The organism is Isoptericola sp. b408 (assembly GCF_030588085.1).
Taxonomy (GTDB): Bacteria; Actinomycetota; Actinomycetes; order Actinomycetales; family Cellulomonadaceae; genus Isoptericola; species Isoptericola sediminis.
In genome coordinates, this window is the sequence record NZ_JAUQYQ010000004.1 from 1 (window position 1) to 57284 (window position 57284).

Annotated in this window: 50 protein-coding genes, 1 pseudogene and 1 riboswitch (1 of these 52 running past the window's edge); of the genes and pseudogenes, 32 read left to right on the plus strand and 19 right to left on the minus strand. The window is 73.1% G+C overall.

What is annotated here, in order from left to right:
- The first annotated feature begins 275 nt into the window (after positions 1–275).
- From Q6347_RS11545 to Q6347_RS11555, 3 genes are all read left to right on the plus strand, one after another.
- Complete coding sequence (locus Q6347_RS11545; RefSeq protein WP_171248401.1) at positions 276–734, plus strand: Rrf2 family transcriptional regulator; 459 nt, start codon at positions 276–278, stop codon at positions 732–734.
- 130 nt (positions 735–864) lie between these two features.
- Positions 865–1776 (plus strand): sulfite exporter TauE/SafE family protein, encoded by a 912-nt coding sequence (locus Q6347_RS11550; protein WP_304607620.1) that lies wholly within the window; start codon positions 865–867, stop codon positions 1774–1776.
- A gap of 106 nt (positions 1777–1882) precedes the next feature.
- Positions 1883–2611, plus strand: coding sequence for a PAS domain-containing protein (locus Q6347_RS11555; protein WP_304604619.1), 729 nt, complete (start codon positions 1883–1885; stop codon positions 2609–2611).
- A gap of 89 nt (positions 2612–2700) precedes the next feature.
- On the opposite strand, the gene Q6347_RS11560 is transcribed toward Q6347_RS11555, so the two are convergent.
- Entirely contained in the window at positions 2701–2985 is a 285-nt protein-coding gene (locus Q6347_RS11560) for a DUF4235 domain-containing protein (RefSeq protein ID WP_304604618.1), read from the minus strand.
- A gap of 106 nt (positions 2986–3091) precedes the next feature.
- Positions 3092–3195: riboswitch (TPP riboswitch) on the plus strand.
- 57 nt (positions 3196–3252) lie between these two features.
- Between Q6347_RS11560 and Q6347_RS11565 the strand changes: the two genes are divergently transcribed.
- The 3 genes from Q6347_RS11565 to Q6347_RS11575 are packed head-to-tail and all read left to right on the plus strand — an operon-like array spanning position 3253 to position 6835.
- Entirely contained in the window at positions 3253–4356 is a 1104-nt protein-coding gene (locus tag Q6347_RS11565) for a thiamine ABC transporter substrate binding subunit (RefSeq protein ID WP_304607423.1), read from the plus strand.
- Positions 4353–6089, plus strand: coding sequence for an ABC transporter permease (locus tag Q6347_RS11570; protein WP_369810847.1), 1737 nt, complete (start codon positions 4353–4355; stop codon positions 6087–6089). Before Q6347_RS11565 ends, Q6347_RS11570 begins: the two co-directional genes overlap by 4 nt.
- On the plus strand, positions 6089–6835 hold the full coding sequence (locus Q6347_RS11575; RefSeq protein ID WP_369810848.1) for an ABC transporter ATP-binding protein: 747 nt from the start codon (positions 6089–6091) through the stop codon (positions 6833–6835). The genes Q6347_RS11570 and Q6347_RS11575 overlap by 1 nt, the downstream gene beginning before the upstream one ends.
- Before the next feature lie 46 nt (positions 6836–6881).
- Here the strand turns inward: Q6347_RS11575 and Q6347_RS11580 are convergent, their stop codons facing one another.
- The 8 genes from Q6347_RS11580 to pgi form a co-directional block, all read right to left on the minus strand.
- The gene (locus Q6347_RS11580) at positions 6882–7994 is read right to left on the minus strand and encodes a PrsW family intramembrane metalloprotease (protein WP_304607424.1); all 1113 of its coding nucleotides are present in this window, start codon (positions 7992–7994) and stop codon (positions 6882–6884) included.
- Between the two features lie 9 nt (positions 7995–8003).
- Entirely contained in the window at positions 8004–9608 is a 1605-nt protein-coding gene (locus Q6347_RS11585; protein ID WP_304607425.1) for a SpoIIE family protein phosphatase, read from the minus strand.
- On the minus strand, positions 9605–10852 hold the full coding sequence (locus Q6347_RS11590; RefSeq protein ID WP_304607426.1) for a HAMP domain-containing sensor histidine kinase: 1248 nt from the start codon (positions 10850–10852) through the stop codon (positions 9605–9607). Before Q6347_RS11590 ends, Q6347_RS11585 begins: the two co-directional genes overlap by 4 nt.
- Positions 10849–11871: a SpoIIE family protein phosphatase gene (locus tag Q6347_RS11595; RefSeq protein WP_304604613.1), complete on the minus strand. Its 1023-nt coding sequence runs from the start codon at positions 11869–11871 to the stop codon at positions 10849–10851. Before Q6347_RS11595 ends, Q6347_RS11590 begins: the two co-directional genes overlap by 4 nt.
- Before the next feature lie 32 nt (positions 11872–11903).
- Entirely contained in the window at positions 11904–12320 is a 417-nt protein-coding gene (locus Q6347_RS11600; RefSeq protein WP_304604612.1) for an ATP-binding protein, read from the minus strand.
- On the minus strand, positions 12317–12718 hold the full coding sequence (locus Q6347_RS11605; RefSeq protein WP_304604611.1) for an STAS domain-containing protein: 402 nt from the start codon (positions 12716–12718) through the stop codon (positions 12317–12319). The genes Q6347_RS11600 and Q6347_RS11605 overlap by 4 nt, the downstream gene beginning before the upstream one ends.
- On the minus strand, positions 12715–13545 hold the full coding sequence (locus Q6347_RS11610) for an STAS domain-containing protein (RefSeq protein ID WP_171248391.1): 831 nt from the start codon (positions 13543–13545) through the stop codon (positions 12715–12717). The genes Q6347_RS11605 and Q6347_RS11610 overlap by 4 nt, the downstream gene beginning before the upstream one ends.
- A gap of 91 nt (positions 13546–13636) precedes the next feature.
- Positions 13637–15346 carry a glucose-6-phosphate isomerase gene (gene pgi, locus Q6347_RS11615; RefSeq protein ID WP_304607427.1) on the minus strand — a complete coding sequence of 570 codons (1710 nt, stop codon included), beginning with the start codon at positions 15344–15346 and terminating at the stop codon, positions 13637–13639.
- Between the two features lie 213 nt (positions 15347–15559).
- Here pgi and Q6347_RS11620 point away from each other — a divergent pair, with 213 nt between their 5' ends.
- The 4 genes from Q6347_RS11620 (at position 15560) to Q6347_RS11635 (ending at position 19360) form a co-directional block, all read left to right on the plus strand.
- Positions 15560–15934, plus strand: a complete 375-nt coding sequence (locus Q6347_RS11620; RefSeq protein WP_304607428.1) for a hypothetical protein — start codon at positions 15560–15562, stop codon at positions 15932–15934.
- 80 nt (positions 15935–16014) lie between these two features.
- A complete protein-coding gene (locus Q6347_RS11625; RefSeq protein ID WP_304607429.1) occupies positions 16015–17226 on the plus strand; it encodes a phosphotransferase in 1212 nt (403 codons plus the stop codon).
- Entirely contained in the window at positions 17202–18707 is a 1506-nt protein-coding gene (locus Q6347_RS11630; RefSeq protein ID WP_304607430.1) for a cell wall metabolism sensor histidine kinase WalK, read from the plus strand. Before Q6347_RS11625 ends, Q6347_RS11630 begins: the two co-directional genes overlap by 25 nt.
- Entirely contained in the window at positions 18704–19360 is a 657-nt protein-coding gene (locus tag Q6347_RS11635) for a response regulator transcription factor (RefSeq protein WP_304604608.1), read from the plus strand. The genes Q6347_RS11630 and Q6347_RS11635 overlap by 4 nt, the downstream gene beginning before the upstream one ends.
- Positions 19361–19386: 26 nt before the next feature.
- On the opposite strand, the gene Q6347_RS11640 is transcribed toward Q6347_RS11635, so the two are convergent.
- Positions 19387–20454 (minus strand): LacI family DNA-binding transcriptional regulator, encoded by a 1068-nt coding sequence (locus Q6347_RS11640; protein WP_304607431.1) that lies wholly within the window; start codon positions 20452–20454, stop codon positions 19387–19389.
- A gap of 200 nt (positions 20455–20654) precedes the next feature.
- Between Q6347_RS11640 and Q6347_RS11645 the strand changes: the two genes are divergently transcribed.
- The 6 genes from Q6347_RS11645 to Q6347_RS11670 all read left to right on the plus strand — a co-directional run bounded on the left by Q6347_RS11645 (position 20655) and on the right by Q6347_RS11670 (position 28586).
- Positions 20655–21947, plus strand: a complete 1293-nt coding sequence (locus Q6347_RS11645) for an ABC transporter substrate-binding protein (protein ID WP_304604630.1) — start codon at positions 20655–20657, stop codon at positions 21945–21947.
- Positions 21948–21955: 8 nt separating this feature from the next.
- Complete coding sequence (locus Q6347_RS11650; protein ID WP_304604606.1) at positions 21956–22981, plus strand: carbohydrate ABC transporter permease; 1026 nt, start codon at positions 21956–21958, stop codon at positions 22979–22981.
- The gene (locus tag Q6347_RS11655) at positions 22978–23862 is read left to right on the plus strand and encodes a carbohydrate ABC transporter permease (RefSeq protein WP_369810849.1); all 885 of its coding nucleotides are present in this window, start codon (positions 22978–22980) and stop codon (positions 23860–23862) included. The genes Q6347_RS11650 and Q6347_RS11655 overlap by 4 nt, the downstream gene beginning before the upstream one ends.
- Positions 23863–23938: 76 nt before the next feature.
- Positions 23939–25672, plus strand: a complete 1734-nt coding sequence (locus Q6347_RS11660; RefSeq protein WP_304607432.1) for a glycoside hydrolase family 43 protein — start codon at positions 23939–23941, stop codon at positions 25670–25672.
- 116 nt (positions 25673–25788) lie between these two features.
- Complete coding sequence (locus Q6347_RS11665) at positions 25789–28155, plus strand: glycoside hydrolase family 3 N-terminal domain-containing protein (protein WP_304607622.1); 2367 nt, start codon at positions 25789–25791, stop codon at positions 28153–28155.
- Between the two features lie 71 nt (positions 28156–28226).
- Positions 28227–28586: an RNA-binding S4 domain-containing protein gene (locus Q6347_RS11670; protein ID WP_171248383.1), complete on the plus strand. Its 360-nt coding sequence runs from the start codon at positions 28227–28229 to the stop codon at positions 28584–28586.
- An 84-nt stretch (positions 28587–28670) separates the two neighbouring features.
- Here the strand turns inward: Q6347_RS11670 and Q6347_RS11675 are convergent, their stop codons facing one another.
- Complete coding sequence (locus Q6347_RS11675) at positions 28671–29039, minus strand: MerR family transcriptional regulator (protein WP_171248382.1); 369 nt, start codon at positions 29037–29039, stop codon at positions 28671–28673.
- A gap of 222 nt (positions 29040–29261) precedes the next feature.
- On the opposite strand from Q6347_RS11675, the gene Q6347_RS11680 reads away from it, so the two are divergent.
- Both Q6347_RS11680 and Q6347_RS11685 read left to right on the plus strand, forming a co-directional pair.
- Complete coding sequence (locus tag Q6347_RS11680; protein WP_369810850.1) at positions 29262–30833, plus strand: SulP family inorganic anion transporter; 1572 nt, start codon at positions 29262–29264, stop codon at positions 30831–30833.
- A gap of 45 nt (positions 30834–30878) precedes the next feature.
- Positions 30879–31997 carry a dipeptidase gene (locus tag Q6347_RS11685; RefSeq protein WP_304607433.1) on the plus strand — a complete coding sequence of 373 codons (1119 nt, stop codon included), beginning with the start codon at positions 30879–30881 and terminating at the stop codon, positions 31995–31997.
- Between the two features lie 39 nt (positions 31998–32036).
- Here Q6347_RS11685 and Q6347_RS11690 read toward each other — a convergent pair whose 3' ends face one another.
- Complete coding sequence (locus Q6347_RS11690; RefSeq protein WP_246246830.1) at positions 32037–32276, minus strand: hypothetical protein; 240 nt, start codon at positions 32274–32276, stop codon at positions 32037–32039.
- Between the two features lie 265 nt (positions 32277–32541).
- On the opposite strand from Q6347_RS11690, the gene Q6347_RS11695 reads away from it, so the two are divergent.
- The 3 genes from Q6347_RS11695 to Q6347_RS11705 all read left to right on the plus strand — a co-directional run bounded on the left by Q6347_RS11695 (position 32542) and on the right by Q6347_RS11705 (position 35942).
- Complete coding sequence (locus Q6347_RS11695) at positions 32542–34578, plus strand: hypothetical protein (protein WP_304607434.1); 2037 nt, start codon at positions 32542–32544, stop codon at positions 34576–34578.
- A 153-nt stretch (positions 34579–34731) separates the two neighbouring features.
- Complete coding sequence (locus Q6347_RS11700) at positions 34732–35271, plus strand: hypothetical protein (RefSeq protein ID WP_304604601.1); 540 nt, start codon at positions 34732–34734, stop codon at positions 35269–35271.
- A gap of 23 nt (positions 35272–35294) precedes the next feature.
- The gene (locus Q6347_RS11705) at positions 35295–35942 is read left to right on the plus strand and encodes a response regulator transcription factor (protein ID WP_304604600.1); all 648 of its coding nucleotides are present in this window, start codon (positions 35295–35297) and stop codon (positions 35940–35942) included.
- On the opposite strand, the gene Q6347_RS11710 is transcribed toward Q6347_RS11705, so the two are convergent.
- Positions 35943–37565, minus strand: a complete 1623-nt coding sequence (locus Q6347_RS11710; RefSeq protein ID WP_304607435.1) for a GAF domain-containing sensor histidine kinase — start codon at positions 37563–37565, stop codon at positions 35943–35945.
- A gap of 125 nt (positions 37566–37690) precedes the next feature.
- Between Q6347_RS11710 and Q6347_RS11715 the strand changes: the two genes are divergently transcribed.
- Positions 37691–38608 carry a universal stress protein gene (locus Q6347_RS11715; protein ID WP_304604598.1) on the plus strand — a complete coding sequence of 306 codons (918 nt, stop codon included), beginning with the start codon at positions 37691–37693 and terminating at the stop codon, positions 38606–38608.
- 91 nt (positions 38609–38699) lie between these two features.
- Here the strand turns inward: Q6347_RS11715 and Q6347_RS11720 are convergent.
- Together Q6347_RS11720 and Q6347_RS11725 are read right to left on the minus strand one after the other, a co-directional pair.
- A pseudogene (locus Q6347_RS11720) lies at positions 38700–39095 on the minus strand (GNAT family N-acetyltransferase); the annotation flags it as partial.
- Positions 39096–39132: 37 nt separating this feature from the next.
- Positions 39133–39708 carry a 1-acyl-sn-glycerol-3-phosphate acyltransferase gene (locus tag Q6347_RS11725; protein WP_304607436.1) on the minus strand — a complete coding sequence of 192 codons (576 nt, stop codon included), beginning with the start codon at positions 39706–39708 and terminating at the stop codon, positions 39133–39135.
- A 63-nt stretch (positions 39709–39771) separates the two neighbouring features.
- Between Q6347_RS11725 and Q6347_RS11730 the strand changes: the two genes are divergently transcribed.
- Together Q6347_RS11730 and Q6347_RS11735 are read left to right on the plus strand one after the other, a co-directional pair.
- Complete coding sequence (locus tag Q6347_RS11730; RefSeq protein WP_304607437.1) at positions 39772–40443, plus strand: O-methyltransferase; 672 nt, start codon at positions 39772–39774, stop codon at positions 40441–40443.
- Between the two features lie 82 nt (positions 40444–40525).
- A complete protein-coding gene (locus Q6347_RS11735) occupies positions 40526–41494 on the plus strand; it encodes a cold-shock protein (RefSeq protein ID WP_369810851.1) in 969 nt (322 codons plus the stop codon).
- Positions 41495–41540: 46 nt separating this feature from the next.
- On the opposite strand, the gene Q6347_RS11740 is transcribed toward Q6347_RS11735, so the two are convergent.
- The gene (locus Q6347_RS11740; protein ID WP_304607438.1) at positions 41541–42611 is read right to left on the minus strand and encodes an acyl-CoA desaturase; all 1071 of its coding nucleotides are present in this window, start codon (positions 42609–42611) and stop codon (positions 41541–41543) included.
- A 176-nt stretch (positions 42612–42787) separates the two neighbouring features.
- Here Q6347_RS11740 and Q6347_RS11745 point away from each other — a divergent pair, with 176 nt between their 5' ends.
- The 7 genes from Q6347_RS11745 to Q6347_RS11775 all read left to right on the plus strand — a co-directional run bounded on the left by Q6347_RS11745 (position 42788) and on the right by Q6347_RS11775 (position 50156).
- Positions 42788–44077: a septum formation family protein gene (locus tag Q6347_RS11745; RefSeq protein ID WP_304607439.1), complete on the plus strand. Its 1290-nt coding sequence runs from the start codon at positions 42788–42790 to the stop codon at positions 44075–44077.
- A 101-nt stretch (positions 44078–44178) separates the two neighbouring features.
- The gene (locus tag Q6347_RS11750) at positions 44179–45339 is read left to right on the plus strand and encodes an MFS transporter (protein WP_304604594.1); all 1161 of its coding nucleotides are present in this window, start codon (positions 44179–44181) and stop codon (positions 45337–45339) included.
- Positions 45340–45508: 169 nt separating this feature from the next.
- Positions 45509–47398, plus strand: a complete 1890-nt coding sequence (gene dnaK, locus Q6347_RS11755) for a molecular chaperone DnaK (RefSeq protein ID WP_304604593.1) — start codon at positions 45509–45511, stop codon at positions 47396–47398.
- Positions 47395–48051 (plus strand): nucleotide exchange factor GrpE, encoded by a 657-nt coding sequence (gene grpE / locus Q6347_RS11760; protein WP_304604592.1) that lies wholly within the window; start codon positions 47395–47397, stop codon positions 48049–48051. Before dnaK ends, grpE begins: the two co-directional genes overlap by 4 nt.
- 120 nt (positions 48052–48171) lie before the next feature.
- A complete protein-coding gene (locus Q6347_RS11765; RefSeq protein ID WP_304607440.1) occupies positions 48172–49179 on the plus strand; it encodes a DnaJ C-terminal domain-containing protein in 1008 nt (335 codons plus the stop codon).
- A 38-nt stretch (positions 49180–49217) separates the two neighbouring features.
- Positions 49218–49676 carry a heat shock protein transcriptional repressor HspR gene (locus Q6347_RS11770; RefSeq protein WP_171248365.1) on the plus strand — a complete coding sequence of 153 codons (459 nt, stop codon included), beginning with the start codon at positions 49218–49220 and terminating at the stop codon, positions 49674–49676.
- 171 nt (positions 49677–49847) lie between these two features.
- Entirely contained in the window at positions 49848–50156 is a 309-nt protein-coding gene (locus Q6347_RS11775) for a DUF1540 domain-containing protein (protein WP_304604590.1), read from the plus strand.
- Between the two features lie 72 nt (positions 50157–50228).
- Here the strand turns inward: Q6347_RS11775 and Q6347_RS11780 are convergent, their stop codons facing one another.
- On the minus strand, positions 50229–50990 hold the full coding sequence (locus Q6347_RS11780; protein ID WP_304607441.1) for a hypothetical protein: 762 nt from the start codon (positions 50988–50990) through the stop codon (positions 50229–50231).
- Between the two features lie 179 nt (positions 50991–51169).
- On the opposite strand from Q6347_RS11780, the gene Q6347_RS11785 reads away from it, so the two are divergent.
- On the plus strand, positions 51170–55177 hold the full coding sequence (locus Q6347_RS11785; protein WP_304607442.1) for a sigma-70 family RNA polymerase sigma factor: 4008 nt from the start codon (positions 51170–51172) through the stop codon (positions 55175–55177).
- A gap of 33 nt (positions 55178–55210) precedes the next feature.
- Here Q6347_RS11785 and upp read toward each other — a convergent pair whose 3' ends face one another.
- Both upp and Q6347_RS11795 read right to left on the minus strand, forming a co-directional pair.
- Positions 55211–55846 carry a uracil phosphoribosyltransferase gene (gene upp / locus Q6347_RS11790; protein ID WP_171245974.1) on the minus strand — a complete coding sequence of 212 codons (636 nt, stop codon included), beginning with the start codon at positions 55844–55846 and terminating at the stop codon, positions 55211–55213.
- Positions 55847–55944: 98 nt separating this feature from the next.
- Positions 55945–57284 carry the 3' portion of an LPXTG cell wall anchor domain-containing protein gene (locus Q6347_RS11795; RefSeq protein ID WP_304607443.1) on the minus strand. The gene runs 241 nt beyond the window's last position, so the window shows 1340 of its 1581 coding nt (coding positions 242–1581); its start codon lies off the right edge, out of view; its stop codon occupies positions 55945–55947.

Genomic DNA, 57284 nt, shown 5'->3' on the forward strand with positions numbered 1-57284 from the left:
GCGCCGATGGTACTGCCCTGGAGACGGGGTGGGAGAGTAGGACGCCGCCGGACACCCTTCACAGCAGGCCCCCCACCCCACAGGTGGGGGGCCTGCTGCCTTTCCCCCGAACCCCCGAGACCGCAGCGGACCGCGCGGACGGCGACCACCCCGCCCGCGGCGGCGTGCCGGCATCGCGGACGGGTCCGTGGCGGACGGCCCGCTCTCCACCTCTACGATGAGCGCAGGGTGCGCGGTGAGCGTGCGGGGCGGACTGCTGAACGGGAGGAACCAGGGTGAGGGTCTCGGCGAAGGCCGACTACGCGGTGCGAGCGACGGCCGAGCTCGCCGCGGGCGACGACGGTGCACCCGTGCCCGCCGAGTCGCTGGCCGAGGCGCAGCACATCCCGCACCGCTTCCTCGAGTCGATCCTGCGTGACCTGCGCCGCGAGGGCATCGTGGCCAGCCGCCGGGGCGCGCGGGGCGGCTACGTCCTGGCACGACCCGCCGACCAGGTGACGGTGGCGGACGTCGTGCGGGCCGTCGACGGCCCGCTGGTGTTCGTCCGCGACGAGCGTCCCGCCGACCTGGACTACGAGGGGGCCGCCGCCGACCTCCTGCACGTCTGGGTGGCCCTGCGGGCCAGCGTGCGGCGTGTCCTGGAGGAGGTCACCGTGTCCGACCTGGCGGCGGGATCCCTCCCGGACGAGATCCGGTCGTTGACGTCCAGCGACTCCGCCTGGCAGAACCCCTGATCGCGGCCCCTCTCCGGGTCCGTCGACGCAGATCCGACCAGGATGCTGCGTATCGTTAAACCCGACTAGCCCGATCGGATATAGTCGATTCAGCGGGGTCACCGACCACGCACGGACGGAGGGACTCGTGATGCAGACACTGGTGCTGCTCGCTCTCGTGGGCCTGGGGGCTCAGCTCGTCGACGGCAGCCTGGGCATGGCCTACGGCGTCACGTCGACGACGCTGCTCCTGGCGATCGGGACCAACCCTGCCGCAGCGTCGGCCACGGTGCACCTCGCGGAGATCGGGACCACGCTCGCGTCGGGGGCGTCGCACTGGCGGTTCGGCAACGTGGACTGGCGCGTCGTCGCGCGCATCGGCGTGCCGGGGGCGATCGGCGCGTTCGCCGGGGCGACGTTCCTGTCGTGGCTGTCGACCGATCTCGCCAAGCCGGTCATGTCGGTGCTGCTGCTCGCGCTCGGCGTGTACGTGCTGTCCCGGTTCACGTTCCGCGGTCTGCGCACCGACAAGATCGGCCAGCCGCTGCGTCGCCGCTTCCTCGCGCCCCTCGGCCTGGTCGGCGGCTTCCTCGACGCCACCGGTGGTGGCGGCTGGGGGCCGGTCGGGACGCCGGCGATCCTCGCCAGCGGACGCCTGGAGCCCCGCAAGGTCATTGGTTCGATCGACACCAGCGAGTTCTTCGTCGCCGTGGCGGCCAGCCTGGGCTTCCTCGTGGGCCTCGGGACGGCGGGCATCGACCCGATGTGGGCCACCGCCCTGCTGCTGGGCGGCCTCGTCGCCGCGCCGGTCGCGGCCTGGTTGGTCCGGCTCGTGCCGCCCCGGGTGCTCGGATCGGCGGTCGGTGGCGTCATCGTGCTCACCAACAGCCGGACCCTGCTCGCCACGGTCGACCTCGCGCCGGCCTGGACGACGGTGGTCCTCGCCGCCGTCGTCGTGCTCTGGGCCGCGGCGGTCGCGTGGTCCGTGCGGGCGCACCGCCGCGAGCAGTCGGTGACCATGGCCCGGACGACGACCCAGGACGCGCACAGCGTCGGCGGGTGAAACCCGCGGGTGAAGACGTCCGCCCAGGTGGCGCTCGTGACTCCGCGGAGTACGGTGGGCCACACCGGCCCGGCCCGGCCCGGTGAGATCGTCGGGAGGAGAACACATGAGTTCGCTGTCGTCGTCGCGGATCATGAAGAGTTCCGCGCTCTCATCGGTGACCGACGCACTCTCCACCGGGACCCAGCTCGTCGTGGGTCAGTACCGGATCGACGCGCCCTCCGGTGCCGTGTGGTGGTCCGACGAGGTCTACCGGATGTACGGGTCGGAGCCCGGCGATCTCACACCCACCGTGGACATCATCCGGGCGCGGACCCACCCGGACGACCGGGCGCGCGTGTCGCGGACGGCGATCGTGTCCCTGCGGGCCGGGCGGCCGTTCAGCAGCGCCCACCGCATCATCGACCCGCACGGCAAGGCACGTACGGTCGTCGTCACGGGTCGGGGGCAGCTGGACGAGGACGGGGCCATCGCCCGGGTGGGCGGGTATGTGCTGGACGTCAGCCCGGTCGCGCGCGAGGTGCTGGACCGCGAGTCCCACCGTGCCGTCGGGCGGGCGATGGTCTCCGCCGCCGCCGTCGAACAGGTCAAGGGTGCCCTCATGATCGTGCGGGGCCTGGACGAGGCCGACGCCACGGACCTGCTCGGCGAGGTCGCCGCACGAGCCGGGATCCCGATGCAGTCAGCGGCGTCACAGGTCGTCAGCGAGCTCCGCACGTCCCGTGGAGAGCCTGACGACCGGCTGCAGGCCGCGCTCGACGCGGTCCACAGCGTGGACCGCCCGCACGGGCACGAGGCCCAGCTGGCCCGTCGACGTCAGAGCACCCGGCGCTGAGCACCGGTACCGGTCCGACCTCTCGCGAGGCGCGCCGGTCACCGTCCGACCGCTCGCGGGGCGAACGAGCCGCCCCGCGAGTCCGGGACTCAGACCGTCGAGATCTTCTTGGCGCGGCGGTCGACCGCCTTGACGACCCCCTGCTTCGCGAGCCGGCGGGCCATCACCGCGGCGCCACCCGTGACGGCGGCGAACGTGATCGCCTGGACGATCGGGATGTCGTCCGCGTCCAGGTCGATCGGGGCCTCCTTGCCCGTGGCCTTCTCCCAGATCGTCTTGATGATCTTCTGGGCCACCCAGCCGGCGGCGAGGGTCGCCGCGATCGTCCCGACCTTCACGGCCAGCGTCGGCTCGGTGCTCTTGGACAGCTCCACGGGTCCTCCAGTCGTTCGGTGCGCCGGGCGGTCACGGACGGACTCCGTCGGGAGGTCCGCGCCACGGACGCCACCACCGTAGCGTGCTCGAGGTGTGTAGGCTCGGGGGGAACGACAGGGGAGCGCCATCGGCGCTGAGAGTGCGGACCACCGCAGACCCTCGAACCTGATCCGGTTAGCACCGGTGGAGGAAGTCGGGCTTCTCGATCCCGTCGCCTCGGACCCTCCGAGCGGCGGACCCCCTTCTCGAACGTCTGAGGAGGACACATGAGTCATCGTCTCCGTCGCACCGTCGCGACCACCGCCGTCGTCGCGCTGCTGCCCGCGCTGGCCGCCTGCGGCGGCGAGGAGTCCCCCGGAGCAGCGCCCAGCAGCTCCGCGGGCTCCGCCGACGCGAGCGCCACGCCGGAGCTGTCCGGTACCGTCACGCTCGTCACGCACGACTCCTTCGCCCTGAGCGAGGGGGTCCTGGAGTCGTTCGAGGAGGAGACCGGGCTCACCGTCGAGCAGGTCGCCGCCGGCGACGCCGGCACCTTGGTCAACCAGCTCGTGCTCACGGCCGACAGCCCGCTCGGCGACGTCGTCTACGGCGTGGACAACACCTTCGCCTCGCGTGCCGTCGAGGCCGACGTCTTCGAGCCGTACACGCCGGCCGACCTCGACCAGTCCGCGACCGGGCTCGTCGACCCGGCGCTCGAGGGGCTCACCCCGATCGACAAGGGCGACGTCTGCCTCAACGTCGACACCACCTGGTTCGAGGCCGAGGGCGTCGAGCCGCCGAGCACCCTCGAGGACCTGACCGACCCCGCGTACGAGGACCTGACGGTCGTGACCAACCCGGCGACCTCGTCGCCCGGCTTCGCGTTCCTGCTCGCCACCGTCGACGCCTTCGGGGAGGACGGCTGGCAGCAGTACTGGGCCGACCTCTCGGACAACGGTCTCAAGGTCACCGACGGCTGGTCGGACGCCTACTACGTCGACTTCTCCGGGGCCGGCGAGGGCGGTGAGCGGCCGATCGTGCTCTCCTACGCCACCTCTCCGGCCTTCACCGTGACCGAGGACGGCAGCGAGAGCACCACCGAGGCGCTGCTGGACACCTGCTTCCGCCAGGTCGAGTACGCCGGCGTCCTCGCCGGCACCGACAACCCCGACGGCGCCCGGGCCCTGGTGGACTTCCTCGCCTCCGCCGAGGTGCAGGCCGACATCCCCGCGAACATGTACATGTACCCGGCCGACGACACCGTCGAGCTGCCGGCCGAGTGGGAGGAGTTCGCCCCCCTCGCCGAGGAACCGTTCGACGTCGCGCCGGACGAGATCGCCGCGCACCGTGACGAGTGGATCGAGCAGTGGACGGCCACGGTCATCGGGTGACGCCCTCCACCAGCGGCGGGGCGTCCCTGCGGCCGCCCCGCCGTCGGCCCGCCCCGGGGACCTGGCTGTGGTGGGTCCTCGCCGCGGGCCTGCCCCTGCTGTTCCTCGGGGTGTTCTTCGCGTGGCCCGTGGCGGCGCTCGTCGTCCAGGGGTTCTTCACCGACGACGGCGGCACTCGCGCGCTCGACCTGTCCGGGTTCGCGGAGGTCCTGTCCCAGCCCCGCACGTGGCGCGTCGTCGGGCAGACCCTCGCCCAGGCGTCCGTCGGCACGGTCCTGGCCGTCCTGCTCGGGCTGCCCGGCGCCTACGTGCTCTACCGGTGCCGGTTCCCGGGCCGGGCGCTGGCACGCGGCCTGGTGACCGTGCCGTTCGTGCTGCCGACCGTCGTGGTCGGCGTGGCCTTCCGGGCGCTGTTCGCCCCGGGCGGCACCTTCGGGTGGCTCGGCATCGAGGAGTCCTTCGCCGGGGTCGTCGTGGCCCTGGTGTTCTTCAACTACGCCGTCGTCGTGCGCACCGTCGGCGGGCTGTGGGAGCGGCTCGACCCGCGGGCCGAGCAGGCGGCCCGCTCCCTCGGCGCGAGCCCGTGGCGGGCCTTCCGCACGGTCACCCTGCCGGCGCTGGGGCCCGCGATCGCGTCCGCGGCCGCCGTGGTCTTCCTGTTCTGCTCGACGGCGTTCGGCGTCGTCCTGGTGCTCGGGGGCATGCGGTACGGCACGATCGAGACCGAGATCTGGATCCGCACCACCCAGTTCCTCGACCTGCGCGCCGCCGCCGTGCTCAGCATCCTGCAGCTCGTGGTCGTCACCGGAGCACTGCTCGTCAGCGCCCGGCTGCGTGCCCGCCGCGAGCGCGCGCTGCACCTGACCAGCGACCGGTCCGCGGCGCACCGCTTCTCCTGGCGACGGGCCAGCGACGCCGTCCCGGCGGCCGCGACCGTCGCCGTCGTCGGCCTGCTGGTCGTCGTGCCGCTCGCGGGTCTGGTCGCCCGCTCGCTGCGGACGCCCGACGGCACCTGGGGGTTCGACAACTACGTCGCCCTCGGCACGACCGGGGGCCGCAACGCGCTGTCCGTCACCGTGTGGGAGGCGACGGTGAACTCGCTGCGCACAGCCGTGCTGGCCGCCCTCATCGCCGTCGTCGTCGGCGGGCTCGTGGCCCTGGTCGTCTCGCGCCGTCCCCGGTCGGCCGGGCTGCGTCGGGCCGTCGGGGCGCTGGACGCCGCGTTCATGCTGCCCCTCGGGGTCTCCGCGGTGACCGTCGGGTTCGGGTTCCTCATCACCCTGGACCGGCCGCTCGGGCTCGACGTCGACCTGCGGACCTCGGGCCTGCTCGTGCCGATCGCGCAGGCGGTCGTCGCGATCCCGCTCGTGGTCCGCACCGTGCTGCCCGTGGTGCGGGCGATCGACCCGCGGCTGCGCGAGGTCGCCGCCACCCTGGGTGCCGCCCCGGGCCGGGTGCTGCGGACCGTCGACGGCCCCCTGACCGCCCGGTCCCTCGGGCTGGCCGTCGGGTTCGCGTTCGCGGTGTCGCTCGGCGAGTTCGGCGCGACGTCGTTCCTCGCCCGCCCCGACGCGGCGACGCTGCCGGTCGTCATCTTCCGGCTCATCGGCCGGCCCGGGGCGGAGAACTACGGGATGGCGCTCGCGGCGTCCGTGGTGCTGGCCGTGCTCACCGCGACGGTCATGATGGTGGCGGAACGCCTGCGCGGTGACGCGGGCGGAGGGGAGTTCTGATGTCCGGGGCCGAGGGCCTGAGCGTCCGTGACGTCGTCGTGCGCTACGAGGGCACGCGGCACGAGGCGGGCACGACGGCGGTCGACCACGTGTCGCTCGACGTCGCGACGGGCGAGGTCCTGGCGCTGCTCGGGCCGAGCGGCTGCGGCAAGTCGTCGCTGCTGCGCGCGGTCGCGGGGCTGGAGCCGCTGGTGGCGGGGTCGGTGTCGTTCGCGGGGCAGGACCTGGCCCGCGTGCCGGTGCATCGGCGCGGGTTCGGCCTGCTGTTCCAGGACGGTCAGCTGTTCCCGCACCGGGACGTGGGCCGGAACGTCGCCTACGGGCTGGAGATGCAGGGGATCCCCGCGGCGCAGCGGCGCGACCGGGTGGCCGAGCTGCTCGCGGACGTCGGGCTGGCCGGGTACGCGCGGCGGGCCGTGTCGACGCTGTCCGGCGGGGAGAAGCAGCGGGTCGCGCTGGCCCGGGCCCTGGCCCCGCGGCCGCGGCTGCTGCTGCTCGACGAGCCGCTGTCCGCCCTGGACCGGCAGCTGCGCGAGAAGCTCGCGATCGACGTGCGCGACACGCTGCGGGCGACCCGCACGACGGCGGTGTTCGTCACCCACGACCACGCCGAGGCCTTCACGGTGGCCGACCGGGTCGCCGTGATGGACGCAGGGCGGCTGCTGCAGGCCGACACCCCGGAGCGGCTCCGCGCCGCACCCGCCTCGGCGCGGGTCGCGGAGTTCCTCGGGCTCGAGCTCCCCTGACCGTCGCCGGTGGGCCCTGCCGTAGACCGTGGGCCGCAGCCCTCCGTCAGCGCGCGAAGACGACCCGTGCGTGCCCCATGAGCAGCAGCAGCGGGTCGCGGCGGGCCACGAACGCGTCGTCGTCCACCAGGCCCAGGTCGTACCGGCGGTGCAGCATCGCCAGCTCGGTGGCGGCCTGCTGGTAGTCCGCCAGGGCCCGCGCCGCGCCCCGGCCGAGGGCACCGCGGACCTGCTCGCGGGCCCGCTGCCGTGCCCGCAGCGACGACAGCATCCGCAGGTCGCCCGTGCCGATCACGCCGAGCTCCTGGTAGCGGGGCAGGTGCCGGCGCACCAGGCCGACGATCCGACGGCGGTCGCGGTGCAGCACGACGCCGAGCGCCACCAGCACGCCGGCGCCCAGCAGGTACGCGACCCCGAGACCGAGAGCACCCGCCGCCGTCGAGGCGTTCCACAGGGCGTGCAGCGCGGTCGCCCCGGCCACGCCGGCCACGACGGGCAGCGCACGCCGTCCGGGCCGGCGCAGGGCCGCCGCGGCCACGCCCACGCCGATCAGGGACGTGCACAGGGGGTGCAGCAGCGGGGAGACGATCCCCCGCACGACGAAGGTCCCCGCCAGCGTCCCGGCCGGAGCGGTGGCGTAGTAGCTGATGTTCTCCACGGTGGCGAAGCCCAGGGCCACCGTGGAGCCGTAGATGATGCCGTCAGTGGGACCGTTGAGCTCGTGGCGCCTGAACCAGAGCAGCCCCACGAGCACCGCGCCCTTCGCCAGCTCCTCGACGACCGGGGCGGTGAGGGACGCCGTGGCGTACCGGCCGAGCTCGGCGCCGAGCATCGGCCGCCACACGAGGTCCAGCCCGGCGGTGTTGAGGAGCGTGGCGAGCAGGACGGCGACGCCCGCACCCCAGCCGAACGCGGCGACGAGGACGTCGGGGGGTTCGGGCTCGAGGCGGTCGAGCGCGAGGACCCCGGCGAGCAGCAGCGGCAGGGGGACGAGCGCCAGGACGACCGCCGTGACCACGCCGTCCGCACCGTCCCGCAGCAGCAGGGCGAGAGCCACCGCCAGGCACAGGGAGGACGTGGCCACCGTGACGACGACCCCCACCGACGGCCGGGCGGTGGGCCTGCCGGCCAGGATCGCCCGTGGCTCCAGGGGTGGCATGCCCTGACCCTACTGAGCGGCCCCGCTCGTGCGGCGCACGATCACCACGGCCACGTCGTCCTCGCGCGCGCCGTCGTCGAAGGCGTCGAGCAGGTGCTGGCACGCGTCGTCGGGGCAGGTCCCGGGGATCTGCGCGGCGGCGGTCCGGAGCCGGGCCAGGCCGTCGCGCAGCGAGCCGTCCCGGCGCTCGACCAGTCCGTCCGTGGCCAGGACCAGCAGGTCACCGACCGCCAGCGTGGTGCGGTACGGCGGGCGGCTCTCCGGGCTCGGCAGCCCCAGCAGCCGGGAGGTGGACTTCACCGGCCGTGCCGTGCCGTCGGAGCGGACGAGCATCGCCGGCAGGTGCCCGGCGTCGGTCAGCTCGACCTCGCCGGTGACCGGGTCCGCGAGGCAGACGCACACCGTCGCGGTCTCGGTGTGGTCGGTGCGCAGCACCTCGTTGAGCAGCTCCAGCGCGCGTTCCGCCCCGTGCCCCTCGCGCAGGTAGGCGCGCAGCGTCAGACGGAGCTCGCCCATGACGGTGGCGGCGTGCAGGGAGTGGCCCTGGACGTCGCCGATCACCACCGCGACCCGGCCGTCGGGGAGGTCGAAGGCGTCGTAGAAGTCGCCCCCGACGTCCAGCAGGTCGTCCGAGGCCTCGTAGCACGCGGAGACGTCGAACCCGGGGCGCACCGTGAGGTCGGACGGGAGCAGCGCGTCCTGCAGGGCGCGGGTGATCCGGTGCTCCTCGGCGAGCAGGCGCAGGTTGGCCAGCGCCACCGCGGTCGCCTGCGTGAACCGTCGCACGGTCTCCCGGTCGTCGTCCGTCGGGCCGGTCTCGGAGTCGGCCAGCTGGACGCCGAGGCCGCCGACGAGCCGCCCGCGGGCGTCGCGCATCCACGTGGTCCACCACGAGGAGGGCCCCACCCCGGCCTGCGTGAGCAGCTCCCGCCACGGCGCGGGGACGCGTTCCCTCGGCAGCAGCGCCGAGCTGACCCCTCCCGGCGGCGGGACGGGCGTCTCGCCGGCACCGCGGACCAGCGGGGCGCCCGGCGCCGGGCACACGGTGCGCAGGACGTGGTCGGCATCGACGACCACCATGGCGATCGCGGCACGTCCGAGGACGCTCGACGCGCCCCGGGCCGCGAGGTCCACCGCCTCCTCGGCGGAGCGCGCCGAGTGCAGGGGGACCAGCGCCGTGCCGAGGTCGTCGAGCCGCTGCGCGGTCCGGTGCGCCCCTCGCTTCTCGTCGTAGCTGCGGCACAGCGCGCCCACGGTGGCGAGGAACTCGTCACGGTCGAGGGGTTCGGGCAGGTAGGCGTCGGCGCCGTGCTGCAACCCGGCCGTGCGGGCCGCCGCGTCGATCGACGTGGCCGACACGTGCAGGACGGGCACGGGGGACGTCTCCGGCCTGTTCTTCAGCTCCCGGCACACCTCCGCCCCCGAGACGTCCGGCAGGTTGACGTCGAGGACCACGGTGTCGAACTCGGCCGAGGCGCGCTGCAGCGCCTCGCTCCCGGTGGCGGCCTCCGCCACCGCGTAGCCGGCGGCGCGCAGCCAGGTGGCCATGAGGTAGCGGTGGGCGTGGGTGTCGTCGACGACGAGCACCCGTCGCCGTCCGTTCTCCTCGATCACGGTCCTGCTGTCCCTTCGGTGTCGAGTGCCGCGACGAGTGCGGCACGGTCGATCCGGTCCTTCGGCAGGAACCGCGCCGTGCGCGTCCACGGGCCGGGGGCGGGGCTCGGTCCGCTCGACATCAGGACGGCTGCCAGGCCCGGCCGTTCGTCCAGCATCCGAGCCAGCAGCGCCGTGCCGGTCGTGTCCGGCATGCGCACGTCCAGGACGACGGCGTCGACGTCGTCCTGCAGCATCGCCAGGGCCGTGCCGGCGTCGTGGGCGACGCTGACCCGGGTCGCCTCGTCGCGGAGCAGACCGGCGACCGAGGAGCCGAAGGCGTGGTCGTCGTCCACGACGAGGACGTGGCCGACGCGACCGCTCCGGGCACCGGCGGGGGCGTCCGCCCTGGCGGCGTCCTCCAGCGAGGGCAGGGTGAGCGTGAAGACGCTCCCCTCGCCGAGCGTCGAGGTCGCGGTGAGGCTGCCGCCGAGCGCCTCGGCGGTGCGCCGCGCGTACGGCAGCCCCAGACCCGTCCCCCGCGCGCCCGGCTGCAGGTGGTGGGGCACCTGGACGAACTCCTCGAAGATCGCGTCGATCTGGTCCGCGGGCACGCCCAGCCCCGTGTCCCGGACCTCGCACCGCGCGCCGTCGGCCGTGGGCGTGACGACCAGGTGCACCGACCCGCGCTCGGTGAACTTCACCGCGTTGGTCAGCAGGTTGCGGAGCATGCGCGCCACGAGGCGCCGGTCGCTGCACAGCACGGGCACGCCCGGCCGGTCGACGACGAGCTCGACGCCGTCCCGGACCAGCGGGCGCGTGGTGCCCTCCAGCTCGGCGAGGAGCTCGGCCATGTCGAACGGGGCGGGGTGGACGTCCTGGTGCCCGGCCTCGGCGCGCGCCAGCTCCAGGAGCTCGTCCACGAGGGTCAGCAGCGTGTCGGCGCTGTCGCGCACGAACCGGACCTGCTGGGCCTGGTCGTCGTCCAGCGACGACTCGGCGAGCAGTCCCGCCAGGCCGATGATCGAGTTGACCGGGCTCCTCAGCTCGTGGCTCACGTTGCGCAGGAACCGCGACTTGGCCTCGTTCGCCGCGGCGAGCTGGCGGCCGCGCTCGTCCAGCTCGGCGTAGAGCGCGACCACGCCGGAGTTCGTCTCCTCCAGCTCGGCCGAGAGCTGTTCGTACTGGGCCGTCAGTGCCTCGTGCGCCTGCTCGAGCCGGGCCAGCCGACGCTGCAGAGCTGCGGCCTCCACCGCCCCGCTCATGGCCGTGTGGCCCCTCGGACGGGCAGGACCACCACGCAGGCGTCGTCGCGCCGGACGGCGAAGTCGCGCATGATCACGCCGGCGACGACGGTCGCGGAGCGCAGCAGCAGACCGGGGTAGTCCACGAGGTTGACCCGGTCGGTCAGTCCGTCGGAGTACAGGGTGACGACGTCGCCCTCGCTGACGGCGTGCGTCGTCTCCGAGATCGCGGGGGAGCGCGACCCGCCGATGCCCGGGGGGCTCAGCAGGCTGCGGGTGCGGGTGCCGTGGATCGCCCCGGCGATGTTGCCGATGCCGGCGTGGCGCAGGGTGGAGCCGATCTGCTGCACCACCGCCACGGCGGCGCCGCGCGTGCCCGCCAGGGCACGGTGCACCCGCTCGAGGAGGATCGCGGGGCCGGCCGCGGGAGCCGCGCGGAAGGCCCGGACGGCGGCCTGCGAGGCCGCCGCCGCGAGCGGGCCGTGACCCAGCCCGTCGGCGACCAGCACGCTCGACGCGCCGTCGTCCACGCGGACCGCGAACGCGTCACCGCAGACCTGCTGACCCGTCATGGCGCGGGTGATGCCGCTCGGGGCGCCGGCGGTGGACGCCGGACGCTCGTCGCCGGCGACGGGACGGCGCGCGTCGAACGCGGCGGACACGACGGTCCCGGCGCCGGGGGCCGACCACGCGTCCCACGAGCCCGCCAGCCGGGGCAGCGTGCCCAGACCGATGCCGAGGGTGCCCCGCGAGGAGACACCGTCCCGCATCGCCGCCGCGACGTCGCGCATGCCCGGCCCCGAGTCGACGGCGAGCACCGTCAGGCGGGCGCACCCGTCCGTCCGGTCGACCGCGAGCAGCATGCGGCCGGAGCCCGCGTGGCGGGTCTGGTTCGTGGCCAGCTCGGACACGACGAGCCCGACCTCGGCGGCACGGCTCTCGTCGTGCCCGAGCCGGATCGCGGTCGTCACCGCCGCGCGGCGCACCCGGCCGACGGCCGACGGGTGGTCGACCGTGTACCAGGCGCCACTCTCGAGCACACTGCGTGGCTCGTCCGGATCGACGACGCCGGTCATCGCGCCCAGGCCGCGATCTCGACGCGGGTCCCGACCCCGGGCGTCGTGTCGATCGCGAAGTGCTCGACCAGACGACGCGACCCCGACAGCCCCAGCCCGAGCCCGCCGCCGCTGGTCCAGCCGTCGGTGAGCGCGAGGTCGAGGTCGGCGATGCCGGGGCCCTGGTCCGAGAAGACGGCACGGACACCGGTGCGCCGCCCGCTCGTGACCAGCTCGACCTCGGCCTCGCCGCCGCCGCCGTGCACCAGGGTGTTGCGCGCGAGCTCGCTCGCCGCGGTGACGAGCTTCGTCTGGTCGACCAGGGACAGCCGCGCCTGCTGGGCGAGCCGTCGCACGGCCTGGCGGACCCGGACCACGTCCGAGTCGTCGCGAACCGGTTGTCGGGTGCCGGTGGTGGGAGAGGTCGTGGTCATCCGGCGTCGCGTTCGACGGCCGCGAGGAGGACGTCTTCGGCCGCCACGCTGTCGGGACTGAGCAGGGCCAGACCGCGGTCGACGTCGAGCGCCGTCTGCACCCCGTGCAGCCCCAGCCCGAGCTCGACCATGGTGATCGCGACGGCGGGACGCATCCCGACGACGACGGTGCGGGCGTCCAGCACCCGCGAGACGGCGGCGACGGAGGCCAGCATGCGGCCGATGAAGCTGTCGACGATCTCCAGGCCGGAGATGTCGATGATGACGCCCCGCGCACCGGTCCGGGTGATCCGGGCGGCGAGGTCCTCCTGGAGCTGGAGCACGGTGTCGTCCTGCAGCTCGACCTGGATCGACACCAGCAGCGTCGACCCGATCTTGAGGATCGGGACCTCGTTCACCCGCGCACCTCGCTGGTCGGTCGCTTCTTCTCGCGCAGCGCGTCGACCAGGGCGTCGGCCAGGGACGCGCGGGTGCGGATGTCGCCGAACTCGATACCGAGGGCCACGATCGTCTGGGCGATCTGCGGCCGGATGCCGCTGATCGTGCACTGGGCGCCCATGAGGCGCGCCGCCACGACCGTCTTGAGCAGGTGCTGGGCGACCTGGGTGTCGACCGCCGGCACACCCGTGATGTCGATGATCGCGTGCTCGCTGCCCGTCTCGACGAGGGTGTTGAGGAGCTTCTCCATGACGACCTGCGTGCGGGCCGAGTCGAGGGTGCCCACCAGCGGCACCGCGACGATGCCCTCCCACAGCTTCACCACCGGGGTGGACAGCTCCATGAGCTGCTCCGCCTGCTCGGTGATGATCGCCTCGCGGGCGTCCGCGTAGTTCTCGAACGTGTACAGGCCGAGGTCGTCCACCAGCCGCATCAGCGGCGTCAGGTGCGCGCGGACGTCGTCGTCGACCAGGCTGTACAGGCCCTCCTTGAGCGCGAACACCGCCATCGCCGTCTCCCGGGGGGTGAACCCCAGGCGGGCGCGGGCACCGGAGACGTCGGCCAGGATGCCCCGCAGCTGGTCGAACGCCGCGTCGCCCAGCTCGGAGCCGCCGTCGCGCAGCCCCTCCACGAGCGCGTCGTAGATGTCCGACTGCTCGCGCTCGAGCTCGCCGCGGGTGCTGCGGCCCCGCAGCTCGACGCTCGACGCGTCGAGCCACGCGGCGCGGACGGCCTCGGCGTGGTCCGTGAGGATCGTGGAGAGCTGGGCACTCCGGGCAGTCGGCACGTGGGCTCCTTTCGGGCGGCGCGAGGGTGGATCGCGGAGACAGTGTAGGAGCAGAACGCCCCCGCGACCCACCGGTTCGCGTCGCCGCAGGTCAGGCCCGGTGTGTCCGGTAGAACTCCACCAGCCGGCGGGTCGAGGAGTCCTGTTCCGCCAGGGCGGCGTCGTCCCCGGACACGGCCGGGGCGACCTCCAGGGCCAGCTTCTTGCCGAGCTCGACGCCCCACTGGTCGAAGGAGTCGATGCCCCACACGACGCCCTGGACGAAGGTGATGTGCTCGTACAGCGCGACGAGCTGACCCAGGACGGACGGCGTGAGCGCCGGCGCCATGATCGAGGTCGTCGGACGGTTGCCGGAGAAGGTCCGGGCGCTGACCAGCTCCTCGGCGGTGCCCTCGGCCCGCACCTCGTCGGCCGTCTTGCCGAACGCGAGGGCCTTGGTCTGGGCGAAGAAGTTCGCCAGGAACAGCTCGTGCACGTCCGCGCCCGGCGCCACCGCCTTGCCGTCACCGACCGCGTCGACCAGCGGGTAGGCGGGGGTCGCGAACGCGACGAAGTCGGCCGGCACGGTCCGGGTGCCCTGGTGGATGAGCTGGTAGAAGGCGTGCTGGCCGTTCGTCCCCGGCTCGCCCCAGAAGACCTCGCCGGTCTGCGTCGTGACCGGCGACCCGTCCCAGCGCACCGACTTGCCGTTGGACTCCATCGTGAGCTGCTGCAGGTAGGCGGGGAAGCGGTGGAGCTGCTGGGCGTAGGGGAGCACCGCGTGGGTGTGGGCGCCGAGGAAGTTCGTGTACCAGACGTTGAGCAACCCCATCAGGGCGGGCACGTTCCGCTCGAGCGGCGTCGTGCGGAAGTGCTCGTCGACGGTGTGGAAGCCGGCGAGCAGCTCCCGGAAGACCTCCGGGCCGAAGGCGACGGCGAGCGAGGTGCCGATGGCGGAGTCGACCGAGTACCGACCGCCGACCCAGTCCCAGAAGCCGAACGCGTTGGCGGGGTCGATGCCGAACGCCTCGACCTTGTCCAGCGCGGTGGAGACGGCGACGAAGTGGGCGCGGACCGCGGCCTGCTTCGCGTCGTGGTCGTCCTCGATGGCGCCGACCGCGTGCAGACGCTCCCACAGCCAGGCCCGGGCCAGGCGGGCGTTGGTGAGGGTCTCCAGGGTGCCGAACGTCTTGGACGCCACGATGAACAGCGTCGTCTCGGGGTCCAGGTCGGCGGTCTTCTGCGCCAGGTCGGTGGGGTCGATGTTCGAGACGAACCGGACCTCGAGGTCCTCGCGCCCGTAGGGCTTGAGCGCCTCGTAGACCATGACCGGGCCGAGGTCGGAGCCGCCGATGCCGATGTTGACGACCGTCCGGACCGGCTTGCCGGTGACGCCGCTCCACTCCCCGGAGCGCACCTGCTCCGCGAACGCCCCCACCTTGTCGAGCTCACGGGCGACGTCGGCGTCCACGTCCTGGCCGTCGACGACGAGCGACGGCTGCGTCCCGGGGGCCCGGCGCAGCGCGGTGTGCAGCACGGCACGGTCCTCAGTCACGTTGATGTGCTCGCCGGTGAACATGGCCTCGATGCGTTCGGGCAGGTTCACCTCGTGCGCGAGACGGACGAGGAGGTCGAACGTCTCGTCGGTCGCCAGGTTCTTCGACAGGTCGACCAGCAGGTCCCCGGTGGTGTGGCTGAACCGCTCGGCGCGGCCGGGATCGGCGGCGAACCAGCCGCGCAGGTCCCCGCGGAACTCCTGGTGGTGGCGGAGCAGCTCGCCCCAGGCGGGCGTGGTGGTGGCGTCGACAGGAGAGGTCGTCATGAGGCCTACCGTAATGACCGCGACGAGCGTCTGCGCGCCCGGTCCGCGGTCCGGGAGGCCCGTGCCCACGGCGACGGCCCGTCCGGCCCTCGGTGGGTCGCGCCCGGAGGATGAGAGGACTCTCATGCTCGTCTCCGCGAGGTCTCATGCCGGCGCCGAAGGATGGTGCACGTCCGCAGGCAGCGGATGCCGGCACCGTTCGAGGGAGCAGCCATGAGACCGTCCGTGAAGAAGCGCTGGATCGTCGTCGGCACCGCCGCGGCCCTGGGCATGGGCGTCGCGGGCGCCGCCGCCGTCGGGACGAGCGACCAGGACGACCCGTCCGGGGGCGTCGACGCCGTCACGCTGGACGGCCCGGAGGAGGGCGCGACCGACGACTCGTCCGTCGACGAGTCGTCGGGCTCGACCGGTCCCGCGTCGACCGACGTCAGCGACCCGTCCCCGGAGTCCTCCGACTCTCCGCCCACCGCCGTCGACACCTCCGACTCGCCCGACGACCCCTCGACGCAGAGCGCCCGCAGCGCGGAGACCGCCTCGCCCTCCCCGCAGCACGTGCAGAGCGCGGACTCGGCCGATTCCGACGACTGAGCACCGTGCCGGTCCTGGTGGGGATCGCCGACCGGAGCGGTGAGCGCGCGCTCCGCGCCGGTTCTGGCGAGGATGGACCGATGGCACAGAGCGACCTGGACCTGTTGACGGGCGAGGAGGCGACCGAGCTCCTCGCGACCGCGGTCTCGACGGCGGGCGGCGAGCTCGTCGACTGGTCGGTCCGGCAGGTGGACCACCGCCCCGGACGGTCGACGACCGTCGCCTACCGGGCGCGCGTGCGGTGGGGCGAGGGCGTCGAGGCGGGGCGGGTGCGTACCGAGACGCTCGGGGCGTCGCTCGGCCGCCCGGGCGACCAGCAGGTCCCCGGTGTCCTGACCCTCGACGACGGCGAGCACGCCGTGGCCGTGTGGCGGTTCCCGGGCGATCCGGCGCTGCCGGCGCTGGCCACGGCCTACGACGCGGAGGCGGTCGCCACCCTGCTGGGCGACCTGGGCGTGCCCGAGGTCGCGCGGGGCCCCGTCACGCTGAGGGTCCGTGCCTACCGTCCCACGCGCCGCGCGGTCATCGAGGCGAGCACCCCCGGGGCCGGGGTCTTCCTCAAGGTCGTGCGCCCCGAGAAGGTGGACGACCTGCACGCCCGCCACGCGCTGCTCGCCGGCGCCGGGCTGCCGGTGCCGAAGCCGCTCGGACGCAGCGCCGACGGTCTGCTCGTCATCGCGCCCCTGTCCGGGGAGTCGATGCGGCACGCGGTCCGCGACGGGGGAGCGGTCCCGAGCGCCGCCGAGGTCGTCACCATGCTCGACCGGCTGCCGGACAGCGTCGCCGAGCTGCCGCTGCGCACCTCGTGGAGCGAGAACGCGGGCCACTACGCGTCGGTGATCGGCGCGGCGATGCCCGCGGAGGCCGACCGGGCACGGCACCTCGCCGAGACGATCGCGACCCGGATCGCCGGGCAGCGCCCGGACGAGCCGACGCACGGGGACCTGTACGAGGCCCAGGTCATGCTCGCCGACGGGCGCATCACGGGTCTCCTGGACGTCGACTCGGCCGGTCCGGGCCGGCGCGCCGACGACCTGGCGTGCCTGGTGGCGCACATCGAGACGCTGTCGTTGCTGCGCGGGTGGGACAACGAACGTCTGCACGCCCTGGCGCTCGAGTACGCGGCGGGTTTCGCCGGGCAGGTCGAGCCGGTGGAGCTGTCGGCGCGGATCGGCGGGGTGCTGCTGTCGCTGGCGACGGGGCCGCACCGGGTCCAGGAGGCGGACTGGCCGCTGCAGACCTCCCGGCGGCTGGACGCCGTCGAGCGATGGCTGGGCGGCGTGCCGGGGTGACCGGGCGCGGCCGGCGGCTCCGTCCGTCGGCGCTGCCGGTCCGCACCAAGGCGGTGCTCTCGGTGCTGCTGCTGTCCGCCCTCGGGCTGGCGGTGGCATGGGCGGTGACCGACACGATCCACGCCCGGGCGGTCCTCGAACGGATCGACGGCGAGCTCGACCAGGAGGTCGAGGAGTTCCGGGTCCTGGCCGAGCGGGGCGTGGACCCGGACACCGGGGAGGCCTTCAGCAGCGTGGAGCAGCTGCTGCGGGTGGCGATCGAGCGCAACGTGCCGGGCGCCGACGAGATGCTGGTGACCTTCGTCGGCGGCGACGCCGACCTGTACTCGCCGTCGTGGGCCTCCGCGGTGGTCGACGACCCGGACCTGGTGGGGCTGGTGGGCGACCTCGGACCGCAGGCCCGGAGCGCGGTCGAGGAACGGATCCCGACTGCCGTGGGTGAGATGCACGTGATCGCCGTCCCGGTGCAGGTCGCCGACGGCTCGGAGCACGGCACCTACGTCGTCGGCGTGGGGACGGATCTCGCGCTGGCCTCGCAGCAGGAGCTCCGCCGGACCTTCGCCCTGGTCTCGCTCGGCACGCTCGTCCTGGTCGGGGCGGTGGCGTGGTGGGTCGTGGGGCGGCTGCTGCGGCCGCTCGAGCTCCTCGCGGCGACGGCGCAGCGGGTCGGCGGCGACGACCTGACGCTGCGGGCCCCGGTGCACGGCGAGGACGACGTCGCCACGCTCGGCCGGGCCTTCAACACGATGCTGGACCGGGTGGCGGCGGCCTTCGACGCCCAACGGCAGTTCCTGGACGACGCCGGTCACGAGCTGCGCACCCCGTTGACGGTGCTGCGGGGACACCTGGAGCTGCTCGAGCCCGACGACCCGCACGACGTCGCCGAGACGCGAGCCCTGCTGCTGGACGAGACCGCGCGGATGAGCCGCATCGTCGAGGACCTCGTGCTGCTGGCGAAGTCCGAGCGCCCCGACTTCGTGCGGCTCGGCGAGGTCGACCTCGGGCCGCTGACCGACGACCTGCTGGACAAGGCGCGCGCCCTGGGGGACCGCGCCTGGCGGGTGGACGCCCGTGCCGAGGGGGTCGTGCCCGGCGACGAGCAGCGGCTCACCGAGGCGGTGCTGCAGCTTGCCGACAACGCGGTGAGGTTCTCCCGTCCCGGGACGCGGATCGCGGTCGGCAGTGCCGTCACCGGCTCGACCGCCCGCCTCTGGGTGCGGGACGAGGGGCCCGGTGTGGCACCGCAGGACCGCGAGCGCATCTTCGAGCGCTTCGTCCGGGTGGGCGACGCGGACGTCCCCGGGTCGGGGCTGGGCCTGGCGATCGTCGCCGCCGTCGCGCACGGGCACGGCGGGACCGTCACGGCGGAGGCCGGGTCCCCGGCGTCCGACGGCGTGGGGGAGCACGGGCTGCGTGTCACCGTGTCGTGGCCCGTCGCCGGCGGCCCGGTCGGCGGGGTCCAGGAGGGGACGGTCCGATGAGCAGGATCCTGGTGGCGGAGGACGAGGACCGCATCGCGCAGTTCGTCCGCAAGGGGCTGCGGGCCCACGGGTTCGTCCCGACCGTGGTCTCCGACGGCGCGTCGGCCGTCGAGCACGCGCTCAGCGGCGAGTACGACCTCATGGTGCTGGACATCGGGCTGCCGGAGGTCGACGGGTTCGAGGTGCTGTCCCGGCTGCGCGGCTCCGGGTCCACGATGCCCGTGGTCATCCTCACCGCCCGGGACTCCATCACCGACCGGGTCACCGGGCTCGAGGGCGGTGCGGACGACTACATGGCCAAGCCGTTCGGGTTCGAGGAGCTGCTGGCCCGCATCCGGCTGCGGCTGCGGGAGCCGGGACGCGCCGAGCGGGAGGTGCTGGAGCACGGCGGCCTCGGCCTCGACCTGGGGTCCCGCCGTGTGACGGTGGAGGGCCGGTCCGTCGACCTGTCGGCCCGGGAGTTCGCGCTGGCGGAGGTGTTCCTGCGCAACCCGGGACGGGTGCTCTCGCGCGAGCAGCTGCTGTCGCGGGTGTGGGGCTACGACTTCGACCCGGGGTCGAACGTGGTCGACGTGTACGTGCGCTACCTGCGCCGGAAGATCGGCACGGAGCGGATCGAGACGGTGCGGGGGATGGGCTACCGGCTCGTCTGACCCGTCGGGCGGGGGACCTCCGCCGCCTACCTCGCGGGCGGAGGGGGAGGGGCCGTGCTGCCGCGCACCACGAGCGAGGTCGGCAGGCGCAGGTGCTGGTCGCGGGGGGTGCCGTGGAGCAGGTCGAGCACCATGCGTAGCGCCTCGGCCCCCATCTGGTGCAGCGGCTGGGCGACGGTGGTGAGCGCCGGGGTGGTGGTCATCGACTCGGGGACGTTGTCGAAGCCGACGACGGACAGGTCCTCCGGCACGCGGATGCCGAGCTCGGCGGCGACCTCCATGAGGTGGATCGCGGAGAGGTCGTTGGCGGCGAAGACGGCGGTGGGCCGGGCGTCGCCGGTCGCGGTGAGCAGCTCGCGCGCGGGGGTGTCGGCGGTGTCGGGACGGTAGCCGCCCACCCGCACCAGGTCCGGGTCGACGTCGATGCCGGCGGCCTCGAGCGCCTGGCGGTAGCCGAGCTCGCGCAGCCGCGCGGACTGCAGGTCCGTGCGTCCGCCCAGGTGCGCGATGCGCCGGTGCCCGAGTCCCAGCAGGTGCTCGACGGCCTCGCGCGCACCGGTGACGTTGTCGGAGTCCACGGTGTGGGTGCCCTCGGGGCCGGTGTGCGGGTCGATGGCCACGACGGGGACCCCGTAGGCGCCCGACATCACCATGGTCGGGGTGACGACGATCGCGGCGTCGATGAGGGTGCCGGCGAGCCGGGACAGCGATCGGCGCTCCCACCCGCCGGGCACTCCGCCGTCGGACCCGCCGCTGTAGGCGAGCAGCTCGTAGCCGGTGCCGCCGACGGCTGACGAGATCCCCTTGAGCAGCTCGGTCGAGTAGGGCTCGAACTCGGCCACCAGCACGCCGACCACGTTGGTGGACTGGCGCCGCAGGCTGCGGGCGACGAGGGAGGACTCGTAGCCCAGCTCGGCCACGACGGCGAGGACGCGCTCCGCCGTCGACGAGGCGACCCCGTACCGGTTGTTGACGACCTTCGAGACGGTCGCGACCGACACGCCGGCGACGCGCGCGACGTCGGAGATCGTCACCCGTCCGGCGGGCGGGCTGGTCCTGGGACCCGCGGCGGACGGGTCGGCGGCGGTGCTCACAGGAAGACGGTATCCCGCGCAGCCCGGGGTGACGAGCCACGGAAGGCAGTGATGAAATCGTTATCGAAAACGTTTGACGAAAGCTGCGTCCGTCGGAAACGCTAGGGGCTGGCCACACCCGTGCAGGTGCGGGTTCAGGTGCCGTCGTGGGGAACACCCCCAGCGGTAGGCATTCTCGACGAGGAGGATCAGTCATGAAGATGCGTTCGCGAAGGTCGCTCGCGGTCACGGCCGCCCTGGTCATGGGCCTGGGCACGCTGACGGCCTGCGGAAGCGGTGACGAAGGCGGCTCCGCCGAGGAGGGCGGCCCGGTGACGCTCACCGTCTGGCACAACTCGACCACGGGCCCGGGCAAGCAGTACTGGGAGGACGCGACCGCGGCCTACACCGAGGAGCACCCGGACGTGGACTTCGAGATCCAGTCGATCCAGAACGAGGACATGGACGGCAAGCTCCAGACGGCCGTCAACTCCGGCGACATGCCCGACGTCTTCATGGCCCGCGGCGGGCAGAAGCTGGCGGACATCGTCGCCAGCGGCAACGTGAAGGACCTGACCGGCACGCTCAGCGACGAGGCCAAGGACACGATGGGCGCGGCGCTGTCCGCCTTCACCGTGGACGGGAAGAACTACGCGATGCCGCTCGCCGTCCTGCCCGGCGGCATGTTCTACTCCCAGGACCTCTACGACGAGGCCGGCGTCTCGGGCACCCCGACGACGATCGACGAGCTCGAGCAGGTCGACGCGCAGCTCAAGGACGCCGGCATCGAGCCGATCGCGCTCGGCGCGAAGGCCGCGTGGCCGGCCGCGCACTGGTTCTACTTCTTCGCCCTGCGCGAGTGCTCGCAGGAGACGATCGAGAGCCTGTCCACGTCCGCGGACTTCTCGGACGAGTGCTGGCTCCGGGCCGGCCAGGACCTCGAGGACTTCGCGGCCACCGAGCCGTTCCACGAGGGCTTCCTGACCACCGATCCGCAGGAGGGCGCGGGGTCGTCGGCCGGGCTGGTCGCGAACCACGAGGCCGCCATGGAGCTCATGGGTGGCTGGAACGTCGGTGTGATCGCCTCCCTCACCCCGGACCAGCAGCCGCTGGACGACCTCGGGTGGTTCCCGTTCCCCGAGGTCGAGGGTGGCGAGGGTGACCCGACGGCGATGATGGGCGGCGTCGACGGCTTCAGCTGCTCGCAGGACTCCCCGTCCGCGTGCGAGGACTTCCTGAACTTCATCGCGACGAAGGACCAGCAGGAGCAGTACGCCGAGGCGTACCAGACCATCCCGGCCAACCAGGACGCCCAGGAGGTCGTCGAGGACCCGGCGCTCCAGCCGATCATGGAGGCCTACAACGACGCCGCCTACGTCAGCACCTGGATGGACACCGTCCTGGGCCAGAACGTCGGCAACGCGCTGAACACGGCCGTCGTGGAGCTGCTGGCCGGTCAGGGTGACGCCGCGGGCATCGTCTCGACCATGGAGACGGCCGCCTCGCGCGGGTGATCGCACCGATGTCCGACTCACAGGTCATGGCGCCTGAGGGTCCCTCGGCCGCAGGGGGCGGCAGCACGCCGCCCCCTGCGGCACAGCCGGCGGCCGAGCCGTCGCGGCGAGGGGCCGACTGGCGCAAACGTGCAGAGATCACGCTCCTCACCGGCCCCGCGATCCTCGTCTTCCTGACGTTCGTCATCGTGCCGGTGCTCATGGCGGCCTACTACGGATTCTTCCGCTGGAAGGGCTTCGGCCCGCCGACGGACTTCGCCGGCCTGCAGAACTACGTCTCGATCCTGACGGATCCCACGTTCCAGGACGCGGTCCGCCACAACTTCATCATCGTGGTCCTGTCCTTGGTCATCCAGGGCCCGGTGGCCATCCTGTTCGCGCTGCTGATGAACCAGAAGATCCGCGGGCGGTCCGTCATCCGCATGCTGATCTTCGTCCCCTACGTGATCTCCGAGGTCATCGTCGGCACGGGTTGGGCGCTGATGATGTCCGACACCGGAGCGGTGAACACGGTCCTGGCCAAGATCGGTCTGGAGAACCTGCAGCAGAGCTGGCTCGCCGACCCGAACATCGCCATGGGCACCCTCATGCTCATCCTCACGTGGAAGTACGTCGGCTTCGCGGTCATCCTCATGCTGGCCGGTCTGCAGTCCATCCCGGAGGAGCTGTACGAGGCCGCCGCCATCGACGGCGCCTCGTTCTGGCAGCAGCAGTTCCGCATCACGCTGCCGCTGCTCGGACCGACGATCCGCATCTGGGCGTTCCTGTCGATGATCGGGGCGCTGCAGCTGTTCGACCTGGTCAACATCATCTGGGGGCAGTACGTCGCCGCCACGGCGGGCACGTCGACGATGGCGACCTACATGTACCTCAACGGTCACCTGGCGGGGAACTACGGGTTCGGTAGTGCCGTCGCCGTGGTGCTGTTCATGATCTCCCTGGTCGTCGCGCTGTTCTACCAGCGCTTCGTGCTCCGCCGCGACACCGAGGGCGCGGTGACCGGAAACTCAGGCCGGAAGAGGAGGAAGAAGTGAGCGCCTCGACCGTTTCGCCCACTCGCCCGCAGACGTCGCCGCAGGTCCTGCGCCACTCCACGGCGTTCGCGTGGGGCAGCCCGGCCACCTACCTCATCGCCGTCGTGCTCATCGCGGCGTGCATGGGACCGGTCCTGTACATCGTGCTCGGCGGCTTCCGCACGAACTCGCAGATCACCGAGGACCCGTCCGGGCTGCCGTCGCCGTGGGTCACCACGAACTACACCGACGTCCTGGCCAGCAGCGAGTTCTGGGTCGCCATGGTGAACTCGACGATCTCCGCGCTCGCGACGACGGTCGGCACCGTCGTCCTGGGCGTCATGGCGTCGTTCGTCATCGCCCGGTACGACTTCGTCGGCAAGGGAGCCATGTACTCCCTGTTCGCCGCCGGGCTGATGTTCCCCATGACCGTGGCGATCACGCCGCTGTACCTGATGGTGCGCATGCTGGGCCTGACGAACTCGCTGATGGGCATCATCCTTCCGCAGATCGCGTTCGCTCTGCCGGTGACGATCATCATCCTGGTGCCGTTCCTGCGGGCGATCCCTCAGGAGCTCGAGGAAGCGGCGAGCATCGACGGGGCGAGCCGCCTCGGATTCTTCTGGCGGATGGTCGTCCCGCTGTCGATGCCCGGCGTGATCACCGTCGGCATCCTGGCGTTCATCAACGCCTGGAACAACTACATGCTGCCCCTGTTCATCCTCAGCGACCCCGCGACGTTCACCCTCCCGCTGGGCGTGGCGAACTTCGCGTCGCAGTACTCGGTGGACACCGCCCGGGTGCTGGCGTTCACCTCGCTGTCGATGATCCCGGCGCTGCTGTTCTTCACGCTCTTCGAGAAGCGGATCGTCGGCGGACTGACCGGCGCGATCAAGGGCTGAGCCCGGCCCGCGAGGACGACGTCCCGGCGACGCCCCGACGTCGTCCTCGCACCCCGTCCTGTGGAGGTGGACTTCCGTGTCGCTCGTACGCAACCCCGTCCTGCCGGGCTGCTATCCCGACCCCAGCGTGTGCCGGGTGGGGCAGTGGTACTACCTGGTCTGCTCGACCTTCGAGTACCTGCCCGGACTCCCCGTCATGCGCTCGCGTGACCTCGTCACGTGGGAGACGGTCGGTCACGTCGTCGACCGTGAGGGCATGCTCGACCTGGGAGGTATCCGCTCGTCCGGGGGCCTCTACGCTCCGACGATCCGTCACGACGGCGAGCGGTTCTGGGTCGTGTGCACGCTCGTGGACCAGAACGACGACCAGCGGGGCGGCAACTTCGTGTGCCTCGCGGACGACGCGGCAGGACCGTGGTCGGACCCGATCTGGCTCGACGAGCGCGGCATCGACCCGTCGCTGTTCTTCGACGACGACGGGCGGGTCTGGATGCACGGCACCCGTCTGGTCGATCCGGACCGCGCGGAATGGCACGACCAGACCGAGGTGTGGATCCGGGAGCTCGACCGCACGTCGATGAAGCTCACCGGGCCCGAGCATCTCGTCTGGAACGGTGCGCTCACGAACGCCGTCTGGGCCGAGGGGCCGCACCTGTACAAGGTCGACGGCACGTACTACCTGCTCGCGGCGGAGGCCGGGACGGAGTTCCACCACGCGGTCTCGGTCGCTCGCGCCGAACGCGTGACCGGTCCGTACGTCGGGAACGCGGGCAACCCGGTGCTGACCCACCGACATCTGGGCAGGCGCCACCCGGTCGTGGGTGTCGGGCACGCCGATCTCGTGGAGACGCCCGACGGCGACTGGTTCGCCGTGCTGCTCGCCATGCGTACCTACGGGGGGTACCACTACCCCCTGGGCCGGGAGACGTTCCTCGTGCCGGTGGTGTGGGAGGACGGGTGGCCGGTCTTCGCGCCGGGAGTCGGCATGGTGCCTCGCGAGGTCGAGGTACCGGGTTCGTCGGCGGCCCCCTCGGGATGGAACCCCGGGGGCCGGCCCGGAGTCGTCGCCCCGTCGGACCGGCGGTGGACGGCGCTGCGTGCCCTGCCCGCCACCGTCGCCGCGCCGGACGGCGACGGGTGGCACCTCCCGGTCCGGGCGGACGGCCTCGGCGAGCCGGGCGTGCCGGCTTTCGTCGGGCTTCGCCAGCAGCACCAGGACGTCGACGTCACGCTCGAGCTGGACGTCGCCGCGTTGCAGGTCGGCGAACGAGCAGGGCTCGTGCTCCGGCAGTCCGAGCAGGACCACGTGACGCTCGACGTCACGCCGGAGGGCGGCCGGCTCGTCGTCCGCGCCCGCCGACGTGCCGGTGCCGACGGCGAGGGCGTCCCGGGGCGTGCCGACCCCCGGGCGGACGCCCTCCCGGGCAGCGGTGAGCCGATGGGCCACGCCTCCGTCGCCGCCGACGCCGGACGGATCGTGCTGGGCATGAGGGCACGGGGCACCGACGTCGACCTGTTCCACAGGTCACCGACGCCGGACGGCCCCGGGCGTGAGCACCACGTCGCGACCGCCGATGCGCGCTGGCTCGACACGGTCACCACCGGCGGATTCCTCGGACTGTGGATCGGTGCGTTCGCCACCAGCGACGGGAGACCGGCCGCAGGGTCGGTACGCGTCCGGCTCGCCTATCACCCCGCGGGAGGGAGCATCCCGCGCCACCAGACCACCACCACGTCGCTCTCGACGCACGACGCCGCCGCAGGCAGCCTCGAGTCCGAGCTCGTGTCCACCGAAGGAGACCGACCGTGACCCACGTCCAGCCGAACGCTCAGGGCAGGTCGGACACCGTCGCCGACACCGCGGGCCCGGGCACGCCCGGCGCGGCGCCGCACGCCTCCGACCGGGTCGTGGCGCTGCACGCGCGGATGAGCCTCGAGGAGAAGGTGGCCCAGCTCGCGGGCTACTGGCTCGACCAGGGCGGCGACGTCGTGGCCCCCCTGCAGGACGAGATGGCGGCCGGGCAGGCCGGGGCCGACCGGCTCGGCGACGTCACCCGGCACGGCATCGGTCACTACACCCGGGTGTACGGCACCCGGCCGGTCGACCCCGTGGAGCGTGCCCGGTGGTTGTGGGGCGAGCAGCGGCGCCTGCGCGCCGAGACCCGGCTGGGCATCCCCGCGCTGGTGCACGAGGAGTGCCTGACCGGGCTGGCGGCCTGGCAGGCCGCCACGTTCCCGACGCCGCTGGCCTGGGGTGCCGCCTTCGATCCCGAGCTCGTGGCGGAGATGGGCGCCCTGATCGGCGAGTCCATGCGCTCCCTCGGCATCCACCAGGGCCTGGCACCCGTGCTCGACGTGATCCGGGACCCGCGCTGGGGGCGCGTCGACGAGTGCATCGCCGAGGACCCGTACCTGGTCGGCACCGTCGGCACGGCCTACGTCCGCGGCCTGCAGGGAGCAGGGGTGCACGCCACCCTCAAGCACTTCGTCGGGTACAGCGGGTCGCGGGCCGGACGCAACCACGCACCGGTCTCGGCCGGTCCGCGCGAGATCGCCGACGTCTACCTGCCGCCGTTCGAGATGGCGGTGCGTGACGGCGGCGTCCGGTCGGTCATGGCGTCCTACAACGACATCGACGGCGTGCCGCTGCACTCCTCGGACGAGTACCTCACCGGGGTCCTGCGGGACCGGTGGGGGTTCGACGGCGTGGTCGTCGCGGACTACTTCGGGGTCGCGTTCCTGGAGGTCATGCACGGGGTGGCCGCCGACCGCGGCGAGGCCGCGGCGACGGCGCTCGCGGCCGGGGTGGACGTCGAGCTGCCCACCGGCGACGCGTTCCTCGACCCGCTGACGGCCGCGGTGCGCGACGGCCGTGTCGACGAGGCTCTCGTCGACCGGGCGGTGCTCCGCGTCCTGGCGCAGAAGGACCGGCTGGGACTGCTCGAGCCCGACGCGTTCGCCGACGAGCCGCCCGCCGACGTCGACCTCGACTCTCCACGCCACCGTGAGGTGGCGCGGCGGCTGGCCGAGGAGTCGGTGGTGCTGCTGTCCAACGACGGCGTGCTGCCGCTGGGCCGCTGGACCAAGGCGCCCGGACGGGTCGCGGTCGTCGGCCCGAACGCGGCCCGCGCCGACGCGCTGATGGGCTGCTACTCGTTCGCCAACCACGTGCTCGCCCACCACCCCGAGCACCCGCTCGGGTTCGAGATCCCCACCGTGCTCGAGTCCGTCGGCAACGCCTTCACCGCCGCCGGGGCGGCTCGTCCGGAGGTCGTGCACGCCCGCGGTTGCGACGTCGCGGGAGAGGACACCTCGGGGTTCGCCGACGCGGTGGCCGCGGCGTCCTCGGCCGACGTGGCCGTGGTCGTGGTCGGGGACCAGGCAGGGCTGTTCGGCCGGGGCACCGTCGGGGAGGGCAACGACGTCGAGTCGCTGGACCTGCCCGGCGTGCAGCGGGAGCTGGTCGAGGCCGTGGTCGCCACCGGGACCCCGGTGGTCATGGTGGTCCTGTCCGGTCGGCCCTACGCGATCGACTGGGCGCTGGACGGTGACCGCGGTCCCGCGGCCGTCGTGCAGGCGTTCTTCCCCGGCGAGGAGGGCGGTCCCGCCGTCGCCGGGGTGCTGACCGGTGCGGTCACCCCGTCCGGACGGCTCCCGGTGTCGTTGCCGCGGTCGGCCGGGGCGCAGCCGTACTCCTACCTGCACCCCGTGCTCGGTGGCCCGAGCGACGTCACCTCCACGGACTCCACGCCGTTGCGGCCGTTCGGGTTCGGGCTGTCGTACACGACGTTCGAGTACAGCGAGCTCCGGGTGGACCCGGCCGTGGCCACCGCCGGGACGCTGTCCGCCACCGTACGGGTCACGAACACCGGGGACGTGGCAGGTGCCGACGTCGTGCAGCTCTACGGCCACGACCTCGTCGGGTCGGTCGCTCGGCCCGTGGCCCAGCTGCTGGCGTACCGACGGGTGGCGCTCGCGCCGGGGGAGTCGGTCGAGGTCGCCTTCTCGGTGCCGACGGCCCGGTTCGCGTTCAGCGACCGGCGTCTGGACCGGGTGGTCGAGCCGGGAGCGGTGGACGTCTGGGTCGGGTCGCACGCCGCTGCCGTGGCGGGCGAGGCCGGTGACCTGCGGCACGTGACGGGCGGTGCGATCCGGAACGAGCGGGTCGCCGCCAAGCGTCAGGTGCCCGGGACGGCGACACCCCGGGCCCGCGTGGACCTCACGGGTCCGCTGCACGCGGTGACCGGTGCCGACGCCCGGGTCGCGACCGCCGTGGTGGTGCGCGAGCCCTGACCCGCGGGTCAGGACAGAATCTGCCGGGTCAGGACCGATTCGCGCGAGGCAGGACGTGGCAGAGTGGACGGATGCGGATCGACATCTGGCTGTGGGCGGTCCGGCTCTTCAAGAGCCGGTCGGTCGCGGCCTCGACGCTGCGCTCCGGCAAGGTGCGCGTCAACGGCACCGTCGCCAAGCCGGCCACGCAGGTCCAGGTCGGCGACCGCGTGACCTGGCAGGACCCGCTGCGCCAGCGCATCGTCGTGGTGCGCGAGCTGCTGCCCAAGCGCGTCGGCGCACCGCTGGCGGTCAAGGCCTACGAGGACCAGAGCCCGCCGGTGCCGACGCGTGCGGAGCGGGCCGCGGTCGGCCTGCGGGAGCGGGGTGCCGGCCGGCCCACCAAGAAGGAGAGGCGCGAGATCGACAGGCTCCGGGGAGGACGGCGGTAGTCCGGCCGTCCTGACTCGTGGGGGCTGGTCCTGACCCGGCGTATTTGGTCCTGACCCGCGCGGATCGGTGCTGACCCGGCGCGGTCAGAGCCGGTGCAGCAGCGCGATCAGCTCGTCGGCCATCTCGAGCTTGCGCGCCAGGTCGGCCCGCCGTTCCTCCGCCGCGGTCACGTAGCCGGCGAGCCGGTCCCGGGCGGCAGGACGCTCGTCCGGGTCCACGGCCTCGGCACCGAGCGTGTCGGCGACCCGCAGCAGGTCCGACATCTCCTCCAGGGAGAACCCCAGCGGCTTCATGCGGCGGATCAGCAGCAGCCGCTCGACGTCGGCGTCGGTGTAGAGCCGGAACCCGCCCTCGGACCGTGCCGAGGGGCGCAGCAGCCCGACCTCGTCGTAGTGGCGCAGCGTGCGCAACGACAGGCCCGTCCGCTCGGCGACGGCCCCGATGTGATGCATGGCCGGATCGTGAGACACGAGGATGAACTCTACCCTCACGTGAGGGTAGAGTTGCCCCGTCGCGGGCCGACGTGCGTCCGGCGCCGTCGGTCGCGACACCCGAATCCTTCGCGCGACGCCGCGCCCCTTGAGCCCTGTCCCCGGCCGGGAGCCCGTCGTCGAGCGGTCCCTCTCGGTCTGCCGTGCGCCCACGGCGCCACCGAACCGAGAGGAAGCCTCCGCGTGTCGACCGACCTGCGTGCCTCCCTGCCCGACCCGGCCCCCGAGCCCCAGCCCGTCACCGGCGCCCCCGAGGCGACCTCGTCCGGCTCCTTCCGGGCCGCCTTCAGCTCGATGACGCGGCTGCGCACCGAGGTGCTCGCCGGGCTCGTCGTGGCGCTGGCGCTCATCCCCGAGGCCATCGCGTTCTCGATCATCGCGGGCGTGGACCCCAAGATCGGGCTGTTCGCCTCGTTCACGATGGCCGTCACCATCGCGTTCGTCGGCGGCCGGCCGGCGATGATCTCCGCCGCCACCGGTGCCATCGCCCTGGTCATCGCCCCGGTCGTGCGCGACCACGGGCTGGACTACCTCATCGCCACCGTGATCCTCGGCGGGGTGATCCAGGTCGTGCTCGGCCTGATCGGCGTCGCGCGGCTCATGCGGTTCATCCCCCGCTCGGTGATGGTCGGGTTCGTCAACGCCCTCGCGATCCTCATCTTCACCTCGCAGATCCCGCACCTGTTCGGCGACGCGGTGCCCTCCGACCAGCGCTGGACGGTCTTCGCGCTCGTGGCCGCCGGCCTCGCGATCATGGTGTTCTTCCCCCGGCTGACCAAGGTCGTCCCGGCGCCGCTGGTCGCCATCGTGCTCCTGACGATCCTCACCGTCGTCGCGGCGATCGCGGTGCCCACCGTCGGCGACCAGGGCGACCTGCCCGACTCCCTGCCGGCGCTGTTCTTCCCGGACGTCCCGCTGACCCTGGAGACGCTGCAGATCATCGCGCCCTACGCGTTCGCCATGGCGCTGGTCGGGATCATCGAGTCGCTGCTGACCGCCAAGCTCGTCGACGACGTCACCGACACCCACTCGAACAAGACCCGCGAGACGTGGGGCCAGGGAGTGGCCAACCTCGTCACCGGGTTCTTCGGCGGGATGGGCGGCTGCGCCATGATCGGCCAGACGATGATCAACGTGAAGGTCTCCGGCGCGCGCACCCGGCTGTCGACCTTCCTGGCCGGCATCTTCCTGCTGATCCTCGTCGTCACCCTCGGTGACGTCGTGTCGGTCATCCCGATGGCGGCCCTCGTGGCCGTGATGATCATGGTCTCGGTGGCCACGTTCGACTGGCACTCGGTCCACCCCTCGACCCTGCGCAACATGCCGTGGGCCGAGACGGGCGTCATGCTCTCGACGGTCGTCGTCACCGTGTGGACGCACAACCTCGCCTACGGCGTGGTGGCCGGTGTGGTGGTCGCGGCCGTGCTGTTCGCCCAGCGGGTCGCGCACCTGACGACGGTCACCCGGCTGGACGCCTCCGACGAGGACGGCGAGCGCGTCTACGCCGTCGACGGCGAGCTGTTCTTCGCCTCGTCGAACGACCTCGTCTACCAGTTCGACTACTCCGGCGACGAGCAGCGCGTGATCATCGACATGTCCAACGCCCACATCTGGGACGCCTCGACCGTCGCCGCGCTCGACGCCGTCGAGCACAAGTACGCCGTGCACGGCAAGACCGTGGAGTTCCGCGGGCTCAACGACGACAGCCGGGAGCGGCTGGACCGCCTCGCCGGCAAGCTCGGCGCGGAGCACTGAGCCGCCGCTCGGCCGGCGGGGGCGACCGGCGCTAGGGTCGCCGACATGGTGAGCGATCGGATCCGCGCCCTGCTGGCCGAGCACCCCGTGGCCGACGGGCACAACGACCTGGCCTGGGAGGCCCGCGAGCAGGTCGGCTACGACTGGGACCTGCTCGACATCGCGGGGCCGACGGCGGACCGCACCCACACGGACATCCCCCGGCTGCGAGCCGGGGGAGTGGGGGCGCAGTTCTGGTCGGTCTACGTGCCGACCACCATCCCCGGGGCGGACGCCGTGGTGGCGACGCTGGAGCAGATCGACGGCGTGCACCGCATGGTCGAGCGGTACCCGGACCAGCTGCAGCTCGCCACGACCGCCGCGGAGGTCGAGGACGCCTGGTCCCACGGGCGCATCGCGAGCCTGCTGGGCGCCGAGGGCGGGCACTCGATCGACGGCTCCCTCGGCGTGCTGCGCATGTTCCACGAGCTCGGCGTGCGGTACATGACGCTGACCCACAACGACTCCACGCCGTGGGCGGACTCCGCCACGGACGAGCCGAGCGAGCACGGCGGCCTGAACGACTTCGGCCGCGAGGTCGTGCGCGAGATGAACCGCCTCGGCATGCTCGTCGACCTCTCGCACGTCGCCGCGGGCACCATGCACGCCGCGCTCGACGTCACGACGGCGCCGGTGGTCTTCTCCCACTCGAGCGCCCGCGCCGTCTGCGACGTGCCGCGCAACGTGCCGGACGACGTCCTGGGCCGGCTGGCGGGCAACGGTGGCGTCTGCATGGTCACCTTCGTGCCGCACTTCGTCACGCCGGCGGTGGCGGAGTGGAAGGACGAGGCCGCCGCGGCCGCCGCCGAGCAGGGGATCCGCGCGACCGACTACCTGGCGTTCAGCGCGTTCCTCGCGGACTGGCGCGAGACCCGGCCCGCACCGCCCACGCGCCTGGCCGACGTCGTCGCCCACGTCGAGCACGTGCGCGAGGTGGCCGGCGTCGAGCACGTCGGCCTCGGCGGGGACTACGACGGTGCCAGCGGGTTCGCCCCCGAGCTCGCGGACGTGTCCGGCTACCCGGCGCTGCTGGAGGCGCTGGCCGAGCGAGGTTGGTCCGACGCGGACCTCGGCCGCCTCACCAGCGGCAACGTGCTGCGCGTGCTCCGCGACGCGGAGCGCTGACCGCGCACTCCCGTCGCGGGGGCACGCGGGACGGACGACTCAGACGCCGAGCGTCCGGCGCGACCAGGAGATGCCGAGCGCCTGCAGGACGGTCCCGGGCTCGCGCGCGGTGGCCTCCGAGTAGGCCCGCAGGGACAGCACCGACGCCGTGAGCATCGTGGTCATCACCTGGCGCGCCAGGTGCGCGTCCTGGCTGGCCTCGTCGAGCAGCTCCTGGACGATGGTGGAGCGGATCCCCAGGTCCGGTTCGGAACAGGCGGTCAGCAGTGCGATCGTCATGGCTCCGGCGTCGTTCTGCATGAGGTACCCCCAGGTCGTCGACGCTGACCCTCCCGGTGTACCGCACGCCGTGTCAGCACGCGAGCGGGGCGGCCCCGACGGTCGCGGGCCGAGACCGCGCCTGACCAGGCCTTCTGCTGCGGCGCGGCAGCCGCTACGATCGGCGCGCGGCGGCCACCGTGACCGCCGGGACGACGACGGGGTGTGTGTGGCACGGACGGACCAGACCGAACGCAGGCGCGGGGGACGGTTCGTCCGCCGCACGATGACGACGCTGCTCGTGGCGGGACTGGCGCTGGCCGGCCTCGTGGCCGTGCCGGCGGGTGTCGCCCCGGCGGCCGCCGCGGGCGGGATCACCGAGGAGTCCCACGCGCGGTACGTGGTGTCGAAGAAGGGCAAGGTCACCGCCACGGTGACGACCACGATCACCAACGTCACCCCCGACCGGGGCAACACCTACTACTACTGGGACGCCTACGGCATCGGCGTGCCGTCCAGCGCGAAGAACCTCCGGGCGAGCAGCGGCGGCGTCGACCTGAGGATCTCGACCGTCGACTCCGAGGACCCGAACATCCGGTGGGCGACCGCCGGGTTCTCCCCGCTGCGGTACGGCCGGTCGCGCACCATCGAGTGGACCTACACGATCGCCGGCGACCCGATCCGGTCGGACCGCTGGGCGCGGGTCGGCCCGGGGTACGGCACGTTCGCGGTCTTCGCCTACGGCGACGAGGGCAGGACCAGCGTCGAGGTCGACGCCCCGAGCTCGATGACGTTCGACGCCACCGCACGCTTCACCCCGGACACCGAGGGCAAGCGCACCGTGTACTCCCTCGACGACCACATCGAGGACGTGGGCACCTGGGCGGTGGTGTCCCTGCGTGACCACGAGCGCTCCGACGAGCGGGAGATCGAGGTCGGGGACACCAGCCTGACCTTGCAGGCCTTCCGCGGTGACGACGCGTGGCTCTACTTCGCCGCCGACCGGGTGTCGCAGGGGCTGCCGGTGATCGAGGGGCTGACCGGATCCGACTGGCCGGGCGACATCGAGGTCATCCGCGAGGACGTCTCCCCCCAGGTGCTCGGCTACGCCTGGTACGACGAGACGGGCCGCGAGATCGTCCTCGCCGAGGACCTCGACGAGGCCACGCTGTTCCACGAGCTCGGGCACGCCTGGTTCAACGAGGACACGGTGCGCGAGCGCTGGCTGTCCGAGGGACTCACCGAGGTGACCGCCTTCCGCGTCATCGACTCCCTCGACGGCAAGGGCACCCCGCGCAAGGCGCCGAAGCGGGACGCCCAGGGGGCCGTGGCGCTGAACAAGTGGTCCGACGGAGGGAACGTCGCGCGCGAGGACTACGGGTACGCCGCCTCCTACACGGTGGTCGAGAAGCTGCTGGGCGACCTGGACGACGAGACGTTCACCGAGGTGGTCCGGTCAGCGGTGGCTGGCGAGAGCGCCTACGAGCCGGCGGGCAGCACAGAGCACCGCTTCGGCACGGTCGACTGGAAGCGGTTCCTGGACCTGGCCGCCGAGCGCGGCGGGGTGGACGGCACGAAGGTCTTCCGGCAGTGGGTGGCGACGGGACCCCAGAAGAAGCAGCTCGCCGAGCGTGCCGACGCCCGGGCCGAGTACGAGCGTCTCGACACCGCCGACGGCGACTGGGCCGCCCCGTACACGCTGCGCCGCGCCATGACGGTCTGGGACTACGACGAGGCGGGAGAGGTGTTCGAGGTCCTCGACCCGCTGACCGTGGAGGCGTCGGCCCTGCAGGAGGCCGCCGCACGCACGGGCCTGGGCGTCCCGGACAGCATCCGGGCCGCTTACGAGGACGCCGGGTCGGTCTCGGACCTCACCGAGGTGGGCGACCTGCTGCCCCGGACCACGGACACCCTGGAGCAGGTGCACGCCGCCACGGAGGCGGTCGCCGCCGACCGTGACCCCGTCACCGAGCTGGGCGAGCGCGTGCTCGCAGCGGAGGCGTCGGCGGCCGAGGCCGCCGAGGCGCTCGCGTCGGGGGACCTCGAGAGGGCGCAGCTGGCCGCCACCGAGACCACGGAGCGGGCCGACCGTGCGCTGTGGGTCGGGATCGCGCTCGTGATCGGTGCCCTCGTGGGACTGGCCCTGCTGGTGCTGGTCCCGTGGCTCGTCGTCCGGCGACGACGTCGGCGGCCGGCGGCCGTGCTCACGGAGCCCCGGGTCGTCGCCGTCGTGGCCGCGCCCGGCGTCGACGGGGACCGGGACGGCACCGACGGCCAGGGGACGGACGCCGAGCGCGTCCCCGCGGAGCCCTCGGTGTCCTGATCGGGACCTTCGGCCCCGGGGGCGGGACCATGGGCCCGCAGGTCAGGGCCGTTGCACCCTGCCCCCGGGGGCACGGGACCGCGAGTCTGGTGCTGACACCGGGAACCGCCCGGTGCCCAGGACCGGAGTTCCCGGTCGAAGGAGGAGATCGTCATGACCACCGCCTCCGCGCACCAGGCATCGACCCCCACCGTGCGCGAGACCTCGCTCTCACCGGCCGCGGCGTACACGTTCGCCGTCGTCCGGCTGCTGCTCGCCGTCGAGTTCCTCTGGGCCTTCTTCGACAAGACCTTCGGTCTGGGCGTCGCCACGCCCGCCGAGCGGGCCTGGATCTCGGGCGGCTCGCCCACCACCGGCTACCTCAGCAACGCCGAGGGGACGTTCGGCGACTTCTTCAGCTCGCTCGCGAACAACGTCTTCATCGACTGGCTGTTCATGCTCGGGCTGCTCGGCATCGGCCTCGCGCTGCTGCTCGGTATCGGCATGCGTGTCGCCGCCGTCTCCGGCGCGATCCTCATGCTGCTCATGTGGCTCGCCTCGCTGCCGCTGGAGAACAACCCGTTCGTCGACTACCACCTGGTCGACGCCGTCCTGCTGGTCGGCCTGGCCGCCATCCTCGCCGGCGACACGCTCGGTCTCGGCAAGCGCTGGGGCTCCACCGAGCTGGTTCAGCGTCTCCCCTGGCTGCGCTGACGTCGACTGCGTAGCGTAGAGCCATGGGCGAGCCGAGTGTGCGGGTCTTCCTCGTGGACGATCACGAGATCGTCCGTCGCGGTGTCGCCGACCTCATCGAGGCCGAACCGGACCTCGAGGTGGTCGGCGAGGCCGGCACCGCCGCCCAGGCCCTCGCACGCATCCCCGCTCTCACCCCGGACGTCGTCGTGCTGGACGTGCGCCTGCCCGACGGCGACGGGGTGACCGTGTGCCGGGAGCTGCACTCGCGCATGGACGTGGCCTGCCTCATGCTCACCTCGTTCGACGACGACGAGGCGCTGTTCGACGCGATCATGGCCGGTGCTGCCGGCTACGTGCTCAAGCAGGTCCGCGGGACCGACATCGTCGCCGCGATCCGCACGGTCGCGGCCGGGGGTTCCACGCTCGACCCCCGCACCACCGCCGCGGTGATGCAGCGCATGCGGGCGCAGGACCGCCACGACGACGACCCCTTGGCCGGGCTGACCGAGCAGGAGCAGCGGGTCCTCGCCCTCATCGGGCAGGGGATGACCAACCGGCAGATCGGTGCCGAGCTGTACCTGGCCGAGAAGACCGTGAAGAACTACGTCTCCAGCATCCTGGCCAAGCTGGGGCTGGAACGCCGCGTGCAGGCCGCCGTGCTCGCCACCCGCCTCGAGGACCGGCACTGATCACCGTCTGAGCGGCACCCGCCAGCGGACCGTCGTGCCGCCCGGGCCGGTGTCGACCTCGAACGTCCCCCCGAGCTCGGCCGACCGCTCTTCCATGTTCCGCAGGCCGCTGGGGGCGGCGTCGTCCGGGATGCCACGTCCGTCGTCGCGCACGACGAGCCGGAGCGACTCGATCGCGTCGACCGAGACGTCGACCCGTCCGGCGTGCGCGTGCCGGGCCACGTTCGACAACGCCTCGCGCAGCACGGCCACGAGGTGGTCCGCGATGACCGCCGGCACCACCGTGTCGATCGGGCCGGACATCCGCAGGGCGGGATGGAAACCCAGCGTCCGCGCGGCCGCGTCGCACTCGGCGATGAGCCGGGCCTTGATGCCGGCCCGACGGTCCTGCGCCTCGGGCTGGTGCAGGCCGTGGATGGTGGTGCGGATGAGGCTGATGGTGTCGTCGAGGTCGTCCACGGCACGTCCCACGCGGTCGGCGTCCTGGTCGAGACCGTCCCGCTCCAGCCGGCGCCCGACCGCCTCCAGGCTCAGCCCGGTGGCGTACAGCCGCTGGATCGCCAGGTCGTGCAGGTCGCGCGCGATCCGGTCGCGGTCGCGGATCACCGCGAGGCGTTCCCCGTCCCGACGACGTTGCGCCAGCTCGAGCGCGACGGCGGTCTGCGCCGCGAAGGCCTGCAGCGAGTCGATGGCGACGCTCGAGAACGGCGGGGTGTGGCGTCGCCGGCCGACGGTGAGGATGCCGATCGTCTCGCCCGGCCCGCCCAGGGGTACCGCGGCCAGCGGGCCGACGACGTCGACCGGCCGGAACGCCGGGGTGGTGCGGTCGTCGGTGGCCGCGTCCGCCGTCGTCACGGGCTGGCCGGAGACGTAGGCGTCGGCGGCGAACGTGCCACGCGTCGGCAGGGCCGTGCCGACCAGGCCGTCGACCCCGGCACCGCAGGCCGAGCGGATGACGAGCTGGTCGGCGTCGTCGGCGCGGATGGCGAGCACGGCCGTGTCGGCCTCCGCCACGTGCATGGCCTCACGGGCGACGACGTCCATCACCGAGTCCGGCGACGAGCCCGAGGCGATCTCCCGGGAGATCTCGTGGTTGCCCCGCGCCCACCGTTCGCGCAGGCGTGCCGCGGAGTACAGCCGTGCGTTCTCGACGGCGACGCTGGCCGCGGCCGCGAGCCCCTCGGCCAGGTGCTGGTCGCGGTCGGTGAACTCCCCGCCGCCCTGCTTCTCGGTGAGGTACAGGTTGCCGAAGGGCCGTCCGCGGACCCGCAGGGGGACGCCGAGGAACGACCGCATGGGCGGATGGTGCGGGGGGAACCCGACCGACCGGGGGTCGCCGCGCATGTCGGCCAGGCGGAGCGACTCCGGGTGCCGGACCAGCTCCCCGAGGAGGCCCTTGCCCGTCGGGTAGGGGCCGATCGCGCGGATCTCCTCGGGGGTGAGCCCGACGGTGAGGAACCGCGCGATCCGTTGGTCCTCGCCGAGGATCCCGAGCGCGGCGTACCTCGCGTCGACGACGTCGGACGCCGTCTCCACGAGGCGCTGCAGCGTGGTCTCGAGGTCGAGACCCCTCCCGACCGAGACCACGGCCGCGAGCAGGCGGTCCACGTCGTCGTCGTGCACCTGTTCACCGTAGCGGGACCAGGGCTGTCCGGCCCGGGACCTTCGGCCTGCCAGGGGGAGGCGAGAGGCACTGCCGGGCGGCGGTGCGTCCGTGGCCTACTAGGGGCAAGACCAAGGAGGTCGTCATGAAGAGCACACGAGTGATCGTCGGCATCGACGGTTCGATCGCCGGTGAGCAGGCCCTCGACTGGGCGGCCGCCGAAGCCGTACGCCGACAGGGAACCCTGACCGTGGTGAGCGCGTACACCGTTCCGACGACTCCGGCCGAGCCGGGCTTCGGCCTCGGGGAGCAGGCGATCCGCGAGCGGGCGGAGGAGGGGATCTCCCGGGCCGCGGAACGGCTGGTCGAGCTCCGCGAGCACCGGCCCACCGCAGCCCCCGTCGCGGACGAGGTCTCGTGGGAGGTCGTCTCCGGCACGCCGGCCGGCGTGCTCGTGGGCCACACCGGTCCCGAGAGCGTCGTCGTGGTCGGCCAGCGCGGCCTCGGCGGCATCGACCGGGTGGTGCTGGGATCCGTCTCGTCCGCCGTGGCGGCGATGGCGCACGGATCCGTCGTCGTGGTGCCGACCGACCCGGTCGCGCAGCACTCCGTCACCCCGAGCGACAGCGTCGGCCCGATCTGGCGGGTCGTGGCCGCCGTCGACACCGACGAGCAGGCCGACCGCGTCCTGGAGCAGGCGTTCGGGGAGGCCGACTGCGCCGCGGCGCCGCTGCTCGTGGTGCACGCCGTGCACCCGGACTTCATCGCCGGGCCGTACGCCATGGCCAGTGCGCTCTCGCAGGAGTACCGGGACGAGGCCATGAAGGCGATGACGGACATCATGTCGCGCTGGACCGACAAGTTCCCGGACGTCGAGGTGTCGACGGAGGTCGTCACCGGGGTGCCGATCGACGTCCTGCAGCAGCGGCTCAACCGGCACGACCTCGCCGTCGTCGGCGGACGCAAGCACTCGCCGATGGTCGGCCGGGTGCTGGGGTCGATGCCCGACCGGCTGGTGCGGCACGCACCCTGCCCGGTCCTGATCGCCCACGAGCCCGCGTAGGACCCGTGGGACACGTCCCGTCCGGCCGTCTTCCCCCGACGGCCGGGCGGGACGCTGCTGTGTGCAGGCCCGGTCGACCAGCGCCGACGTCTCAGTCGTGCAGGATCCGCTGGAACAGGACGTGGTCCTGCCAGGCGCCCGCGATCTGCAGGTAGCGCGGGGCGTAGCCGATCTTCTCGAAGCCGGTCCGGGCGAGCACGCCCTGCGAGTCGTGTTTGTGCGGCAGCGTCGCGGCCTGCAGACGGTGCAGACCGACGGCGTCCCGTGCATGGGTGACGAGCGCCTCGACGGCGGCGGTCATCACGCCGTGTCCCGTGACGGCGCCGGCGAGCCAGTAGCCGAGGTGGGCGTTGCGGAACGGGCCGGCCACGACATCGCTCAGCGTGACCCGGCCGACGACCTCGCTGTCGCGCGCCAGGACGCACGGGACGGTGCGGCCGGCGCGGTGCGCGGCGAGCTCGTCCGGGACGGTCCGCGCGTGGTGCTCGGGGGTGAAGTACGACTCCGGCCGCTCCGGTTCCCGGTCAGTTGTTCTCGGAGCGCAGGCGCGGTTCGGTGCGTAGCTCGGGCCGCACGCCCGCCTTGTCGGCGTAGAAGGCGCGGATCCGGTCCATGTCCATCGTGACCTCGCCGGTCAGCTCCATGGTCGGGCCCAGACCCGTGGTCATCGTGGTCCGGTCGACGTACCCCAGGGTGATGGGCAGGTCCGCCTCGCGGGCGATCCGGTAGAACCCCGACTTCCAGCCGTTGCCCGAGCGGGTGCCCTCGGGTGTCACCACGAGGTGGAAGGTCTCCCCGGCCGCGACCCGGTCGACGATGTCGTCGACGACGCGCGACGGGTCCCGGCGGTCCACCGGGATGCCGCCCAGGGCGCGCATGATCGGTCCCCGCCACCCCGTGAACAAGGTGTGCTTGCCCAACCAGCGCACGTCGATCCCCAGCCGCCAGGCGATGGCGAGCATGAGGACGAAGTCCCAGTTGGAGGTGTGCGGGGCGCCGATGAGGATGCCGGTCCGGTCGGGGGCCGGTTCGGTCTTCAGCCGCCACTGGCTGATCCGCCAGTACAGACGCGCGATGCCGCGACGGAGCGAAGTGAGCACGCGACGATCCTACGGCGTGCCACGACCGCCCGTGCGGACGGGTTCGGTGCCATCATCGGCGGTATGGCGAGCGCGGAGCAGAGCTGGTCCGAGGTCGACGCCTACCTGGCCGGCGAGCTCGTGGAGGAGGACGCGGCGCTCGTCGCCGCGCGGGACCGCGGGCGGGAGCGCGGTCTGCCCCCGATCGAGGTCACGGCGACCCAGGGGGCGTTCCTCGCGCTGCTCGCACAGGTCTCCGGTGCCCGGCGGGTGCTGGAGATCGGCACGCTCGCCGGCTACTCCACCATCTGGCTCGCCCGCGCGGTGGGGGGAGCGGGGCACGTGACGACGGTGGAGCTCGACCCGCGGCACGCCGAGGTCGCGCGGGAGAACGTGGACCGCGCCGGCGTCGGCCCGCTGGTACGTATCGAGGTGGGGCGCGCGCTGGACGTCGTGGCACGCCTCGCCGACCGCGGTGCGGAGCCGTACGACCTCGTGTTCGTCGACGCCGACAAGGCGAACATGCCCGCCTACCTCGAGCTGGCGCTGCGCGTGACGCGGCCCGGCAGCGTCATCGTGGGGGACAACGTGGTCCGCCGGGGAGCCGTCGTCGACCCGGAGGACGACGACCCGGACGTCGTCGGGGTGCGGGAGTTCCTGCACGCCCTGGGGAGCGACCCGCGGCTGACCGCGACCGCGCTCCAGACGGTCGGGGCCAAGGGGTGGGACGGGTTCGCGATCGCGCGCGTGACCTGAGCGGTGTGAGGTTCCGGACAGGCCCCGGGGGCGACGGGGGCGGCCGGGCGCACCTGTCAGGGGTGCTGTGGGGGGACACTGGATGACAGCACCGTCCACCACCAACGAGGAGCTCTTCGTGCACCAGGGAACCGTCCGATGGTTCGACGCCGACCGAGGGTTCGGTTTCATCGACCGAGGGAACGACGCCGACGACCTGTTCGTGCATGCGTCCGAGATCGTCGGCGGTGGCACGGGACCGAAACAGCTCCGCGAGGGGCAGTCCGTCGAGTTCGAGGTGGGCGAGGGTGACCGGGGCCCGCAGGCGCGCCGGGTCCGTGTCACGGGCGACCAGCCTGCCGATGCGCCGCTGGGCGTGCTCGGCACGGTCAGCTGGTACGAGCCGACCAAGGGCTACGGCTTCGTCACGCCTGACGGCGGTCGTGCCGAGATCTTCGTCCACAGCTCGGCCATCGTCACCGGCGGCGTCATCACGGAGGGGCAGCGCGTGGCGTTCCTCGTCGTCGAGGGGGAGAAGGGGCCGCAGGCGGACCACCTGCTCCCGCTCGCGGCGGAGGCCGCGAAGCCGGCCTCGGACGGTGCCGACGGCACCGTGTCCTTCTTCGACGAGGCCAAGGGCTTCGGGTTCATCGCTCCGGACGCGGGCGGCGAGGACGTCTTCGTCCACGTCAAGGCGCTCGGCCGGGGGACGTCCGAGCTCGCCGAGGGCGCGCGGGTGACGTTCGACGTCGTCGACGGCGACCGGGGGCCGAACGCCCGCAACGTCCAGGTCGTGCGGGGCGCGGGGAGCGGGCGTGACGTGGCGGGCCGCGGACGACCGGGCCGTCCGCCCGCATCCCGCGGGCCGGTGCGGGGAGGCGAAGGGACCGTCGCACGGTACGACGCGGACCGCGGCTTCGGGTTCATCGCGCCCGACGACGGCGGCGAGGACCTGTTCGTGCACGTGTCGGTGGTGCGGGGCGCCGAGATGCTGGAGGAGGGCGACCGGGTCCGGTTCACGGTGCGCCAGAGCGACCGGGGACCGCAGGCCGACCGCGTCGAGATCGTGTGAGCGCGGCGGCAGGTCCGAGCACCGCCGCCGCCCTCGCCCCGACTCCTCAGCGCCCGCGCAGCTGGTGGAACATCGGGCAGTCGAACGGGTCGCGGGCCTGGAGGCCCACCCGGTTCAGGTAGCGCACGACGATGCCGTAGGAGGCCACCAGGCTCGTCTCCGTGTACGGGATGCCCAGGTGCGCACAGTGCTCGCGGACGATCTCCCGGGCCCGGGCCAGGTGGGGGCGCGGCATGGAGGGAAACAGGTGGTGCTCGATCTGGAAGTTCAGGCCGCCCATGAGGATGTTCATCCACCAGCCGCCGCGGATGTTGCGCGAGGTCAGCACCTGCTTGGACAGGAAGTCCAGCTTGCTGTCCGCGGGGATCAGCGCCATGCCCTTGTGGTTCGGGGCGAACGAGGCGCCCATGTAGACGCCGAACACGGCCATCTGCACACCGAGGAACGCGAAGGCCAGCCCGACGGGCAGGAACACGAACAGCACCGCGAGGTACAGGCTCAGGCGCAGGCCGATCACGACGAGCTCGTTGATACGGGCGCGCAGGGTGTCCGGCCTCCCGGTGAAGAGGGACCGGATCGAGGTGACGTGCAGGTTCACGCCCTCGAGGGTGAGGAGCGGGAAGAACAACCAGCCCTGGTAGCGGTTGATCAGCGCCAGGAAGCCCTTCTGCTCGCGGGCCTGCTCCTCGGTGAACGCGATGGTGTCCATCGCGATGTCCGGGTCCTTGCCGACCTTGTTCGGGTTGGCGTGGTGGCGCGTGTGCTTGGACATCCACCAGGAGTAGCTGATGCCGGCCACCCCGTTGGCGAGGATGCGCCCGACGCGGTCGTTGACCGGTCCGGAGGCGAACACCTGCTTGTGCGCCGCCTCGTGCGCGACGAACGAGAACTGGGTCAGGACCAGGCCCAGCGCACCGGCCATGAGGAGCTGGAACCAGGAGTCGCCCAGGAGGACGGAACCCGTGACGATCCCGCCCAGCGCGGCGGTGAGCACGCCGAGGGTCCACAGGTAGTAGCGGGGTGTCCTGCGCAGCAGACCGGCGTCCCGGACGGTGCGGGACAGGGCGGCGTAGGTGCTGGTGACAGGGTTGTCGGCGCGCAGTGCGGCGGAGGTCATGGACGTCCTCGTCGTCGGGGGTGTCGACTTCTCAGCCGCGGTCGTGAGGTGATGCCTGTGATGTGAATGGCTTCACACTAGGGGGTCGGCCGTACCGGGGGAGCAGACGACTCGTGAACGAACGGTGCACGTCCGTCCCGTATCAGCGTCGGTGCGCTGTCGCTCTTCTCCGGTAGATGGTGCTCGACGGCCCGCCGGGCCGTCCGTCGATCGCGTCGGAGCGGATCATGTCCGAGGTCGAGGGCTCGCCGAGGAGCCCGCTGTCGCTCGTGCGCGACGCGGTCACCGTTCACGCGGTGCCGCAGGTCAGGTCGCGAGCACGCGAGCTGCACGGCGGCTTCGTCGATCTGTGCGACCGCCGCTGGCTCCCGATGCACGGGCTGGCCTGGGCCGTCACGGCGGTCGTCCTGGTCCTCCTGCTCCGAGCGACCCACGTCGTCCCGGTAGACCCGTGGGTCTCGGTGGTGGCGTTCGGCAGTGCGGCCACGGCGGTCGTGCTCTTCTTCGTCAACCGCGCGACGGGGCACCACGGCGTGCGCCCCGGATCGATGGCCGCGCTGTCGGCCCTCTGGTTCATCTTGTGGATGGTCTACGGCGTCGCGGCGCTCGTGGGGTCGGGAACGTCCTTCGCCCGGGCGGGAGAGCTCGTCTTCTGGATGACCTGGGACGCCTTCCCGCTCGACGTGCCGGCCACGCTCGGGTGGGAGCAGCCCGTCACGGGTTACGAGTTCGACGTGGGCCTCGCGCTGGTGATCGTGCGGGCGTTCGTGATCTTCGGCGTGCTGCGGTTCCTGCTGAGCATCGTCGAGCACGACGTCGACAAGAAGCAGCACGGCCCCGCGCCGGCGCACACCTCGTCGAACGGGGGTGCATCGACGGGAGCAGGTCCGTCCGGTGCGGCCGAGGAGCCGGTCCCGCGCCGCCGGACCCCGTGGTGGGTCTGGCCCGCCGTCGTCGCGCTGGCGGTCGCCTTCGGCGGGGGAGCGGTGTTCGGCGACACCGTGGAGACCAAGGACCGGGGTGCGCTCCGGGCCGGAGACTGCCTCGACCTGACCGAGCCCGAGGCCCCGGAGGCAGCTTTGGGGCAGGTGGGTGTGCTCGACTGCGACGAACCGCACACGGGTGAGGTGGTCGAGACGGGGGCCTGGCCCGTGCTGGTGCTGGACGACGCTCCCCGGGATCCCGTCGAGTACCCCGGTGAGTCGGAGCTGGCCAGACGCGCCACCGCGTCGTGCCGCCAGCAGGACCTGTCGGTCGAGGGCGGGTATCGCGTGGACGTCGTCGCGGTGTACCCCACCGCCGCCGCGTGGTACCAGTTCGACGACCGGGCGTTGGCCTGTCTCGCCTACGTGACGTCGGGCTACGCCGGGTCGGCCGAGGGTTCTCAGGAGTGGGCCCCGGTCCCGGTCACGGGGTCGCTGGCGGATGACACCGTGGCTGTGGTCGATACCCCGACGGACGGATGACAGGTCTGTGCGCGACCTGTTCCCCTTGTGAGGAGCAGCCACGGCTGGTGGGCTGGAACCGGGCCGCGTGCGAGAGACCGGCTCGCGGCCGGGAGGCACGCATGACTGTCGGACCGTGGCACGTCGGACTGGCCGGGATGTCGATCATCGGGGTCTCCTTCGGGTTCGCCCGTTACGGCTACGGACTGTTCGTCCCGGTGTTCGAGGACGAGTTCGGCCTGTCGACCGAGACGCTCGGACTCGTCTCGGGTGGTAGCTACGCGAGCTACCTGCTGGCACTGCTGGCGGGCGGCGTGCTCGCCGCCCGCTTCGGCCCGCGGCTGCCCGTGGTCCTGGCCGGGGCGTGCGCGACCGTCGGGATGACGCTCATCGCCCTGGCCCCGCACGCCGGTGTGATGGCGACGGGTGCACTGCTCGCCAGCACCAGTCCGGGGTGGGCGTGGGCGCCCCTGTCGGACGCCGTCTCCCAGCTGGTCCGTCCGCGGAGCCGAGACCGGGTCCTGTCCGTCGTGAGCACCGGAACCGCCGTCGGGCTGGCCGTGGCGGGACCTGTCGCGCTGGTCGCCGGTGGGTCCTGGCGTCTCGCGTGGATCGTCTTCGCGGCCCTCGCCCTCGGAAGCATGCTGTGGAACGCGCGGCTGCTGCCCACCCAGCCCTACCGGCGGACGGCCACCCGACGTCGGGCCGGTGGGCCGGGCTGGCGGTGGTTCGTCAACGGTGACTCGTGGCCGCTCCTCGCGGTGGCGCTCCTGTTCGGGGTGTCGAGCGCGTTCTACTGGACGTACGCCGCCGATCTGGCCCTGGACCGGGGCCTGCCCGAGTCCACGCGGTCGGTGCTGTGGGCGTGCGTCGGCGTCGTCGGGGTGGTCGGCCTCGTCACGGGCGACCTGGTGAGGCGGTTCGGCCTGCGGCGGATCCTGTTGCTCGCACTGGCTCTGCTGGCCGGTGCCATCGGGCTGCTCGGGCTGTTCCCGGGAACCTGGTCGGGGGTCGTGGCCTCCGGTGCGCTCTACGGGCCGGGCTTCATGATGATGTCGGCGCTGCTCGCCGTGTGGAGCGGGCACGTCTTTCCCGAGCGACCCTCCGCCGGCTTCAGTGCGACGCTCCTCGCGTTGGCGGTCGGTTCGATCATCGGCCCCGCGGCGCTGGGACTTCTCGCGGGGTCGACGGACATGGCCGTGCAGTTCCTGGTGGCCGCCGCCGTCACGGTGGTGGGCATGGCCTGCGCCGTCCCGGCGACCAGGCGGACTGCGTCGATGTGAGGCGCTTCACCGTCGGCGAACATGTCCTCCGACCTGTGGGAATATCGCCGCTCCGTGCAAGGTTGAGTGAGGCAGACTCAACTTCGTCCCTCTCGACTGGACAGCCGCCGGGCGGCGTCTTACGTTGAGTGCAGACGACTCAACCCCCGCACGAACAAGGAGTGCCAACATGTCCCGAGCTGTCGGAATCGACCTCGGCACCACCAACTCGGTGGTCGCCGTCCTGGAGGGTGGCGAGCCCACCGTCATCGCCAACGCCGAGGGCGCCCGCACGACCCCGTCGGTCGTCGCGTTCTCCAAGACCGGCGAGGTCCTCGTCGGCGAGGTCGCCAAGCGCCAGGCCGTCACCAACGTCGACCGGACCATCTCCTCGGTCAAGCGCCACATGGGCACCGACTGGTCCACCGAGATCGACGACAAGAAGTACACCGCGCAGGAGATCAGCGCCCGCATCCTGGGCAAGCTGAAGCGCGACGCCGAGGAGTACCTGGGCGAGCCCGTCACCGACGCGGTCGTCACCGTCCCGGCGTACTTCAACGACGCCGAGCGTCAGGCCACCAAGGACGCCGGTCAGATCGCCGGCCTGAACGTCCAGCGCATCGTCAACGAGCCGACCGCCGCCGCGCTGGCCTACGGCCTCGACAAGTCCAAGCAGGACGAGCTCATCCTGGTCTTCGACCTCGGTGGCGGCACCTTCGACGTCTCCCTGCTCGAGGTCGGCAAGGACGACGACGACTTCTCCACCATCCAGGTCCGCGCCACCTCCGGTGACAACCGCCTCGGCGGCGACGACTGGGACCAGCGCATCGTCGAGCACCTCATCAAGCAGGTGAAGAACACCGAGGGCGTCGACCTGTCCAAGGACAAGATCGCCCTGCAGCGCCTGCGCGAGGCGGCCGAGCAGGCCAAGAAGGAGCTCTCCTCCGCGACGAGCACCAACATCTCGATGCAGTACCTGTCGATGAGCGAGAACGGCCCCGTCCACCTGGACGAGAAGCTGACCCGCGCGCAGTTCCAGCAGATGACGCAGGACCTGGTCGACCGCACCAAGGAGCCGTTCCACGCCGTCATCCGCGACGCCGGCATCTCCGTCTCGGAGATCGACCACGTCGTGATGGTCGGCGGTTCGACCCGGATGCCGGCCGTCGCCGACGTCGTGCGCGACCTGACCGGCGGCAAGGACCCGAACAAGGGTGTCAACCCGGACGAGGTCGTCGCCGTCGGCGCCGCGCTGCAGGCCGGTGTCATCGGCGGTGAGCGCAAGGACGTGCTGCTCATCGACGTCACCCCGCTCTCCCTCGGTATCGAGACCAAGGGCGGCGTGATGACCAAGCTCATCGAGCGCAACACGGCCATCCCGACCAAGCGCAGCGAGATCTTCTCCACCGCCGAGGACAACCAGCCCTCCGTGGCGATCCAGGTCTTCCAGGGCGAGCGCGAGTTCACCCGGGACAACAAGCCGCTGGGCACCTTCGAGCTCACCGGCATCGCCCCGGCCCCGCGCGGCGTCCCGCAGATCGAGGTCACCTTCGACATCGACGCCAACGGCATCGTGCACGTGTCCGCCAAGGACCGCGGCACCGGGACCGAGCAGTCGATGAAGATCACCGGTGGCTCCGCGCTGCCGCAGGAGGACATCGACCGCATGGTCAAGGACGCCGAGGAGCACGCCGAGGAGGACAAGAAGCGTCGCGAGGAGGCCGAGACCCGCAACCAGGCGGAGTCCTTCGCCTACTCGATGGAGAAGCAGATCGCGGACAACCGCGACAAGCTTCCCGCCGACGTCGTCTCCGAGGTCGAGGGCGACATCGCCGCGGTGAAGACCGCCCTGGAGGGCGAGGACGCCGAGGCGATCAAGTCCGCCTACGAGAAGCTCGGTGCCTCCTCGCAGAAGATCGGCGAGGCGCTCTACTCGGCCGAGCAGGCCGCGGGTGCGGACGCCGGCACCGCCGGCACCACGGCGGGCGACGCGCCGTCGTCGGAGTCCGAGAGCTCCGACGAGGACGTCGTCGACGCCGAGATCGTGGACGACGAGGACGAGAAGAAGGACTCCCAGTGACGTCCGACGAGACGCAGGGCACCCCCGAGCCGCCGGAGAACGGCGGCTCGGGGGACTCCCCCTTCCACTTCACGGACAAGCGCAAGGTCGACCCCACCACCGGCGAGAAGCGCGAGACGCCCGAGGGCGCCCCCGAGACCGACGAGGCCGCGGCGTCGTCCGGCGAGGGCGACCCCCTGGAGGCGCTCGACTTCGAGCCGGTCGGCGAGGCCGCCGAGGACTCCGAGCTGCTGCAGGCCAAGGCCCAGGCGGCCGAGAACCTCGACGCGCTCCAGCGGGAGCGCGCGAGCTTCACCAACTACCGCAACCGGGCGCTGCGTGACCAGGAGGCCGCGCGGACCCAGGGCACGCAGGACGTGCTCGCGGCGCTGCTGCCCGTGCTCGACGACATCGAGCGGGCCAAGTCGCACGGCGAGCTGTCCGGCCCGATGGCGGCGATCGCGGAGAAGCTCGACGCCTCGCTCGGCAAGTTCGGCATCGAGCGGTTCGGTGCCGTGGGCGAGGAGTTCGACCCGACCGTGCACGAGGCGCTCATGCACAACACGGACGCCGAGGCGACCGCCACCACGGTGAACCTGGTGGTCGAGCCCGGTTACCGCATCGGTGACAAGGTGGTCCGCGCCGCCCGCGTGGGCGTCGTCGGACCGGAGTAGCCGCACGACGCCGGCTTCGTTCGGCAGTTCGTGCCTCGTTCGGCAGCCTGAGCTGCCGAACGAGGCACGAACTGCCGAACAGCGGCCGCGGCTCGTGCACGTGCAGCAGAAAGGAACGTCGTGACCGGCCAGGACTGGATCGAGAAGGACTTCTACGCCGCGCTCGGCGTTCCCAAGGACGCCGACGAGGCGGCCCTGAAGAAGGCGTACCGCAAGCTGGCGCGCCAGTACCACCCGGACCAGAACCCGGGTGACGCCGCCGCCGAGGCGCGGTTCAAGGAGATCGGCGAGGCCTACGCGGTGCTCTCCGACCCCGAGCAGCGGAAGCAGTACGACGCGCTGCGCTCCATGGCCGGCGGCGGCGCCCGGTTCGCCGGAGCGCCCGGTGCGGGTGGCGGCCAGGCCGGGTTCGAGGACATCTTCAGCACCATGTTCGGCGGCGGTGCCGGCCGGGCGGGCGGCCCCGGAGGCCCCCGGGTCCAGTACCAGCAGACCGGCGGCGGCTTCGAGGACATCCTCGGATCGATGTTCGGCGGGGGCGCGGGCGGACGCCCGGCCGGGTTCGGCGGGCCCCAGCGCCAGAAGGGCGCCGACGTCGAGACGCGGGCCACGCTGCCCTTCCGCGCGGCGGTCGAGGGCACGACGGTCGAGCTGACCGTCGACGGCCGGAAGATGACCGCGCGGATCCCCGCCGGGGTCCACGACGGCCAGAAGATCCGGCTGCGCGGCAAGGGCCGGCCCGGCATGAACGGTGGCCCGGACGGGGACCTGCTCATCAAGGTGCACGTCGAGTCCCACCCCGTGTACGCGATGGACGGCGCGAACCTGCGCATGACGCTGCCGGTGACCTTCGCCGAGGCGGCGCTCGGCACGACCGTCGAGGTGCCCACGCTGTCGGGCGAGACGGTGCGTCTCAAGGTCGCCGCGGGCACGCCGTCGGGCCGCGTGCTGCGGGTCAAGGGTCGTGGCGTGGCGACGGCGAAGCGCACCGGCGACCTGCTGGTGACGATCCAGGTCGTCGTGCCGCAGAAGCTCAGCAGGTCGGCGAAGCAGGCGCTGGAGGAGTTCGCGGCACAGGTGGACACCGGCGACGTGCGCGCGGAGCTCGGCGCCCAGGCCGCCCAGTAGTCACGCACCGGTAACCTCAGGGCGCGAGGGAGGTCGAGATGGTCACCGACGACGCACCGGTGCTGACGGTCTCGCAGGCCGCGCAGCTGTCCGGCATGCACCCGCAGACGCTGCGCCAGTACGACCGGCTCGGTCTGGTCGTGCCCCGGCGCGCCCGCGGGCGCGGGCGCCGCTACTCCCGGCGCGACGTCGCCCGGTTGCTCGAGGTGCAGCGCCTCGCCCAGGAGGAGGGCATCAACCTCGCCGGGATCAAGCGCATCCTCGACCTCGAGCACCAGGTCGGCCAGCTCGAGCGACGGCTCTCCGAGCTGGCGGGGCTCATCGCCGCGCGGGACGAGGCGGAGGGTCGCGTCTTCGCCGCCGGCACGGGTGGTGACGTCGTCGCGGTGCCGCTGGGCCGCCGCGTGCGACGCTCGGAGCTGCGGCTCGACATCGACCCGCGGCGGGAGCGGGGCGGTGCACTGGTCCTGTGGCGTCCCTCGCGCGACCGCGGGTGAGGCGACGGCGCCGACCGCGGAATTTGGAAATGCCGTCCTTTCGCAATTCACGAATCGCTCGGTAAGCCTCCCCTGATCTTTCGAGGTCGCCTTTGGTTTCTCGGCAGGAATGTCGAGACGCGCCTATCATCGAAATGGTTCGGCGATGATCCAGCGACCCGAGGAGCGGCCATGACCACGCTGATGGAGATGCCCGAGGTCACCGAGTGTTCGGTGGAGGGCTGCAGCTACAACCACGACCACGACTGCCACGCGGGTGCCGTCACGATCGCCGGGGTCCCCGGTGACGCCGCGTGCGCCACGTTCATCCCGCTCGGCACCAAGGGCGGGCTCGACAAGGTCGTCGCGCACGTCGGCGCCTGCCAGCGCATCGACTGCGTCCACAACAAGGACCTCGAGTGCGGCGCCTCGGCGATCCGCGTCGGGTCCGGTCCGCAGGACGACCACCACGCCGACTGCCTCACCTTCACCGAGGCCTGAGCACGCCGCGCAGCACGACCAGGGCCCCGGACGGGAGATCCGTCCGGGGCCCTCGTGTCGCGGTGCGGGCCGTCAGCGCCGCAGGTGCTCGAGCAGGTCGAGCGCCGCCTCGTGGTCACGGGGCAGCCGCTCCATCCACACCCGGACCGGCCGACGCATCGTCTCGGAGACCCCGAGGATCTGGGCGTTCCGCTCGATGATGCGACGCACGCCCTGGGACAGGCGCGGGATGTCCGCCGACCGCTCGCACAGGACGGCGAAGACGCCGTCGCTGAGGGACGCCATCGGGTGCCCGCCGCCGAACACCTGGTCCAGGGTCCGCCCCACCGACGCGGCGCGTGCCATGCGTTGCCAGGGGTCCAGCGCCTCGACGGCCACGTCCACCACGACCAGGCAGTGGGACTCGGTCGCCTCGACGCCGTCACGTTCCGCCCGTCCGTAGGTCTCGCGCAGCCGCTCGCCCAGGTAGTCCCCCGTCGGCAGGCCGGTCGCGGGATCACGGACACCGCTCAGGGCGGGCCGGCGCTCCCGTCCCAGCGCCCAGCCCAGGGCCGATCCGCGGACCGCGTCGACGTCGACCGGGGAGCCCACCGTCCGGAACAGGCAGGCGACGTCCTCCAGCGTCTCGTCCAGGGAGATGCCGGCGGCGCTGCGGGCGTTGCCCAGCCGGTGCGCGGGGGCCTCGGGCGAGCGCCCCTCGATGATGGCCTCGACGACCGCGTCCACGGCCGGGTGGTACCAGTCGCCCGGGCGCAGCCAGACCTCGGTCAGGCTCGTGGTGCGCCAGCGTTCGCGCGTGGCGACGGCGACGGTGTCGCCGGGCGGCAGGCTCATGCTGATGTGACTCTCATGGCCCCCCACTATGACGCAGAAACCCGCGACGTGTGCGGGTGAAACCGGCCCGGATCAGCCCGCTCGGCCGGGCGGCGACGTGCACGGGGTACGGATAGAGTGTGAGCGTCCCGTGTCGACGCGGGTGCAGAGGCCGACAACCGGGCGAGAAGCGGACGAGTGTGACCGACGTCTACGTGGGATCGGACGGATCAGCTCCCAGCGACGGCGAGCTGATCCTTGAGGTGCGCGGAGGCAGCCTCGAGGCCTACGGCGCCCTCTACGCACGGCACAGCGGCGCCGCCCGGGTCCTGGCGCGCCAGTACGTGCGGTGCGACGGCGACGCCGACGACGTGGTCTCCGACGCCTTCCAGCGGGTCCTCGGCGTGCTGCAGCAGGGCAACGGACCGGACACCCACTTCCGCGCGTACCTGTTCACCGTCGTGCGCCGTCTCGCCGCCGACCTCGCCCACGGCGCGCGCCGCACCCGGCCCACCGACGACGACGGGACCTTCGAGGACGCGATGGGTCCCTCCTCGTCCCCCGAGGACCCCGCGCTGGCCGGGTTCGAGAGCTCCGTGGTCGCCCGTGCCTACGACGGCCTCCCCGAGCGCTGGCAGGCCGTGCTCTGGTACACGGAGGTCGAGGAGCTCTCACCCGCCCAGGTGGCGCCCATCCTCGGGCTGACGCCGAACGGGGTCTCGGCCCTGGCCTACCGCGCCCGGGAGGGGCTGCGGGTCGGCTACCTGCAGCAGCACCTCTGCGGCGACCCCGCCGACTCCTGCCGGGCGGTGAACCCCCTGCTCGGTGGTTACGTGCGCGGCGGGCTCGCCCGCCGTGAGGTCGCCAAGGTCGACCGTCATCTCGAGGTGTGCCAGGACTGCCGGACCCTCGTGCTCGAGCTCGGCGACGTCGCCCACGGCATGCGCGCCGTCGTCGCGCCCCTCGTCGTCGGCCTCGCCGGGACCGCGATCCTCGGTGCGCTCCCGCTGGGCACCGCGACGATCGGCGCGGGCGCGGCGGCGGGTGCCGGCGTGGGAGCCGGTGCCGCGGGTGCGGGGGCGACGGCCGGGACCGTGGGGACCGGGGCGACGGCCGGGAGCGCGGGCGCCACGGCCGCCGGGGCCTCGACCGTCGCCGGGACCTCCACGGCCGCCGGTGCGGGTGGGGCCGCGGCCGCCGGCGGGGCCGCGGCCGCCGGCGGCGCCGGAGCGGCCGGCGCCGGAGCAGCCGGTACCGGTGCCGCGGGGGCCGGCGCCGGAGCGGCCGGTGCGGCCACCGCGGGCACGGCCACCGGGGCGGCCGCCGGCGGATCGGCCGTCGGCGGAGCGGCGGCCGCCGCCGGCGCCACGGCAGGAGCTGGTGCCGCCGGCGCCGCGGGAGTGTCCGGGGCGGCTGTCGTCGCCTCGACCGGCGCCGTGGCCGCGGCCACGGTCGGGGTCGTCTCCGTGCTCGGGGTGATCAGCGACGCCGACGCCGCGCAGGAGGTCCCGGACGGCGCCCCGGTGGCGGTCGAGGCGTCCCCGTGGCCGTCGGCGGACGCCGAGGGGCAGGCCGACCCGTCTCCCGGCCCGGACCCGCAGGAGGACCCCACCGACCCGGCGAACCTGCCGTGGCTCGCGGACGACCCCGGCATCCCGGTGCCGGCCGCGGTCAGCGTGCAGGTGCCCGACGCCGACGCCGAGCTCCGGCCCCGTGCGACCGACTACCTCACCGTCCAGGTCTCCAACCCCGGAGGGCTCCCGGCCGTGGACGCCCACGTGCGGCTCACGTTGCCGGCGGGCATGCAGCACGCTCCGTCCTCGGCCATCCAGGGTGCCGGCGGCACCGTGCCGCGTCCGCTGACGGTCGAGACCCTGCCGTGCACCGCGACCGCGGAGCCGCAGCGGGTGCTGTGCCGGCTCGGCACGATCGACGCCGACGAGCAGACCACGGTGCGGGTGCCCGTCGTCGTGCGGGACGGCGGGTCCTACGACGTGATGGCGGAGGTCTGGGCGGAGGGCCTGGAGGTCCGCCGGCTGGCTCTGCCGCCGACCCGCGTGGGCTCGTTCGGCCCCGAGCTGACGACGCGGGCCGCCGACGCCGAGCTCGCCGCCAACCCGGGTCTGGGCACGGTCCCGTTCTCGGTGCGCAACACCGGCGACCAGCCCACCGGCGACGGGTGGGCCGTCCGCCTCCGGGTGCCGGCCGGGCTGGTGCCGCACTCCGTCACCGGCGGGCTGGACTGCGAGCCCTCGGCCGGCGGCGCCGGGGTCTGGTTCTGCTCGGGTGCCGTGCTGCAGCCGGGGGAGGCCGTGGACGCGGCCGTGAGCGTCGTCGTCGACGGCAGCACCGAGGCCGGTGCGTACACCGTCGACGTGGAGCCCGTCGCCGCCGACGACGGTCCGACGATCGCCGCCGCGTCCTCGGTGGGCGTGCCGGAGGGCTGGGCCGGGGTGCTCGCCGGGGTCGGCGGGGTGCAGGCCTCCTGCCGTGCCACCGGCGGCGTCGGCGTGGCCGACGCCGTGGTCTCCGGCACCTACACCAACACCACCGGCTGGACGGTGACGGTCGCGCTCGCCGCCGCCGGGTCGACCGCGACGGAGCGCCCGGTGCTGGTCCCGGGGGCGCGGGCCACGCTGACCGTGCCCGACGGGCTGCGGGTACCGGCGGGCAGGGCGACCTGGACGGTGTCGACCGTCGTCGCCGGGGAGACGTACAGCCGCGTCGTGGCCTCGGGCGCCCACGGCGCGGCCGAGTGCTACGACCCCCGGTGGGAGGTCGAGACCACCGCCGAGGCCGTCAACGTCGAGGGGCGGGTGAGCGTCCGGGGCACCATCGTCAACCGCGGTGACGAGCCGATGCAGGCCGGGATGTCGGCACTCGGTCGGGAGGCCGACCGGGTGCGGCTCGGTGCCGGCGAGAGCAGCACCTTCACGGTCCCGACCGGCAGCACCGCGACGGACGCCGGCCGCGTGACCTTCGACCTGTACCGCTGGGTGCTCGACGTCGACGGGGACGAGCCGGTCGTCGGGGTCGTGCCGGCCACCGCGCCGACGGCGACCTACCCGGCGGCGGCGATCGCCCCCGCCGTGGGCAAGGTCGTCCCCGCGGGTGCCTGCCGGTTCGACCCGGCCGCGGAGGTGTCGACGCGCACCTTCACCGTGCCGCTGGACAACTCGGCCTCGACGCTGCCGGTGGTGTTCCGGGTCGAGCTCGGCGACCGGGTCGAGCAGCTGCGCCTCGGGGGCGGGGAGTCCGCGAGGTTCGAGGTCGAGGTCCCGTGGGGGACCGACGAGGCCGTGGTCAGCGCCGACGGACGGAGCCTGGTGACCGTCGACGTCGGGTTCGCCGGGTGCGCGACCGCACCCGCTTCGCCGGACGTCGACGTCACGGCCGCCGCCCGGTGCGAGGACGGTGACGCACGGCTGGTGGTCGACGTCCGTGAGCGGGACGGCCACGACTGGCGCGCGACGCTGCTGCGCGACGGCGACGAGGTCGCGGCCCGCGACCTGGCGGCCGACGGTGCCGTCCGGTTCGTCGTCGACGCCGACGGCGCGCGCCTCGCCGCCGGGGAGGTGACGGTCAGCCTGACCCGGAGCGTGGAGGGCACCTCGACCACGGTCCGCCGGACGGTCGAGCACGGAGGCACCCGCTGCGTGGTGATCGCCCCCTCCGCGTTCCTCGACGAGGGGTCCCTCGAGACGGAGTCCTCCGGCGACGGGACGACCTCGTGGCGCGAGGTCGGGGTCGTCCTGGACAACACCGGCTCGACCGTGGAGGTCGACTTCCGCGTCGAGGGTCCCGGGGGCGACACCGAGGTGACGGTGCCGGCACGCGCGACGCGGACCACGGAGGTCCAGCGGGTCGACGGCCGACAGGGGGGACGCTGGACGGTCTCCACCGAGACGTGGTCCACGACGCTCGACGTCGCGGCGTTCACGGGGGCCGAGGCCGGCTGGTGCGCCGAGCCGATCGGCTGGGGCCAGCGCTACGCCACCGGTGAGGTGCGGTCGTGGAACGGCGTCGACTACCGCTACCGCGGCGTGAGCGGCGACGAGGGGGACCCCCCGGGGCAGGTGGGGCGGTCCGAGCGCAACGGACGGGCGCCGGGCGGGACCGACGGCAGGTTCGACCGGTCCGAGCGGACCGAGACCTGGGCCGGCGGCTGGTCCCGCTGGGAGCAGGTCGGCGACTGCGAGGAACGCTGAGCCGGCCGGCGGGCGGCCGGCCGACCCCGGTGCTCAGACGACGCCGTAGAGGCGGTCTCCCGCGTCACCCAGGCCGGGCACGATGAACTTGTGCTCGTTGAGCCGCTCGTCGACCGCGGCGGTGACGATCTGGACGTCGGCGCGCTCGCCGATCGCCTCCTTGACGACCTCCAGGCCCTCCGGCGCGGCCAGCAGGCACACGGCCGTCACGTCGCGCGCGCCCCGCTCGAGGGCGTAGTCGATCGCTGCCACGAGCGTGCCGCCGGTCGCGAGCATCGGGTCCAGGAGGAAGACCTGCCGGTCGGTCAGGTCGTCGGGCAGACGGTTGGCGTAGGTGACCGCCTCGAACGTCGACTCGTCGCGCTGGAGCCCGAGGAACCCGACCTCCGCCGTCGGCAGCAGTCGCGTCAGGCCGTCGAGCATGCCGAGGCCGGCCCGCAGGATCGGGATGACGATCGGGCTCGGGTGACTCATCCGGACACCGGTGGTCGTCGTGACCGGCGTGCGGATCTCCTTCTGCTCCGTCCTGACGTGCCGGGTCGCCTCGTAGGCGAGCAGCGTCACGAGCTCGTCGACCAGCAGCCGGAAGATCGGCGACGGTGTCGACTCGTCACGCAGCACGGACAGCTTGTGGGCGACGAGCGGGTGGTCGGCGATGTGCAGGCGCATGGTCACACGGTACCGGTCGCGCCCGGGCGCGGACCGCACGGCGGCGGGCCCGGCCGGTCGTGCCGGCCGGGCCCGCCGGGTCCCGCGTGCGGTGCCGGTCAGCCCTGCCGGAGCCGGCGCCGCACCAGGAACAGGCTCGCACCGGCCGCGACCAGCAGCGCGGCGACGGTGACGGCGATGCCGACCGCAGCCCCGGTGCGGGGCAGCTCGGCGTCCGGTGTGCCGTCCGCCACGGGCACCGGTCCGTCCGCCTCGTCGCCGCCGCCCGACGGGGTCCCGCACCCCTCGGACGGGGGTGTGACGTCGACGACGGCGGGCTCGCCGGGACCGGCCCCGAAGCTCACGCGCAGGGTGTCGCCCGGAGTCTGGCCGGGCCACGCGAGCCGACCCGCGAGGGGCTGGTCGGTGAGCTCGACGGCCGACCCGTCCTGCGCCAGGAACGTCACGGTCAGGGGCTTCGCGTCCTCCGGCTGCGCGCCCTCGGGGAGGGCGACGTCGTAGACCAGGACGGGTTCACCCGCCTCGCAGACGGCGGTGACGTCGCGGGGTTCGGGAGCGCAGGTCGTGTCGGTGAAGGTCACCAGGTCCCGGGGGTACAGGGCCGTGGTGGCGTCGACCGCGGTGTACCCCTCCGGCAGCTCGCCGAACGTGCTGCCCTCGGCGGCCTCGGCGACCACGCCCTCGTCCGTCGTGGTGTAGGTGACCTCGACGCCGTCGCGGGGGGCGACGAGCTCGTCGCCGGCCGTGCCGCAGAGGTCGACGGGCGTCGGGGGCTCGGGCACCACGACGACGGGTCCGGCGTCGTCGCACCCTGTCCGGGAGAACTCGAAGGTCCACGACGTCGCGGCCCCGTCGGCGAGCAGCACGTCCGCACCGGGGGTCGCGGTGACGGTGGCCTGCGAATGGTCGTCGGCCCAGGTGACCGAGTACTCGGCCAGCTCGGACTCGGGAAGCTCCACGCGGCCCTCGGTGTCGCACGCCTCGACGGGTGCCGGCTCCGGCAGCGTCACCGGTTCCGCGACGTCGCACGGGGGCACCGTCACGAGGTCGTCGAGGTCGTCGTGCCGCCAGTCGACGAGGTGGCCGGCGAACCCGCCGTCCGGCCAGACGATCCGCGTCGGGATCTCGAAGCCGTCGCTGACGTCGGCGACGTCCTGCTGGACGCCCCAGCCCGTGCCGCAGACGTCGGCGGGGAGGTTCTCGACGGGGAAGTCCTCCTCGTCCCAGAAGCTGTGCCCGTCGCGCTGGACGAGCAGCTCCTGCGGGCCGGAGTTGTGCCATGCGGCCGGCTGGTCCGGGTGCACCTTCTCGTAGAGGTACAGGCCGATGACGAGACGCTCCTCGGGGGCGGCCTCGGCGGCGCAGGGCGTCGTCTGCCCCGACCACTCCCGGTCCCACTGGTCGTCGTCGTGCGCGTCCACGGCGACGTGCCAGGTGT

Coding starts and splice junctions, on each gene's coding strand:
- Q6347_RS11645 (WP_304604630.1), top strand. CDS start 20,655: ATGCGTTCGCGAAGGTCGCTCGCGGTCACGGCCGCCCTGGTCATGGGC.
- Q6347_RS11555 (WP_304604619.1), top strand. CDS start 1,883: ATGAGTTCGCTGTCGTCGTCGCGGATCATGAAGAGTTCCGCGCTCTCA.
- Q6347_RS11770 (WP_171248365.1), top strand. CDS start 49,218: ATGGTCACCGACGACGCACCGGTGCTGACGGTCTCGCAGGCCGCGCAG.
- Q6347_RS11635 (WP_304604608.1), top strand. CDS start 18,704: ATGAGCAGGATCCTGGTGGCGGAGGACGAGGACCGCATCGCGCAGTTC.
- Q6347_RS11550 (WP_304607620.1), top strand. CDS start 865: ATGCAGACACTGGTGCTGCTCGCTCTCGTGGGCCTGGGGGCTCAGCTC.
- Q6347_RS11690 (WP_246246830.1), bottom strand. CDS start 32,276: ATGACGATCGCACTGCTGACCGCCTGTTCCGAACCGGACCTGGGGATC.
- Q6347_RS11625 (WP_304607429.1), top strand. CDS start 16,015: ATGGCACAGAGCGACCTGGACCTGTTGACGGGCGAGGAGGCGACCGAG.
- Q6347_RS11780 (WP_304607441.1), bottom strand. CDS start 50,990: ATGAGCCTGCCGCCCGGCGACACCGTCGCCGTCGCCACGCGCGAACGC.
- Q6347_RS11730 (WP_304607437.1), top strand. CDS start 39,772: ATGGCGAGCGCGGAGCAGAGCTGGTCCGAGGTCGACGCCTACCTGGCC.
- Q6347_RS11575 (WP_369810848.1), top strand. CDS start 6,089: ATGTCCGGGGCCGAGGGCCTGAGCGTCCGTGACGTCGTCGTGCGCTAC.
- Q6347_RS11775 (WP_304604590.1), top strand. CDS start 49,848: ATGACCACGCTGATGGAGATGCCCGAGGTCACCGAGTGTTCGGTGGAG.
- Q6347_RS11695 (WP_304607434.1), top strand. CDS start 32,542: ATGACGACGCTGCTCGTGGCGGGACTGGCGCTGGCCGGCCTCGTGGCC.
- upp (WP_171245974.1), bottom strand. CDS start 55,846: ATGCGCCTGCACATCGCCGACCACCCGCTCGTCGCCCACAAGCTGTCC.
- Q6347_RS11580 (WP_304607424.1), bottom strand. CDS start 7,994: ATGCCACCCCTGGAGCCACGGGCGATCCTGGCCGGCAGGCCCACCGCC.
- Q6347_RS11675 (WP_171248382.1), bottom strand. CDS start 29,039: ATGCATCACATCGGGGCCGTCGCCGAGCGGACGGGCCTGTCGTTGCGC.
- pgi (WP_304607427.1), bottom strand. CDS start 15,346: ATGACGACCTCTCCTGTCGACGCCACCACCACGCCCGCCTGGGGCGAG.
- Q6347_RS11620 (WP_304607428.1), top strand. CDS start 15,560: ATGAGACCGTCCGTGAAGAAGCGCTGGATCGTCGTCGGCACCGCCGCG.
- Q6347_RS11630 (WP_304607430.1), top strand. CDS start 17,202: ATGGCTGGGCGGCGTGCCGGGGTGACCGGGCGCGGCCGGCGGCTCCGT.
- Q6347_RS11590 (WP_304607426.1), bottom strand. CDS start 10,852: ATGAGCGGGGCGGTGGAGGCCGCAGCTCTGCAGCGTCGGCTGGCCCGG.
- Q6347_RS11740 (WP_304607438.1), bottom strand. CDS start 42,611: ATGACCTCCGCCGCACTGCGCGCCGACAACCCTGTCACCAGCACCTAC.
- Q6347_RS11600 (WP_304604612.1), bottom strand. CDS start 12,320: ATGACCACGACCTCTCCCACCACCGGCACCCGACAACCGGTTCGCGAC.
- Q6347_RS11715 (WP_304604598.1), top strand. CDS start 37,691: ATGAAGAGCACACGAGTGATCGTCGGCATCGACGGTTCGATCGCCGGT.
- Q6347_RS11700 (WP_304604601.1), top strand. CDS start 34,732: ATGACCACCGCCTCCGCGCACCAGGCATCGACCCCCACCGTGCGCGAG.
- Q6347_RS11705 (WP_304604600.1), top strand. CDS start 35,295: ATGGGCGAGCCGAGTGTGCGGGTCTTCCTCGTGGACGATCACGAGATC.
- Q6347_RS11735 (WP_369810851.1), top strand. CDS start 40,526: ATGACAGCACCGTCCACCACCAACGAGGAGCTCTTCGTGCACCAGGGA.
- dnaK (WP_304604593.1), top strand. CDS start 45,509: ATGTCCCGAGCTGTCGGAATCGACCTCGGCACCACCAACTCGGTGGTC.
- Q6347_RS11650 (WP_304604606.1), top strand. CDS start 21,956: ATGTCCGACTCACAGGTCATGGCGCCTGAGGGTCCCTCGGCCGCAGGG.
- Q6347_RS11565 (WP_304607423.1), top strand. CDS start 3,253: ATGAGTCATCGTCTCCGTCGCACCGTCGCGACCACCGCCGTCGTCGCG.
- Q6347_RS11745 (WP_304607439.1), top strand. CDS start 42,788: ATGGTGCTCGACGGCCCGCCGGGCCGTCCGTCGATCGCGTCGGAGCGG.
- Q6347_RS11665 (WP_304607622.1), top strand. CDS start 25,789: ATGAGCCTCGAGGAGAAGGTGGCCCAGCTCGCGGGCTACTGGCTCGAC.
- Q6347_RS11750 (WP_304604594.1), top strand. CDS start 44,179: ATGACTGTCGGACCGTGGCACGTCGGACTGGCCGGGATGTCGATCATC.
- Q6347_RS11685 (WP_304607433.1), top strand. CDS start 30,879: ATGGTGAGCGATCGGATCCGCGCCCTGCTGGCCGAGCACCCCGTGGCC.
- Q6347_RS11670 (WP_171248383.1), top strand. CDS start 28,227: ATGCGGATCGACATCTGGCTGTGGGCGGTCCGGCTCTTCAAGAGCCGG.